The sequence below is a fragment of the Stutzerimonas urumqiensis genome (genome assembly GCF_003640395.1).
Lineage (GTDB): Bacteria > Pseudomonadota > Gammaproteobacteria > Pseudomonadales > Pseudomonadaceae > Stutzerimonas > Stutzerimonas urumqiensis.
The window spans coordinates 1-54,021 of record NZ_RBZQ01000009.1; the positions used below are offsets into that span (position 1 = coordinate 1).

Sequence of the window (54,021 nt, forward strand, 5' to 3'; positions counted from 1 at the left end):
ACGACGCATCGCCGATGGTAGTGTGGGGTCTCCCCATGTGAGAGTAGGTCATCGTCAAGCTCCTATCCCAAACGCCTCGGCCTATCGGTCGGGGCGTTTGTCTTTGCGCGATGGTAACCTGGGCGCCTGTGGCGCTGGCTTCAACTGCACTGCCAGCGAGCATGTCCAAGACGCCGAGGGAACAGGTAACCTGTCCCTCCGGTACTTAGGAACGGACTATGAAGCTAACTCAGCTGCCCTCGGATGCCTTTGAGCCAACAAGCAACCTCATCGCCTGCCCAGAATGCGATCTGATCATGCGAAAGAGGTCCTCACTGCGAGCTAGCGGACAGGAAGCACAAAGCCAATTTCCCTATTTCCTTAACATTCATGCGCATGGAGTCGCTTCGTGAATCCGCTCCTTTCGCTTCTGCAGGATGGTAAGTTTCGTTCCGGAAAAAATCTGGGGGAGTCCCTCGGGGTCACTCGTGCTTCCATCTGGAAGCAGCTGATCAAACTGGAAGCCGAGACGGGGCTTCAGCTCGAGCGTATAAGGGGCCGCGGCTACCGGTTGTCAGATCCGATAAGTTTGTTAGCGCTCCCCTTGCTGTCTGAGCACTTTGCTGGGGTCGGCTGGGGAAGCTACCTCTTTGAGTCCTTAGCGTCGACTAACGATAAGGCAAGAGACTTGATCCAGGCCGGGTGCCAGCCCCCTTTCATTGTAACTAGTGAGCAGCAAATCTCCGGCAGGGGTCGAAGAGGGCGGTCATGGGTGAGTCCGTACGGAGAAAATCTCTATTTCTCATTGGTGTGGTCGCTTGATGAGGGGGCAAGGCAGTTGCCTGGACTGACTTTGTCCGTAGGTCTTGCGGTATTGGAGGCGCTTAGAGAGCTAGGTATTTCCAACGTTGGTCTTAAATGGCCGAATGATGTCTTGGTGGGAGAAAAGAAAATTGCTGGGATATTGACTGAAGCCTTCGGTGATCTCGCAGATAAGTGCACCGTAATTATAGGTATTGGAGTCAATGTCAACATGATGCGAGGCTCCGATGAGCTAGCGCAGCCTTGGACGTCGGTTCGCTTGGAACTGGGTCGCCTAGTTGATAGGAATCAAGTTGCTATAAGTCTTGCGAGCAGCTTAAACAGCTATCTTGCAGTGCATTGTCATTATGGCTTCGGTGCGTTGCGCCATGAGTGGGAAAGCAAAAACCTCTGGCAGGGAAAGGACGCGACCATATCCTCCTCTGGGCGGCATGTGATTGGCCGGATTCTGGGAGTTGATGACGCTGGAGCCTTGCGGCTGCTTGTGGATGGCGGTGAGCGGCGTTATAGCGGTGGGGAGTTAAGCTTGAGATTGGCTAAATGATTTTGGAACTGGATTGCGGGAATAGCGCTATTAAGTGGCGAATGATCGATGGCGCATCGTTGGTTGTTCATCGTGGGCGTGCAGTTGACCTAGAAAGCTTGATTGCCCAAATAGCGGATTTAAGTGAAGCTGTATCTCGTTGTCGTCTTGTAAGTGTTAGAGGGTTAGAGCAGACGAGATTAATAGTGGATGGGATTCGGGCTTTGGCTATCAGTCCGGAGGTCGTTACTCCTGCTGCTACTTTGAGAGGCGTTGTTAATGGTTACGATGACTATAGCCGCTTGGGATTGGATCGCTGGCTTGCTTTGGTTGCAGCCTTTAATCGGTGTCGCGCTGCTTGTTTGGTGATAGATATCGGAACGGCGGTGACAGTTGACTATGTTGACGCCTCTGGTCAACATCTTGGGGGCTACATTGCTCCGGGGCTGCCAATGCTGCGTCAGTTGATAGTTCAATATGCCGCATCTGTCTCCCTGCCTCAGCGCGAGAGGGAGGTGCTGCAGTCTAATTTCGCGCCGGCGCGCAGTACCAGTCCGGCAGTCGAGAGTGGTTGTTATCTGATGCTGCGGGCTTTTTTGAATGAGCGGCTGTCCCAGGCTGATTCCGAACTAGCTGCAAGCTACCAGGTATTTGTCACCGGAGGCGACGCGACGATTATGAATGGTCATCCTGACGTAATCATTGCTGAGGATCTAGTGCTTGAAGGGTTGGCTCTAGCGCTTCCGTAGGGGTTCGATATGCCTTGGGTTTTCGTGTTTTTAGTTTCTCTTAATATTCTTTATGCAGTTTGGCATCGACAGCAAATTCCAATCAGTGTTACCGAAATTGAGCCGTTGGTTTCTAAACAAAAAGAAGCGGCAAATATAAAGCTCGTGAAGGAATCAGCCGAGAGTTTGGTTTCGGAGCGGCGCTCAGTGGAAGCTGATTCGCTCTGTTTGAATTTTGGTCCTTTCGAGAGGAAAAGCGATGCGCAGACCCTGCAGCAGCGCCTGCTTAGTCTTGGTGTTAATGCAAGGATTAAAGAGTTTTCGGACCCAATAGGGGTTGATCATTGGGTTTACCTTGAGCCCTCAGCATCTAGAGATGGGGCCTTTCGCCAGGTGCGTGAGCTCCAGGCGCGCGGCATAGACAGCTATGTCATTACGGTAGGTGATTTGGAGAACGGGGTGTCGCTCGGAATCTTTTCGGAGCGCACCTCGGCACAGGGCATCTTGGATCGCGTCGCTCGGCTCGGCTATTCGCCTCTTATCAAGCGATTGGAGCGATCCAGGCAGATCTATCGCGTTCAGATATCCTCTGGTGAGCGCAAGAGGGTGGACTCTGAAATCCTCGGCGATCTCTCGCGGCTGGTTGGAGCGCAGGAGTCGGCGCAGGCGCTGTGCGAGGGGATTGATACTAGTAGGTAGTTCTCATAGAATGGCCCCGCTTTCCGGTGTCCGGACGGCCTGTTGAAGCTAAGTTTAGGTTTTTCCTGATAAATTGCTTGACAGAATGGTGGCATGAAATGAAAATGCCGCCTCCTTTGGAGGGGTTCCCGAGCGGCCAAAGGGATCAGACTGTAAATCTGACGTCATAGACTTCGAAGGTTCGAATCCTTCCCCCTCCACCAGTTTTTGCGCGGCGTATGTCGCGGGTATAGTTCAGTGGTAGAACCTCAGCCTTCCAAGCTGATGATGCGGGTTCGATTCCCGCTACCCGCTCCAGTTGCCGCAATAGAGATTCGCTCATGTAGCTCAGTTGGTAGAGCACACCCTTGGTAAGGGTGAGGTCAGCGGTTCAAATCCGCTCATGAGCTCCAAATTAAGGCAGATATGAAAATATCTGCCTTTCTTTTAATGGTGGCTGATTAGCTCATACATTACGGGGACGGTCTCGATGGCTAAGGAAAAATTCGAACGTAACAAGCCGCACGTAAACGTTGGCACCATCGGTCACGTTGACCATGGCAAGACGACGCTGACGGCGGCTCTGACCAAGGTGTGCGCTGATACCTGGGGTGGCTCTGCTCGCGATTTCTCGCAGATCGACAACGCTCCTGAAGAGAAGGCGCGCGGTATCACCATCAATACCTCGCACGTTGAGTACGATTCGGCGATCCGTCACTACGCTCACGTCGACTGCCCTGGTCACGCTGACTACGTCAAGAACATGATCACCGGTGCTGCGCAGATGGACGGCGCGATCCTGGTTTGCTCCGCTGCTGACGGCCCCATGCCGCAGACCCGCGAGCACATCCTGCTCTCCCGTCAGGTCGGCGTTCCTTACATTGTCGTGTTCCTGAACAAGGCCGACATGGTCGACGACGCCGAGCTGCTTGAGCTGGTCGAGATGGAAGTGCGTGACCTGCTGTCCACCTACGACTTCCCGGGCGACGACACTCCGATCGTCATCGGCTCTGCGCTGATGGCGCTGGAAGGCAAGGACGACAACGAGATCGGCGTATCCGCCGTTCGCAAGCTGGTCGAGACCCTGGACTCCTACATCCCTGAGCCGGTTCGCGCCATCGATCAGCCGTTCCTGATGCCGATCGAAGACGTATTCTCGATCTCCGGTCGTGGCACCGTGGTAACAGGCCGTGTCGAGCGCGGTATCGTCAAGGTGGGCGAGGAAGTCGAAATCGTCGGCATTCGCGCGACCACCAAGACCACCTGCACCGGTGTTGAAATGTTCCGCAAGCTGCTCGACGAAGGTCGTGCGGGTGAGAACATTGGCGCACTGCTGCGTGGTACCAAGCGTGAAGACGTCGAGCGTGGCCAGGTTCTGGCCAAGCCGGGCACCATCAAGCCGCACACCAAGTTCGAAGCTGAAGTGTATGTGCTGTCCAAGGAAGAAGGTGGTCGTCACACCCCGTTCTTCAAGGGTTACCGCCCGCAGTTCTACTTCCGTACCACTGACGTGACCGGTAACTGCGAACTGCCGGAAGGCGTCGAGATGGTCATGCCGGGCGACAACATCAAGATGGTTGTCACCCTGATCGCTCCGATCGCCATGGAAGACGGTCTGCGCTTCGCCATTCGCGAAGGTGGCCGTACCGTTGGTGCTGGCGTGGTTGCGAAAATTTTCGAATAAATCTTGAGCTGTCCCCGTCAGGCCGGCATAATGCTCGGCCTGATTCGTTACAGGCCAGTAGCTCAATTGGCAGAGCGGCGGTCTCCAAAACCGCAGGTTGGGGGTTCGATTCCCTCCTGGCCTGCCATTTTCCCGAGGGTGAAAATGGCGGTCTCAACAAGGTTGTTCTCAATGAATGTTCAGGCTGATACCGCTGGCTCTCGCTTTGATTCCGTTCGGTGGGTGATTGTTGCGCTTTTGGTCGCGCTCGCCGTCGTTGGCAATCAATATTATTCCGCTGAGCCAATTCTTTATCGCGTTCTGGGGTTGCTGGTTATTGGTGTGGTTGCGGCTCTGGTTGCTTTTCAGACGGCTCGCGGACGCGCTTTTCTATCGCTCCTGAAGGAGTCTCGAGTAGAGATTCGCAAGGTGGTGTGGCCGACTCGGCAGGAAACGACTCAAACCACGCTGATCGTGGTTGCTGTCGTTCTGCTTATGGCCCTGCTGCTATGGGGGCTCGATTCGCTTCTGGGCTGGCTGGTCTCTCTGGTCGTAGGTTAAGGATCTCTCGTGGCTAAGCGTTGGTACGTCGTGCATGCTTATTCAGGTTATGAAAAGCATGTAATGCGCTCCTTGATCGAGCGCGTGAAGCTCGCTGGGATGGAAGACGAGTTCGGTGAGATTTTGGTCCCGACCGAAGAAGTCGTGGAGATGCGAAACGGCCAGAAACGAAAGAGCGAGCGGAAATTCTTTCCTGGCTATGTTCTTGTCCAGATGGACATGAATGAGGGTACTTGGCACCTGGTCAAGGATACCCCGCGCGTGATGGGCTTCATTGGCGGAACTGCTGACAAGCCGGCGCCGATCACGGATCGTGAGGCCGAGGCGATCCTGAGGCGGGTGGCTGATAGCGGAGATAAGCCCAAGCCCAAGACGCTCTTTGAGCCGGGCGAAGTCGTTCGGGTCAATGATGGTCCCTTTGCTGACTTCAATGGGGTTGTCGAAGAAGTTAATTACGAGAAGAGCAGGATTCAGGTGGCTGTGTTGATATTTGGCCGCTCGACTCCAGTCGAGCTCGAGTTCAGCCAGGTCGAGAAGGTCTGACTTCAAGTTTCGCTCCGTGCTTGGTTTGCATGGAGCGCTTTCTTTGGGCTTTAAGGCCCGGGGAGCCGAAAGGCGTTAAAACCCACGTGGAGTAGCTAAGCATGGCTAAGAAGATTCAAGCATATATCAAGCTGCAGGTTAAGGCGGCGCAAGCCAATCCATCGCCGCCAGTTGGTCCGGCATTGGGTCAGCACGGTGTCAATATCATGGAGTTCTGCAAGGCCTTCAATGCTCGTACTCAGGGCATGGAGCCTGGACTGCCAACGCCGGTCATTATCACGGTTTATAGTGATCGCAGCTTTACATTCGAAACAAAGAGTACACCGGCGTCGGTTCTGCTAAAGAAGGCGGCTGGTATCTCGAGCGGCTCAGCTCGGCCGAACAGCCAGAAGGTTGGGACGGTAACGCGTGCTCAGCTTGAAGAAATCGCAAAAACCAAGAACGCAGATCTGACAGCTGCTGATCTCGAGGCGGCAGTGCGAACCATTGCTGGCTCGGCTCGCAGCATGGGTCTGAACGTGGAGGGCATGTAATGGCTAAGTTGACTAAGCGCCAGAAGGCCATTGCAGAGCGCGTGGAAGCTGGGAAACAGTACCCGTTCGAGGATGCGGCGAAACTGCTGGCCGAGCTTTCCGCAGTCAAGTTCACTGAGTCCTACGACATTGCTATCAACCTGGGTGTTGATCCGCGCAAGTCCGATCAGGTCGTTCGTGGTGCTACCGTTCTGCCGAACGGTACTGGCAAGAGCGTTCGTGTCGCGGTGTTCACGCAGGGGCCGGCCGCGGAGGCTGCTATGGCTGCCGGAGCAGACCGTGTCGGTATGGACGACCTTGCGGCTGAGATGAAGGGCGGCGATTTGAGCTACGACGTTGTAATTGCCTCGCCAGATGCGATGCGCGTTGTTGGTCAGTTGGGTCAGATCCTTGGTCCGCGTGGCCTGATGCCCAACCCGAAAGTCGGTACCGTTACGCCTGACGTCGCTACTGCCGTAAAAAATGCTAAAGCGGGTCAGGTGCGCTTCCGCACTGACAAGAACGGCATCATTCATACCAGCGTAGGCAAGGTCGGCTTCGAGGCTTCACAGCTCAAGCAGAACGTCGAGGCGCTCCTGGCTGACCTCAAACGTTTGAAGCCTTCTACCTCCAAAGGTATCTATGTCAAACGCGTGACTCTGAGCACCACCATGGGGCCCGGCTTGGTCATTGATCAGGCGTCCCTGGAGGCGTAAGCACGTCAATGAGCCTGCTTTTGCGGGCTCGTTCCTAATTGGGGTCCCTGCCTGGCGGGGGCTATCCAAGACCGTAGGCGGCTTTGCCTTAAACCTTAAAGCCTACGCAGAGGTGCTCCCGATTCGATTCATACCGAATCAGACACCAAATGCGTCCAGTGTTTACTGGATGAATCGGTAATTCCAGGAGTAAAACCCGTGGCAATCAAACTCGAAGACAAGAAAGCCATCGTCGCTGAAGTCAACGAGGCTGCCCAAACCGCCCTTTCCGCTGTTGTGGCTGATGCCCGCGGCGTGAGCGTAGCGGCTATGACCGGACTCCGTAAAGAGGCCCGCGAAGCTGGTGTTTATGTGCGTGTAGTGCGTAACACCTTGCTGCGAAGAGCGGTCGAAGGCACTCAATTCGATGTGCTGAACGATGCGTTCAAAGGCCCAACCCTCATTGCGTTCTCCAAAGAGCATCCTGGTGCTGCAGCCAGGATCTTTAAGGACTTCGCAAAGGGGCAGGACAAGTTCGAGATCAAGGCCGCTGCATTCGAGGGGCAGTTCCTCGCAGCCAACCAGATCGATGTGCTGGCAACTCTGCCGACCTACGACGAGGCCGTAGCGCAGCTGATGAGCGTTATTCAGGGCGCGACCAGCAAGCTGGCTCGTACATTGGCAGCTATTCGCGATCAGAAAGAAGCGGCCGCAGCTTGAGCTGAGGCGAGTTCATATTCAATCGATTTTGATGGCCTAGGCCATCCCCAAAATATAGGAATAGAGTCATGGCTCTGACCAACGAAGATATCATCAACGCTGTATCCGAAATGTCCGTCATGCAAGTCGTCGAACTGATCAAGGCGATGGAAGAGAAGTTCGGCGTTACCGCTGCTGCGGCCGTTGCTGCTGGTCCGGCTGCCGCTGCTCCTGCAGCTGAAGAGCAGACCGAATTCACCGTCGTTCTGGCTGAAGCCGGCGAGAAGAAGGTGAACGTCATCAAGGCTGTTCGTGAGCTGACCGGTCTGGGTTTGAAAGAAGCCAAGGCTGTGGTCGATGGCGCTCCTGGCGTTGTCAAGGAAGGCGTATCGAAGGAAGAGGCCGAAGCGGCCAAGAAGTCGCTGGAAGAAGCGGGCGCCAAGGTCGAGCTCAAGTAATCGCCGACGTTGCGTTTACAGCCCGAGCGTTTCGCAAAAGGCTGATGGCTGGTGGCAAATGCCACCGGCCTTTTTCCGTTGTAAGCGGTCGTGCTCTTGAGCGGGCCGAGAGGAACACCATCGAAAGATGGCGCGAATTTGGATTCGCAGATTTTCTGGTTGCTCCTAGTGGGGAGTGACCAAACAAGCAGGTGACCAAGCTGGGGAACGCTGATGGCTTACTCATACACTGAGAAAAAACGTATCCGCAAGGACTTTAGCAAGTTACCGCACGTGATGGATGTGCCCTATCTGCTGGCTATCCAGCTGGATTCGTACCGCGAATTTCTGCAGGCGGGCGCTGCTAAAGAGCAGCTTCGCGATATCGGTCTGCATGCGGCCTTCAAGTCTGTTTTCCCGATCATCAGCTATTCAGGAAATGCCGCGCTTGAATATGTTGGCTACCGCCTGGGCGAGCCAGCCTTTGATGTCAAAGAATGTGTGCTTCGCGGCGTAACTTTTGCTGTCCCGTTGCGCGTTAAGGTGCGCCTGATCATTTTCGACAAGGAGTCGTCGAACAAGGCCATCAAGGACATCAAGGAGCAGGAAGTCTACATGGGGGAAATTCCCCTGATGACCGAGAACGGTACCTTCATCATCAACGGTACCGAGCGTGTCATCGTGTCCCAGCTGCACCGTTCGCCGGGCGTGTTCTTCGATCACGATCGCGGCAAGACACACAGCTCGGGCAAGCTGCTGTACTCCGCGCGCATCATTCCCTACCGTGGCTCCTGGCTGGATTTCGAATTCGATCCAAAGGATGCGGTGTTCGTGCGTATCGACCGTCGCCGCAAGTTGCCTGCGTCGGTGCTGCTGCGTGCGCTCGGCTATAGCACCGAGGAAGTCCTCGATGCGTTCTACGACACCAACATCTTCCACGTACGTGGCGAGACCTTGGCGCTCGAGTTGGTTCCGCAGCGTCTGCGCGGCGAAATCGCCACCTTCGACATCAAGGATCAGAGCGGCAAGGTCATCGTCGAGCAAGGGCGCCGTATCACTGCGCGTCACATCAATCAGCTCGACAAATCCGGCATCAAAGAGCTGGAAATGCCGATCGACTACGTGCTTGGACGCACCACGGCGAAAGCCATCGTGCATCCGTCCACAGGCGAGATCATCGCCGAGTGCAATACCGAGCTGACGACAGATGTCCTGGCCAAGATCGTGAAGGCCGAGGTCGTCCGTTTCGAGACGCTCTACACCAACGACATCGACTGCGGTCCGTTCATCTCCGACACCTTGAAGATCGACTCGACTGCCAATCAGCTCGAGGCGCTGGTCGAGATTTACCGGATGATGCGGCCCGGCGAGCCGCCGACCAAGGATGCCGCCGAAACGCTGTTCAATAACCTGTTCTTCAGTGCAGAGCGCTACGACCTCTCCGCTGTCGGCCGCATGAAGTTCAACCGTCGTATCGGGCGTACCGAGATCGAAGGGTCGGGTGTGCTGAGCCGCGAAGACATCGTCGAGGTGCTCAAGACACTGGTCGACATTCGTAACGGCAAAGGCGTGGTGGACGATATCGACCACCTGGGCAACCGTCGCGTCCGCTGTGTCGGCGAGATGGCCGAGAACCAGTTCCGTGTGGGGCTCGTACGTGTCGAGCGTGCGGTCAAGGAACGCCTGTCGATGGCAGAGAGCGAAGGCTTGATGCCGCAAGACCTGATCAACGCCAAGCCGGTGGCCGCGGCGGTCAAGGAGTTCTTCGGCTCCAGCCAGCTGTCGCAGTTCATGGACCAGAACAATCCGCTGTCCGAAATCACTCACAAGCGCCGTGTCTCGGCCCTCGGCCCGGGCGGTCTGACCCGTGAGCGGGCGGGCTTCGAGGTGCGCGACGTGCACCCGACCCACTACGGTCGCGTCTGCCCGATCGAAACGCCTGAAGGTCCGAACATCGGTTTGATCAACTCGCTGGCTGCCTACGCCCGCACCAACCAGTACGGCTTCCTCGAGAGCCCGTACCGCGTGGTCAAGGATGGCGAGGTCACCGACGAGATCGTGTTCCTGTCGGCGATCGAGGAAGCCGATCATGTGATCGCGCAGGCGAGCGCCAAGCTCGAAGGTCGCAAGCTGGTCGACGAACTGGTCGCCGTGCGTCACCAGAACGAGTTCACCGTCAAGGCGCCGGAAGACGTCACGCTGATGGACGTGTCGCCCAAGCAGGTTGTGTCCGTCGCGGCATCGCTGATTCCGTTCCTCGAGCACGATGACGCCAACCGCGCGCTCATGGGTTCGAACATGCAGCGCCAGGCGGTGCCGACCCTGCGTTCGGACAAGCCGCTGGTCGGCACCGGGATGGAGCGCAACGTAGCGCGTGACTCCGGTGTTTGCGTGGTTGCTCGCCGCGGCGGCGTGATCGATTCGGTCGATGCCAGCCGCATCGTGGTACGGGTGAATGACGACGAGGTCGAGCCGGGCGAAGCGGGCGTCGACATCTACAACCTGACCAAGTACACCCGCTCCAACCAGAACACCTGCATCAATCAGCGTCCGCTGGTCAGCAAGGGTGAGCAGGTTGCGCGGGGCGACATCATGGCTGACGGCCCCTCGACCGACATGGGCGAGTTGGCGCTGGGCCAGAACATGCGCGTCGCCTTCATGCCCTGGAACGGTTACAACTTCGAAGACTCGATCCTGCTCTCCGAGCGCGTGGTCCAGGAAGATCGCTTCACCACCATCCATATCCAGGAACTGACCTGCGTGTCGCGCGACACCAAGCTCGGCCCGGAGGAAATCACGGCGGACATTCCGAACGTGGGTGAGGCCGCGCTGAACAAGCTGGACGAGGCGGGCATCGTATATGTCGGTGCCGAAGTGCAGGCCGGTGACATCCTGGTCGGCAAGGTCACGCCCAAAGGCGAGACTCAGCTGACGCCGGAAGAGAAGCTGCTGCGCGCGATCTTCGGCGAGAAGGCTTCCGACGTGAAGGACACCTCCCTGCGCGTGCCGACCGGCACCAAGGGCACGGTCATCGACGTTCAGGTCTTCACCCGCGACGGCGTCGAGCGCGACTCGCGTGCGCTGGCGATCGAGAAGATGCAGCTCGACGAGATCCGCAAGGACCTCAACGAGGAGTTCCGCATTGTCGAGGGCGCAACCTTCGAACGTTTGCGTTCGGCACTGGTCGGTGCCACTGCCGAGGGCGGTGCAAGCCTGAAGAAGGGCACGCCGATTACCGACGAACTGCTCGACAGCCTTGAGCGTGGTCAGTGGTTCAAGCTGCGCATGGCAGACGATGCGCTGAATGAGCAGCTGGAGCGGGCCCAGGCCTACCTGTCCGACCGCCGTCAGTTGCTCGATGACAAGTTTGAGGACAAGAAGCGCAAGCTGCAGCAGGGTGATGACCTGGCTCCGGGCGTGCTGAAGATCGTCAAGGTCTACCTGGCAATCAAGCGTCGTATCCAGCCGGGCGACAAGATGGCCGGACGTCACGGTAACAAGGGTGTCGTCTCGGTGATCATGCCCGTCGAGGACATGCCGCACGATGCCAATGGCACGCCGGTGGATATCGTGCTGAACCCCCTGGGCGTTCCGTCGCGCATGAACGTGGGCCAGATTCTCGAAACCCACCTTGGCCTTGCTGCCAAGGGGTTGGGCGAGAAGATCAACCGCATGCTCGATGAGCAGCGCAAGATTCAGGAGCTGCGGCAGTTCCTGACGGAGATCTACAACGAGATCGGCGGTCGTCAGGAGAACCTCGAAAGCCTCTCCGATTCCGAGATCATCGCGCTGGCTAACAACCTGCGTGGCGGCGTTCCGATGGCGACGCCGGTCTTCGATGGCGCCAAGGAGCGTGAGATCAAGGCCATGTTGAAGCTGGCCGATTTGCCCGAAAGCGGACAGATGCACTTGTTCGATGGTCGCACTGGCAATCCGTTCGAGCGGCCGACGACGGTTGGCTACATGTACATGCTCAAGCTGAATCACCTGGTCGACGACAAGATGCATGCGCGCTCCACCGGTTCCTATAGCCTGGTTACCCAGCAGCCGCTGGGCGGCAAGGCCCAGTTCGGTGGCCAGCGTTTCGGGGAGATGGAGGTCTGGGCGCTGGAAGCCTATGGCGCCGCCTATACCCTGCAGGAAATGCTCACGGTCAAGTCGGACGACGTGAACGGGCGGACCAAGATGTACAAGAACATCGTGGACGGCGATCACCGGATGGAAGCGGGCATGCCCGAGTCCTTCAACGTGCTGATCAAAGAGATCCGCTCGCTCGGTATCGACATCGAACTGGAAACCGAATAACCACGCACCCCCAAGGAGGCGGTCGGCATGACAGCCGCCGCCTCGGGTCGTGAGGAGGAAAGGCCTTGAAAGACTTGCTTAATCTGTTGAAAAACCAGGGTCAAATCGAAGAGTTCGATGCCATTCGTATCGGTCTGGCCTCGCCGGAGATGATCCGTTCCTGGTCGTTCGGTGAAGTGAAGAAGCCGGAGACCATCAACTACCGTACCTTCAAGCCCGAGCGTGACGGCCTGTTCTGCGCCAAGATCTTTGGCCCGGTCAAGGATTACGAGTGCCTGTGCGGAAAGTACAAGCGCCTCAAGCATCGCGGCGTGATTTGCGAGAAGTGCGGCGTTGAAGTGGCGCTGGCGAAGGTTCGTCGTGAGCGTATGGCGCACATCGAGCTCGCCTCGCCTGTTGCGCATATCTGGTTCCTGAAGTCGCTGCCGAGCCGTATCGGCCTGCTGCTGGACATGACCCTGCGTGACATCGAGCGCGTGCTGTATTTCGAAAGCTACGTAGTCATCGATCCGGGCATGACGACCCTGGAGAAGGGCCAGCTGCTGAACGACGAGCAGTACTTCGAGGCGCTGGAGGAGTTCGGCGACGATTTCGATGCGCGTATGGGCGCCGAGGCCGTGCGTGAGCTGCTCGGACAGATCGACCTGGAGCACGAGATCGGCCGCCTGCGTGAAGAGATTCCGCAGACCAACTCGGAAACCAAGATCAAGAAGCTGTCCAAGCGACTGAAGCTCATGGAGGCCTTCCATGGCTCGGGCAACCTGCCTGAGTGGATGGTCCTGACCGTGCTGCCCGTGTTGCCGCCGGACCTGCGTCCGTTGGTCCCGCTGGATGGCGGTCGCTTCGCGACGTCCGACCTGAACGATCTGTATCGCCGGGTCATCAACCGTAACAACCGCCTCAAGCGTCTGCTCGACCTCGCTGCGCCGGACATCATCGTGCGCAACGAAAAGCGCATGCTGCAGGAAGCGGTCGATGCTCTGCTGGACAATGGCCGTCGCGGTCGCGCCATCACCGGTTCCAACAAGCGTCCGTTGAAGTCCTTGGCCGACATGATCAAGGGCAAGCAGGGCCGCTTCCGTCAGAACCTGCTCGGTAAGCGCGTGGACTACTCCGGCCGTTCGGTGATCACCGTCGGCCCGACCCTGCGGCTGCATCAGTGTGGTCTGCCCAAGAAGATGGCGCTCGAGCTGTTCAAGCCCTTCATCTTCGGCAAGCTCGAAGCTCGCGGCATGGCCACCACCATCAAGGCGGCCAAGAAGATGGTCGAGCGCGAACTGCCCGAGGTCTGGGACGTTCTCGCCGAAGTCATCCGCGAGCATCCCGTGCTGCTGAACCGCGCCCCGACCCTGCACCGTCTGGGCATCCAGGCGTTCGAGCCGGTGCTCATCGAAGGCAAGGCGATCCAGCTCCATCCGTTGGTCTGCGCCGCGTACAACGCCGACTTCGACGGTGACCAGATGGCCGTGCACGTGCCGCTGACCCTCGAGGCGCAGCTGGAAGCGCGTGCCCTGATGATGTCGACCAACAACATCCTGTCTCCGGCCAACGGTGATCCGATCATCGTGCCGTCGCAGGACGTCGTGCTCGGCCTGTACTACATGACCCGCGAGGCCGTGAATGCCAAAGGCGAGGGCCGTGTGTTCGCCGACCTGCAGGAAGTCGATCGCGTCTTCCGTGCGGGCGAAGCGGCGCTCCATGCCCGGGTCAAGGTGCGGATCAACGAAGTGGTCAAGGACCGTGATGGCAGCATCACGCGCAACACCCGTATCGTCGATACCACCGTTGGCCGCGCGCTGTTGTTCCAAGTCGTGCCGGACGGCTTGCCGTTCGATGTGGTCAACCAGCCAATGAAGAAGAAGGCGATCTCCAAGCTGATCAACCAGTGCTACCGCACGGTCGGTCTGAAGGACACCGTCATCTTTGCCGACCAGCTGATGTACACCGGTTTTGCCTACTCGACCATTTCCGGTGTGTCGATTGGCGTGAACGATTTCGTCATTCCGGACGAGAAGGCCCGCATCATCGATGCCGCCACCGAGGAAGTGAAGGAAATCGAATCGCAGTACGCCTCCGGCCTGGTAACCCAGGGCGAGAAGTACAACAAGGTGATCGACCTCTGGTCGAAGGCCAACGACGAAGTGTCCAAGGCGATGATGGCCAACCTCTCGAAAGAGAAGGTCATCGATCGCGAAGGCAAGGAAGTCGACCAAGAGTCGTTCAACTCGATGTACATGATGGCTGACTCGGGCGCGCGGGGTTCCGCCGCTCAGATCCGCCAGCTGGCCGGTATGCGTGGCTTGATGGCCAAGCCGGACGGCTCCATCATCGAGACGCCGATCACTGCGAACTTCCGTGAAGGGTTGAACGTACTCCAGTACTTCATCTCTACGCACGGTGCGCGGAAAGGTCTGGCCGATACTGCATTGAAGACTGCGAACTCCGGTTATCTGACCCGTCGACTGGTCGATGTGGCGCAGGATTTGGTGGTGACCGAGGTCGATTGCGGTACCGAGCAGGGCCTGTACATGACGCCGCACATCGAGGGTGGCGACGTGGTCGAGCCCCTGGGTGAGCGCGTGCTTGGTCGCGTCATTGCGCGTGATGTATTCAAGCCAGGTACGGACGAGGTCATCGTTCCGGCCGGTACGCTCATCGATGAGACATGGGTCGACTTCATCGAGCTGAACAGCATCGACGAAGTAGTGGTTCGTTCGCCGATCGCGTGCGAAACCCGCTACGGCATTTGCGCTAAGTGCTACGGCCGCGATCTGGCCCGTGGCCACCTGGTGAATATCGGCGAGGCGGTAGGCGTGATCGCAGCCCAGTCGATTGGCGAGCCAGGTACGCAGCTGACCATGCGTACGTTCCACATCGGTGGCGCGGCTAGCCGTACATCGGCGGCTGATAACATCCTCGTCAAGAACGGCGGCACCATTCGTCTGCACAACCTGAAGCATGTCGAGCGTGCAGACGGTGCGCTGGTTGCGGTATCCCGCTCGGGTGAGCTGGCTGTTGCGGATGATTTCGGGCGTGAGCGCGAGCGCTACAAGCTGCCTTACGGCGCCGTCATCTCGATCAAGGAAGGCGATAAGGTCGACGCCGGCGCTGTCGTGGCCAAGTGGGATCCGCATACCCACCCGATCGTGACGGAAATGAAGGGTACTGTCGCCTTCGTGGGAATGGAGGAAGGCATCACCATCAAGCGTCAGACCGACGAATTGACGGGCCTGACGATCATCGAGGTGATGGATCCGAAGGACCGCCCGGCCGCCGGCAAGGACATTCGTCCCGCCGTCAAGCTGGTCGATGCGTCCGGCAAGGAGCTCCTGCTGCCCGGCACCGACGTGCCCGCTCAGTACTTCCTCCCTGCGAATGCGCTGGTCGGCGTCGCCGATGGTGTTCAGGTCGGTGTGGGCGATGTGCTGGCGCGGATTCCTCAGGAAACGTCCAAGACCCGCGATATCACCGGTGGTCTTCCTCGCGTCGCCGACCTCTTCGAAGCGCGTCGTCCGAAGGAGCCGTCCATCCTCGCGGAAATCAGCGGCACCATTTCGTTCGGCAAGGAAACCAAGGGCAAGCGTCGCCTGGTCATCACGCCGACCGATGGCAGCGATCCTTACGAGGAGCTGATTCCCAAGTGGCGCCACCTGAACGTCTTCGAAGGCGAACAGGTGAACAAGGGTGAAGTCATTTCCGATGGTCCGAGCAACCCGCACGACATTCTGCGCTTGCTGGGTGTCAGTGCACTGGCCAAGTACATCGTCAACGAGATTCAGGACGTGTACCGGCTGCAGGGTGTGAAGATCAACGACAAGCACATCGAGACGATCCTGCGTCAGATGCTGCGCAAGATCGAGATCAGCGAGGTTGGCGATTCGTCACTGATCAAGGGCGATCAGCTCGAACTCACCCAGGTTCTGGAGGAGAACGAGGCGCTTGTGGCGCAAGACCGCTTCCCGGCCAAGTTCGAGCGGGTGTTGCTTGGTATCACCAAGGCATCGCTTTCGACCGAGTCGTTTATCTCTGCTGCGTCGTTCCAGGAAACCACCCGTGTACTCACGGAGGCCGCTGTCACCGGGAAGCGCGATTACCTGCGCGGCCTGAAGGAAAACGTGGTCGTAGGTCGCTTGATCCCGGCAGGCACCGGTCTGGCCTATCACAGCGAGCGCAAGCGCAAGCGTGATGCCGACAAGCCGGTTCGGGTAAGTGCGGACGAGGTCGAAGCCGCACTGACAGAGGCGCTTAACTCGAGCGGCAGCTGATGATGGCGGGCCCGTTATCTCGGGCCTGCCTTGACGGTGTACGGGAAGCTCTTTAGACTCTCGTACCCTTAATTTGGCGGGGCTTTTGCGCCCTGCCATTTTTCGTTTGTGTCGAAAGACAACAGTGGAGCTAGTAGATGGCAACGATTAACCAGCTGGTACGCCAGCCGCGCAAGCGCGTCGCTGAAAAAAGCGACGTGCCTGCGCTGCAGAACTGCCCGCAGCGCCGTGGGGTTTGCACCCGCGTGTATACCACCACGCCGAAGAAGCCGAACTCCGCACTGCGTAAGGTGTGCCGTGTTCGTCTTACCAACGGTTACGAAGTCGCTTCGTACATCGGTGGTGAGGGTCACAACTTGCAGGAGCACAGCGTGGTGCTGATTCGCGGCGGTCGTGTAAAGGACCTTCCGGGTGTGCGCTACCATACCGTCCGTGGTTCGCTGGATACTTCCGGCGTCAAGGATCGTAAGCAGGGTCGCTCCAAGTACGGCGCCAAGCGTCCGAAGTAAGCAGCAATTTTCATTTATCTGAGTCGATAAGAGTAAGGTCGGACGTAATGTGAGCGTTACCGTTCCGGACTAACCTGAAGACCGTTTGAGGGCTTATCAATGCCAAGACGTCGTGTAGCAGCCAAGCGTGAGATCCTAGACGATCCGAAATACGGAAGCCTGATCCTGGCCAAGTTCATGAACCACGTAATGGAAAGCGGAAAGAAAGCCGTTGCCGAACGTATCGTTTATGGAGCTTTGGACAAGGTCAAGGAGCGCAAGAACAGCGACCCCCTGGAAATCTTCGAAAAAGCACTCGACGCCATCGCTCCGCTGGTCGAAGTGAAGTCCCGCCGCGTGGGTGGCGCTACTTACCAGGTTCCAGTCGAAGTTCGTCCGTCCCGCCGTAATGCGCTGGCCATGCGCTGGCTGGTAGATGCCGCGCGTAAGCGTGGCGAGAAATCCATGGCGCTGCGCCTTGCCGGTGAGCTGCTGGATGCGTTTGAAGGTAAAGGCGCTGCTGTCAAGAAGCGCGAAGACGTGCATCGTATGGCTGAAGCCAACAAGGCCTTCTCGCACTATCGCTTCTAATCAAGCGCAACTTATACGAGGACCTTATTGTGGCCCGTACTACCCCTATCAACCGTTACCGTAACATCGGTATCTGTGCCCACGTAGATGCGGGCAAGACCACCACGACGGAGCGGATTCTGTTCTACACCGGCCTCAGCCATAAGATGGGTGAGGTGCATGATGGCGCCGCAACGACTGACTGGATGGTTCAGGAGCAGGAGCGCGGTATCACCATTACCTCGGCTGCGGTTACCACCTTCTGGCAAGGTTCGCGCGGACAGTATGACAAGTACCGCGTAAACGTCATCGACACGCCCGGGCATGTGGACTTCACCATTGAGGTGGAGCGCTCCTTGCGCGTTCTCGACGGTGCCGTGGTGGTGTTCTGCGGTACCTCCGGTGTCGAGCCTCAGTCCGAGACCGTGTGGCGTCAGGCCAACAAGTACGGCGTGCCGCGCATTGTCTACGTGAACAAGATGGACCGTCAGGGCGCCAACTTCCTGCGTGTCGTCGGTCAAATCAAGCAGCGCCTTGGGCACACGCCGGTGCCGGTGCAGTTGGCTATTGGCGCCGAGGACAGCTTCGAAGGCCAGATCGATCTCCTCAAGATGAAGGCGATCTACTGGAACGACGAAGACAAGGGTACCAGCTATCGCGAAGAGGAAATTCCAGCCGAGCTTTTGGCTCAGGCCGAGGAATATCGCTCCAACATGGTCGAGGCCGCTGCCGAAGCCAATGAAGAGCTGATGAACAAGTATCTCGAAGAGGGTGATCTGACCATCGAAGAGATCAAGGCGGGTCTGCGTCAGCGCACGATCGCCTGTGAAATCGTTCCGGCAGTGTGCGGATCCTCGTTCAAGAACAAGGGCGTCCCCCTGGTTCTCGATGCGGTAATCGACTTCCTCCCGGCTCCGACCGAGATTCCTGCGATTCAGGGCGTCAATCCGGACAACGAAGAGCAGGTCGATGAGCGCCATGCGAGCGACGATGAGCCGTTCTCGGCGTTGGCGTTCAAGATCGCTACTGACCCGTTCGTAGGTACGCTGACCTTCACTCGGGTCTATTCGGGTGTTCTTGCCTCTGGCGACTCGGTGATGAACTCGGTCAAGGGCAAGAAGGAGCGCGTAGGCCGGATGGTGCAAATGCACGCCAACCAGCGTGACGAGATCAAGGAATGCCGTGCCGGCGATATCGCCGCTCTGATTGGTATGAAGGACGTCACCACGGGCGATACCCTCTGCTCGATCGAAAAACCGATCATCCTTGAGCGGATGGATTTCCCGGAGCCGGTTATTTCGGTCGCTGTAGAGCCGAAGACCAAGGCGGACCAGGAGAAGATGGGCATCGCACTGGGCAAGCTGGCTCAGGAAGATCCCTCGTTCCGTGTCAAGACCGATGAAGAAACCGGTCAGACCATCATTTCCGGTATGGGTGAGCTGCACCTCGATATTCTTGTCGATCGCATGAAGCGCGAGTTCAACGTCGAGGCCAATATCGGCAAGCCGCAGGTCGCGTACCGCGAGACGATCCGTAACAAGTGCGAGATCGAAGGCAAGTTCGTTCGCCAGTCGGGTGGTCGCGGCCAGTTCGGTCATTGCTGGATCCGCTTCGAGCCGGCTGACGAAGGCCAGGAAGGATTGATGTTCACCAATGAGGTTGTCGGTGGTGTGATTCCGAAGGAATACATTCCGGCTATCCAGAAGGGCATCGAAGAGCAGATGAAGAACGGTGTCGTGGCTGGCTACCCGTTGCTGGGTCTTAAGGCGGCAGTGTTCGACGGCTCTTACCATGACGTTGACTCCAACGAGATGGCGTTCAAGATCGCTGCCTCAATGGCCACCAAGCAGTTGTCCCAGAAGGGTGGGGCGGTCCTGCTCGAGCCGATCATGAAGGTCGAGGTGGTAACGCCTGAAGACTACATGGGGGATGTCATGGGCGACCTCAACCGTCGCCGCGGTCTGATCCAGGGTATGGAAGATACGGTGTCGGGCAAGGTCATCCGGGCGGAAGTCCCGCTGGGTGAGATGTTCGGTTACGCTACCGATGTTCGCTCCATGTCTCAGGGGCGCGCCAGTTACTCCATGGAGTTCTCGAAGTACTCGGAAGCGCCTGCCAACATTGCTGACGCTATCATCAAAAAACAAGGTTGATTCAGCCCCTTACATAAGAGGTTATTGTCGTGGCTAAGGAAAAATTCGAACGTAACAAACCGCACGTAAACGTTGGCACCATCGGTCACGTTGACCATGGCAAGACGACGCTGACGGCGGCTCTGACCAAGGTGTGCGCTGATACCTGGGGTGGCTCTGCTCGTGACTTCTCGCAGATCGACAACGCTCCTGAAGAGAAGGCGCGCGGTATCACCATCAATACCTCGCACGTTGAGTACGATTCGGCGATCCGTCACTACGCTCACGTGGACTGCCCTGGTCACGCTGACTACGTCAAGAACATGATCACCGGTGCTGCGCAGATGGACGGCGCGATCCTGGTTTGCTCCGCTGCTGACGGCCCCATGCCGCAGACTCGCGAGCACATCCTGCTCTCCCGTCAGGTTGGTGTTCCTTACATTGTTGTGTTCCTGAACAAGGCCGACATGGTCGACGACGCCGAGCTGCTCGAGCTGGTCGAGATGGAAGTGCGTGACCTGCTGTCCACCTACGACTTCCCGGGCGACGACACTCCGATCGTCATCGGCTCTGCGCTGATGGCGCTGGAAGGCAAGGACGACAACGAGATCGGCGTGTCCGCCGTTCGCAAGCTGGTCGAGACCCTGGACTCCTACATCCCTGAGCCGGTTCGCGCCATCGATCAGCCGTTCCTGATGCCGATCGAAGACGTATTCTCGATCTCCGGTCGTGGCACCGTGGTAACAGGCCGTGTCGAGCGCGGTATCGTCAAGGTGGGCGAGGAAGTCGAAATCGTCGGCATTCGCGCGACCACCAAGACCACCTGCACCGGTGTTGAAATGTTCCGCAAGCTGCTCGACGAAGGTCGTGCGGGTGAGAACATTGGCGCACTGCTGCGTGGTACCAAGCGTGAAGACGTCGAGCGTGGCCAGGTTCTGGCCAAGCCGGGCACCATCAAGCCGCACACCAAGTTCGAAGCTGAAGTGTATGTGCTGTCCAAGGAAGAAGGTGGTCGTCACACCCCGTTCTTCAAGGGTTACCGCCCGCAGTTCTACTTCCGTACCACTGACGTGACCGGTAACTGCGAACTGCCGGAAGGCGTCGAGATGGTCATGCCGGGCGACAACATCAAGATGGTTGTCACCCTGATCGCTCCGATCGCCATGGAAGACGGTCTACGCTTCGCCATTCGCGAAGGTGGCCGTACCGTTGGCGCTGGCGTGGTTGCCAAGATCTTCGAATAAGCCTCGCTTTTTCGATGACGAAAAGGGGCCGAAAGGCCCCTTTTTCTATTGCCAAGCCGGTTTGACATGGGCTAGGCGCATCCGTACAATTGCGCCTCCTTTTATCGGGCCTAACCGGCTTGGTAGGGTGCTACTTTGAGTCTGAGGTCAAAATGCAGAACCAACAAATCCGTATTCGGTTGAAGGCTTTTGACCACCGCCTGATTGATCAATCAACCCAGGAAATCGTGGAAACCGCGAAGCGTACTGGTGCTCAGGTGCGTGGTCCGATTCCTCTGCCAACCCGCAAGGAGCGGTACACGGTGCTGGTCTCTCCGCACGTCAATAAAGACGCGCGCGACCAGTATGAAATTCGTACCCACAAGCGTGTTCTGGACATTGTCCAGCCGACGGATAAAACCGTTGATGCGCTGATGAAGCTTGATCTTGCAGCTGGTGTGGAAGTGCAGATCAGCCTCGGCTAAAGCCGTCCGGTTTTAGTCCGTGTAACGCTCTGAAATGGGCGGCCATAGCGGGTGAAAGCCCCGTACACTCATGAGGTTTCACAAGATGACTATTGGTCTAGTCGGTCGTAAGTGCGGCATGACCCGCATTTTCACCGAAGAAGGTGTCTCCATTCCGGTAACGGTCATTGAGATCGAGCCGAATCGCGTCACTCAATTCAAAAATGAAGAGAGCGATGGCTATCGCGCGGTCCAGGTGACCGTTGGCGAGCGCCGTGCTTCCCGCGTAACGAAGGCTCAGGCGGGTCACTTCGCCAAGGCGAACGTGCCTGCAGGTCGTTCGGTTCAGGAGTTTCGTCTGGAGGATGGTGAATACCAGCCCGGCGATCTCATCAGTGCCGAGCTGTTCGAGGCAGGTCAGTTGGTGGATGTCACTGGTCAGTCCAAAGGTAAGGGCTACGCCGGTACCATCAAGCGCTGGAACTTCCGCGGACAGGATAATACTCACGGTAACTCTGTCTCTCACCGCGCACCTGGTTCCATCGGTCAGTGCCAGACTCCTGGCCGAGTGTTCAAGGGCAAAAAAATGTCCGGACATCTGGGTGCCGAGCGCGTAACCGTGCAGTCGCTTGAGGTCGTTCGTGTCGACGCTGAGCGGAATCTGCTGCTGGTTAAGGGCGCAGTCCCGGGTGCGACCGGTTCGGATGTCGTTGTGCGTCCGGCGGTCAAGGCTCGCGGTTAAGGGGGATTTCACATGCAATTGAATGTTAATGGCGCTCAGGCCATCGAAGTCTCCGATCGCACCTTTGGTGGTGAATTCAACGAGACCCTGGTGCACCAGGCTGTCGTCGCCTACATGGCTGGCGGTCGTCAGGGCAGCAAGCAGCAGAAGAGTCGCTCCGACGTGTCAGGTGGCGGCAAGCGCCCATGGCGCCAGAAGGGCACTGGTCGTGCTCGTGCCGGTACGACGCGTGGTCCGATCTGGCGTGGCGGTGGCGTAACCTTCGCCGCGCGCCCGCAAAATCACGACCAGAAGCTGAACAAGAAGATGTATCGCGCTGCGATTCGCTCGATCCTGGGCGAGCTGGTGCGTTCAGAGCGTCTTGTTGTGGTCGAGGATTTCTCGGTCGATGCGCCTAAAACCAAGGCGCTTGCCTCCAAGTTGGGCGGTCTGGGGCTGAGCGATGTGCTCATCGTTTCGGATTCCGTTGATCAAAATCTGTACCTGGCTGCACGTAACCTGCCAAACGTAGATGTGCGTGATGTCCAGGGCTCCGATCCGGTCAGTCTGATCGCCTATGACAAGGTGCTCATCACCGTGTCGGCTGTGAAGAAATTCGAGGAGCTGCTGGGATGAACCAGGAACGCGTATTCAAAGTGCTGCTTGGTCCGCACATCTCCGAGAAAGCCACGCTGCTCGCTGATAGCAAAAAGCAGTTCGTATTCAAGGTTGCGACTGATGCAACCAAGCTGGAAATCAAGAAGGCCGTTGAAAGCCTGTTCGACGTAAAGGTCGCGACGGTCAATACCCTGAATGTTCAGGGCAAAACCAAGCGTACCGCTCGCGGACTGGGCAAGCGTAATGACTGGAAGAAGGCGTACATCGCCCTCCAGCCAGGCCAGGATCTCGATTTCACCAGCAGTGCTGAGTAAGGAAGGGGTGCATCATGGCAATCGTTAAGTGCAAACCGACTTCCGCAGGCCGCCGTTTTGTGGTCAAGGTGGTCAATCAGGAGCTGCATAAGGGCGCTCCTTACGCACCGCTGCTCGAGAAGAAGTCGAAGACCGGTGGCCGGAACAACAACGGCCGCATTACCACTCGCCACGTGGGTGGTGGTCACAAGCAGCATTATCGCTTGGTCGATTTTCGCCGTAACAAGGATGGTATTCCTGCCATCGTTGAGCGCGTCGAGTACGACCCCAATCGTACCGCCCATATCGCGCTGCTGAAGTATGCCGATGGTGAGCGTCGCTACATCATTGCGCCCAAGGGTGTCAGTGCCGGTGATCAGCTGGTGTCTGGCATGGATGCGCCGATCAAGGCCGGTAACAGCCTTCCGCTGCGCAACATTCCGGTTGGTTCGACCATCCATGGCATTGAGCTGAAGCCAGGTAAAGGGGCTCAGTTGGCTCGCTCCGCAGGTGCTTCAGCTCAGCTGGTAGCGCGTGAAGGTGCATACGTAACCCTGCGTCTGCGTTCGGGCGAGATGCGCAAGGTCCTGGCCGAGTGCCGCGCGACCCTGGGCGAAGTCTCCAACTCCGAGCACAGTCTGCGTTCGCTGGGCAAGGCCGGTGCGAAGCGCTGGCGCGGTGTCCGCCCGACCGTTCGTGGTGTTGCCATGAACCCGGTCGACCACCCGCATGGTGGTGGTGAGGGTCGTACTTCCGGCGGCCGTCATCCGGTCTCGCCGTGGGGCTTCCCGACCAAGGGGGCGAAGACCCGTGCCAACAAGCGTACCGACAACATGATTGTCCGCCGTCGCAAGTAACTAGAGGGATACGACTGTGCCGCGTTCTCTGAAAAAAGGTCCTTTTATCGATCTTCACCTACTGAAGAAGGTCGAGGCGGCGGTGGAAAAGAACGATCGCAAGCCGGTGAAAACCTGGTCGCGTCGCTCCATGATCCTGCCGCAAATGGTCGGTTTGACCATTGCTGTACACAACGGCCGTCAGCATGTCCCCGTTCTGGTGAGCGAAGACATGGTCGGTCACAAGCTCGGCGAGTTTGCCGCGACCCGCACCTACCGCGGTCACGTGGCAGACAAGAAAGGCAAGCGATAAGGGGTAAGGAAAGATGGAAGTAGCCGCTAAGCTGTCGGGCGCTCGCATCTCCGCCCAGAAAGCCCGCCTGGTCGCCGACCAGATCCGCGGGAAGAAGGTGGGCGAGGCCCTCAACCTCCTGGCTTTCAGTAGCAAGAAAGCCGCGGAAATCATGAAAAAGGTGCTCGAGTCGGCTGTGGCCAATGCTGAGCATAACGAAGGCGCCGACGTTGATGACCTGAAGGTCTCCACCGTTTTCGTCAACGAAGGGCGTTCGCTTAAGCGCATCATGCCGCGAGCCAAAGGCCGCGCTGATCGCATCGTCAAGCGGTCTTGCCATATCACTGTCAAGGTTGCGGACAAGTAACGGAGTCGATCAGATGGGTCAGAAAGTACATCCCACTGGCATTCGCCTGGGAATCGTCAAGGAGCACACCTCCGTCTGGTACGCAGACGGCCGTACGTATGCAGACTATCTGCTTGCAGACCTGAACGTGCGTGAGTACCTCCTCGACAAACTAAAAAACGCGTCCGTGAGCCGTATCGATATTCATCGTCCAGCTCAAACCGCGCGCATCACCATCCATACCGCTCGTCCCGGCATCGTGATCGGCAAGAAGGGTGAGGATGTTGAGAAGCTGCGTCAGGACCTGACCAAGAAAATGGGCGTGCCGGTGCACATCAACATCGAAGAGATCCGCAAGCCGGAACTCGATGCGATGCTGGTCGCACAGAGCGTCGCTCAGCAGCTGGAGCGTCGCGTTATGTTCCGTCGTGCGATGAAGCGCGCGGTACAGAATGCCATCCGTATCGGTGCCAAAGGTATCAAGATCCAGGTAAGCGGCCGTCTCGGCGGTGCCGAGATCGCCCGTACCGAGTGGTATCGCGAGGGTCGTGTGCCGCTGCACACCCTGCGCGCAGATATCGATTACGCCACCTACGAAGCGCACACCACCTACGGTGTGATCGGCGTGAAGGTTTGGATCTTCAAGGGCGAGGTCATCGGTGGCCGCCATGAAGAGCTGAAGCCTCAGGCCCCAGCGCCTCGTAAAAAAGCTGCTGCCAAGTAAGGGGTACGCCAAATGTTGCAGCCAAAGCGTACAAAATTCCGCAAGCAGATGACCGGGCACAACCGTGGCCTGGCTCAGCGCGGTAGTAAGGTTAGCTTCGGCGAATTCGCGCTGAAGTCTGTTTCTCGCGGCCGCTTGACGGCACGCCAGATCGAAGCGGCGCGTCGAGCGCTGACCCGTCACGTGAAGCGTGGCGGTAAGATCTGGATCCGCGTTTTCCCCGACAAGCCCGTCACCAAGAAGCCCCTCGAAGTTCGTATGGGTAAGGGCAAGGGTAACGTCGAGTACTGGGTAGCCCAGATTCAGCCGGGCAAGGTGCTCTACGAGATCGAGGGTGTTTCCGAAGAGTTGGCGCGCGAGGCGTTTGCCTTGGCGGCTGCGAAGCTGCCACTCGCCACCTCCTTTGTTAAGCGGACGGTGATGTGATGAAAGCGAATGAACTTCGTGAGAAATCCGCCCAGGAGCTGAACGAGCAACTGCTCGGGCTGCTGCGCGATCAGTTCAATCTGCGTATGCAGAAAGCGACCGGCCAGTTGGGGCAGTCGCACCTGCTCTCGCAAGTCAAGCGCGACATCGCTCGTGTCAAGACTGTGCTCAACCAGCAGGCAGGTAAGTAATTATGGCTGAAGCTCAGAAAACCGTCCGTACGCTGACCGGCCGCGTCGTCAGTGACAAAATGGACAAGACCATCACCGTTCTGATCGAGCGTCGAGTCAAGCACCCGATCTACGGCAAATACGTCAAGCGCTCGACAAAGCTCCATGCTCACGACGAGAGCAACCAGTGCAAGATCGGAGACAAAGTCACCATTCGGGAAACACGCCCGATGGCCAAGACCAAGTCCTGGATGCTGGTTGACGTCATCGAACGTGCCGTCGAAGTCTAAGGGCTAGGGGTCGGAGAACTTATATGATTCAGACTCAATCCATGCTCGACGTCGCCGATAACAGTGGCGCGCGTCGTGTGATGTGCATCAAGGTGCTCGGCGGTTCTCATCGCCGCTACGCCGGTATCGGCGACATCATCAAAGTGACCGTCAAGGAAGCGATTCCTCGTGGCAAGGTCAAGAAGGGCCAGGTCATGACTGCGGTGGTCGTGCGTACCCGTCACGGTGTTCGTCGCCCTGATGGCTCGATCATCCGTTTCGATGGCAATGCCGCCGTGCTCCTGAACAACAAGCAGGAGCCGATCGGAACCCGTATCTTCGGGCCGGTGACTCGTGAACTTCGCTCCGAGCGATTCATGAAGATCGTCTCGCTCGCCCCTGAAGTGCTGTAAGGAGTAGCCGTCATGCAAAAGATTCGTCGTGATGACGAGATCATCGTGATTGCCGGCAAAGACAAGGGCAAGCGCGGTAAGGTGCTCAAGGTTTTGGCTGACGATCGACTGATCGTCGGCGGTGTGAACTTGATCAAGCGCCACACCAAGCCCAACCCAATGGCCGGTGTTCAGGGTGGCATCGTCGAAAAAGAGGCGCCATTGCACGTCTCTAACGTCGCCATTTTCAATGGTGAGACCAACAAAGCAGATCGCGTGGGTTTCAAGGTTGAGGACGGCAAGAAAATTCGCGTCTTCAAGTCGACCCAGAAAGCGGTCGATGCTTGAGCACTGCTAGGTAGATACCATGGCACGACTTAAAGAGATTTACCGGAAAGACATCGCGCCCAAGCTGAAGGAAGAGCTGAAGCTGGCCAACGTGATGGAAGTTCCGCGCGTTACCAAAATCACCCTGAACATGGGTCTTGGCGAAGCGGTGGGTGACAAGAAGGTCATCGAAAACGCAGTGGCCGACCTTGAGAAGATCACCGGACAGAAGCCGATCGTGACTTACGCTCGCAAGTCGATTGCTGGCTTTAAGATTCGTGAAGGCTGGCCGATCGGTGTCAAGGTCACGTTGCGTCGCGATCGCATGTATGAGTTCCTGGATCGTTTGCTGTCAATCTCCCTGCCGCGGGTTCGTGACTTCCGCGGGCTGAATGCCAAGTCCTTTGATGGCCGCGGTAACTACAGCATGGGTGTAAAAGAGCAGATCATTTTCCCGGAAATCGATTACGACAAGATCGATGCGCTGCGCGGTCTGGATATTACGCTGACCACTACTGCTCGGACGGATGATGAAGGTCGCGCATTGCTGCGTGCTTTCAACTTCCCGTTCCGTACCTGATTGGAGTAAGTCCATGGCTAAGCAGAGCATGAAGAATCGCGAGCTGAAGCGTCAGCAGACGGTGGCGAAGTATGCCCAGAAGCGGGCTGCGCTGAAGGCAATCATCGTCAGCCCGGCCTCCTCTCCGGAGGAGCGTTGGGAAGCTCAGGTCGCACTGCAGAAGCAGCCCCGTGACGCTAGCGCATCGCGCCTGCGTAACCGCTGCCGCATTACTGGTCGCCCGCACGGCTATTACCGCAAATTCGGCTTGGGGCGCAACATGCTGCGTCAGGCCGCCATGCGCGGAGATGTACCAGGCTTGGTTAAAGCCAGCTGGTAAATCATTCGGGCGGAATGTCCGCCCGAGCTGTTAATGAATCAAGCCCCAACGGGGCTTGATTCATTTCTGGCCGGTCTCTAGAATGACCGGCTCTTCTGAGCCCGCATTCGGCTTGGAAAATCAGGCCGAAAGGCTATATTCGTTGTCAGGAGCATCAAGCCCATGAGTATGCAGGACCCGTTAGCGGACATGCTAACTCGTATCCGTAATGCCCAGATGGCTGAGAAGACCGTGGTTAGCATGCCGTCTTCCAAGCTGAAGGTGGCAGTAGCCGACGTTCTTAAGAGCGAAGGTTATATTTCGGGTTACCAGATCAGCAGCGACGCCAAGCCGTTGCTGTCCATCGAGCTCAAGTATTTCGAAGGCCGTCCGGTTATCGAAGAGCTCAAGCGCATTAGTCGTCCTGGCCTGCGCCAGTACAAGTCCGTCGACCAGCTTCCGAAAGTTCGCGGTGGCTTGGGCGTTTCGATTGTCTCCACCAACAAAGGTGTGATGACCGATCGTGCCGCTCGCGCTGCAGGCGTCGGCGGCGAAGTGCTTTGCACTGTGTTCTAAGGGGGGATAAGCATGTCTCGCGTTGCTAAAAACCCCGTCAAGCTGCCTGCTGGTGTCGAAGTTAGCCTTGCAGGCCAGCAGCTGTCGGTGAAGGGCTCCAAGGGAGCTCTCGAACTGAGCGTCCATCCGTCCGTTGAAGTGGTCCAGGAATCTGGTGAGCTTCGTTTTGCGGCACGTAATGGCGACCAGCAAAACAAGGCCATGGCCGGTACCACGCGTGCGCTGGTAAACAATATGGTCGTCGGCGTAAGCCAGGGCTTCGAGCGTAAGCTCCAACTGGTTGGCGTTGGCTACAAGGCGCAGGCCAAGGGCCAAGTATTGTCACTGGCGCTAGGTTTCTCGCATCCCATCGACTATCAGCTGCCGCAAGGCATCACAGCTGAGACTCCATCGCAAACCGATATCCTCATCAAGGGTATCGACAAGCAGTTGGTCGGTCAGGTGGCTGCTGAGATACGCGACTTCCGTCGTCCTGAGCCTTATAAGGGCAAGGGCGTTCGTTACGCTGACGAAGTCGTCCATCGTAAAGAAGCTAAGAAGAAGTAGGGCATAGCAAATGAGCGTAAAGAAAGAAACTCGTCTGCGTCGCGCTCGCAAGGCACGCCTGAAAATGCGCGAGCTGGAAGCCGTACGCCTCTGCGTGTACCGCTCTTCCCAACACATCTACGCCCAGGTCATCGCGGCCGATGGCGGCAAGGTGCTCGCCAGCGCTTCTACTCTGGACGAAGCACTGCGTGGCGGCGGAACCAGCAATGTCGATGCAGCCAAGAAAGTGGGCCAGCTAGTCGCTGAGCGCGCGAAGGCAGCCGGTGTCACTCAGGTTGCATTCGATCGATCTGGCTTCAAATATCACGGTCGTGTCAAGGCACTGGCTGATGCTGCTCGTGAAGGCGGGCTGGAGTTCTAAGTTATGGCAAATAACGAGCAAAAGCGCGACGAAGGCTACATCGAGAAGCTGGTTCAGGTTAACCGAGTCGCCAAAACCGTCAAAGGCGGTCGGATCTTTACCTTTACCGCCTTGACCGTCGTGGGTGATGGCAAAGGTCGTGTCGGCTTCGGCCGCGGCAAATCGCGTGAGGTTCCTGCTGCGATCCAGAAAGCGATGGAAGCGGCTCGGCGCAATATGATCCAAGTGGATCTGAACGGCGCGACGCTGCAGTACCCGGTTAAGTCGGCGCACGGTGCATCGAAGGTTTACATGCAGCCTGCATCGGAAGGTACCGGTGTCATCGCTGGTGGTGCCATGCGTGCGATCCTGGAAGTCGCTGGCGTGCATAACGTTCTGGCTAAGTGCTATGGATCGACCAACCCCGTGAACGTGGTCTATGCCACCTTCAAGGGCTTGAAGGCCATGCAGTCGCCCGAGTCGGTTGCAGCCAAGCGCGGCAAGAGCGTCGAGGAGATTCTCTAACCATGGCTAATGCAACTGTCAAAGTCACGCTGGTGAAGAGCCTGAACGGGCGCCTGGCGAATCACAAGGCTTGCGTCAAGGGTCTTGGCCTGCGTCGCATTGGTCACAGCGTCGAAGTGCAAGACACTCCGGAGAACCGCGGGATGATCAACAAGGCCTACTACCTGCTGCGTGTGGAGGGCTAAGCCATGCATCTGAATGATCTACGCTCCGCGCCTGGCGCTCGCCGTGAAAAGCTGCGTCCGGGTCGTGGTATCGGTAGCGGCCTCGGAAAGACCGGCGGCCGCGGTCACAAAGGGCAGACTTCGCGTTCTGGCGGGAAAATCGCGCCGGGGTTCGAGGGTGGTCAGCAGCCGCTGCATCGTCGTCTACCGAAATTCGGTTTCGTTTCCTTGAAGGCGATGGATCGCGCGGAAGTCCGTACATCCGAGCTGGCTAAGGTCGAGGGCGATGTGGTCAGCGTGCAGTCGCTCAAGGATGCCAACGTCATTAACCAGAATGTGCAGCGCGTCAAAGTGATGCTGTCTGGTGAGGTTGGTCGCGCAGTGACTCTGAAGGGTATCGCCGCCACCAAGGGTGCGCGTGCGGCTATCGAAGCAGCTGGCGGCAAGTTCGAGGAATAAATGGCTAAGCAAGGTGCTCTCTCTGCGCTGAGTAACGGCGGGCTGTCCGAGCTTTGGGCGCGCCTGCGCTTCTTGCTCATGGCGATCATCGTCTATCGGATTGGTGCGCACATACCTGTGCCCGGCATCAATCCCGATCGGCTGGCGGAGCTTTTTCGGCAGAACGAGGGGACCATTCTTAGCCTGTTCAACATGTTTTCCGGCGGGGCGCTGGAGCGCATGAGCATCTTTGCGCTTGGGATCATGCCGTACATCTCGGCTTCGATCATCATGCAGCTCATGACTGCGGTCAGCCCTCAGTTGGAGCAGTTGAAGAAGGAAGGCGAGGCCGGTCGCCGCAAGATCAGTCAGTACACCCGTTATGGCACGCTCGTCTTGGCGATCGTGCAGGCAGTCGGGATGTCCGTCGGGCTTGCGGGGCAGGGCGTTGCGTTCAGCAACGACTTTGCCTTCTATTTCCTGGCCGTGACTACCTTTGTCGCTGGCGCAATGTTCATGATGTGGTTGGGTGAGCAGATCACCGAGCGTGGGATTGGCAACGGTATCTCCATGCTGATCTTTGCAGGGATCGTGGCCGGGCTGCCAGGTGCACTTGGTCAGTCGTTCGAGTCGGCTCGCCAGGGCGACATCAACATCATTGCGCTGCTTGCAGTTGGTTTGCTGGCAATAGCGATCATCGGTTTCGTCGTGTTCATCGAGCGTGGGCAACGGCGTATCGCGGTTCATTACGCCAAGCGTCAGCAAGGGCGAAAAGTCTTCGCGGCGCAAACCAGTCATTTGCCCTTGAAAGTGAACATGGCGGGTGTCATACCGGCAATCTTTGCCAGCAGCCTGTTGCTGTTCCCTGCATCGCTTGGTTCCTGGTTTGGCCAGTCCGAAGGTCTGGGATGGCTGCAGGATGTTGCTCAAGCCATTGCGCCTGGGCAGCCGCTGAATATTCTGCTGTTCAGTGCGGGCATTATTTTCTTCTGTTTCTTCTATACAGCCTTGATGTTCAACCCCAAGGATGTAGCGGAGAACCTTAAGAAGTCGGGTGCCTTTATTCCAGGTATTCGTCCGGGTGAGCAGTCGGCACGCTACATCGATGGCGTTCTGACGCGCTTGACCTTGTTCGGTGCCCTTTATATGACGGCCGTGTGCCTGCTGCCTCAGTTTCTGGTCGTGGCAGCCAACGTGCCGTTCTACCTTGGCGGGACCTCGTTACTGATCGTTGTCGTGGTGGTGATGGATTTCATGTCGCAAGTGCAATCACACCTCATGTCGCACCAGTACGACTCCCTGATGAAGAAAGCCAACCTGAAGGGCTACGGCAGCGGAATGCTGCGCTGATTGTCCCGTAAGGTTCGAGGAGTTGGTGATGAAAGTTCGTGCATCGGTCAAGAAGCTGTGCCGCAACTGCAAGATCATCCGTCGCGACGGTGTCGTGCGAGTGATCTGCAGTGCGGAGCCACGCCACAAGCAGCGCCAAGGCTGAGTGTGACTCACGCGTGATAGCCCGGCAGCTAGTGCGCTGCCGGGTTGTATCTTTATTACTACAGCGCTAATATCTCGCGCCCTTTTCTTGGCTTCCGGGGCGTAGGTAGCTGTCACTTGGAGTTTCACTGAATGGCCCGTATTGCAGGCGTCAACATTCCGGATAACAAGCACACTGTTATCTCGCTGACCTATATCTACGGTGTTGGTCGCACCACTGCGCAGAGTATCTGTGCCGCTACCGGCGTAAATCCGTCGGCGAAAATCAAGGATCTGTCCGACGAGCAGCTGGAACAGTTGCGTGGCGAAGTCGCAAAGCTCACCACCGAGGGTGACCTGCGTCGCGAAGTCAACATGAAGATCAAGCGTCTGATGGACCTGGGTGCCTATCGCGGCCTTCGTCATCGTCGCGGTCTTCCCGTTCGCGGTCAGCGGACCAAGACGAACGCGCGTACCCGCAAGGGCCCGCGTAAGCCGATCCGCAAGTAATCGCATTCGCGAATCGACAGGAATCTGAATCATGGCAAAACCTGCTGCTCGTCCTCGTAAGAAAGTCAAAAAGACAGTGGTTGATGGCATCGCCCACATCCATGCGTCGTTCAATAACACCATCGTGACCATTACCGATCGTCAGGGTAACGCGCTTTCCTGGGCTACCTCTGGCGGATCAGGCTTCCGTGGCTCGCGTAAGAGCACTCCGTTTGCAGCTCAGGTCGCTGCCGAGCGCGCCGGTCAGGCTGCGCTGGAGTACGGTTTGAAGAACCTCGACGTGAACGTCAAGGGTCCTGGTCCTGGCCGTGAGTCTGCCGTTCGTGCGCTCAATGCCTGTGGCTACAAGATTGCCAGCATCACCGACGTGACGCCTATCCCGCACAACGGGTGCCGTCCGCCGAAGAAGCGTCGCGTGTAATAGGAGACAGTGAGAAATGGCTCGTTATATTGGTCCCAAATGCAAACTGTCTCGCCGCGAAGGCACCGATCTGTTCCTGAAGAGCGGTGTTCGTGCGCTGGAATCTAAGTGCAACATCGAGACACCGCCAGGTGTCCATGGTCAGCGTCGTGGCCGGCTGTCCGACTACGGTACGCAGCTGCGTGAAAAGCAGAAGGTCCGCCGCATCTACGGCGTGCTCGAGCGCCAGTTCAGCAGCTACTACAAGGAAGCGGCTCGTCGCAAGGGCGCCACTGGCGAGAACCTGCTGCAGTTGCTCGAGTGCCGCCTGGACAACGTCGTTTATCGCATGGGCTTCGGCGCGACTCGTGCCGAGTCGCGCCAGCTGGTCTCCCACAAGGCAATCAGCGTCAATGGCCAGACCGTGAACGTCCCGTCGTATCAGGTCAAGGTTGGTGACGTGGTTGCCGTTCGCGAGAAGTCCAAGAATCAGCTTCGTATCGCCCAGGCTCTGGAAATCTGCGCTCAGCGTGGTCGCGTGGAATGGGTCGAAGTGGATGCCGAGAAGAAGTCCGGCGTGTTCAAGAGTGTGCCGGCTCGCAGTGATCTGTCCGCCGACATCAACGAAAACCTGATTGTCGAGCTCTACTCCAAGTAAGGGCTAGAAAATAGGTGTATCCATGCAGAGTTCGGTAAATGAGTTCCTGACCCCCCGCCATATCGATGTGCAGGTGGTCAGTCCGACCCGCGCCAAGATCACGCTCGAGCCGCTCGAGCGGGGTTTCGGCCACACCCTGGGCAACGCGCTGCGTCGTATTTTGTTGTCCTCGATGCCCGGCTGTGCCGTGGTAGAGGCCGAGATCGACGGTGTACTTCATGAGTACAGCGCGATCGAAGGCGTACAGGAAGATGTCATCGAGATCCTGCTTAACCTGAAGGGACTCGCCATCAAGCTGCACGGCCGCGATGAAGTGACCCTGAATCTGGTGAAGAAGGGAGCGGGCCCGGTTACCGCCGCCGATATCCAACTGGATCATGATGTCGAAATCGTCAATGGCGATCATGTGATCGCCAATCTGGCAGCCAATGGTGCGCTCAACATGAAGCTCAAGATTGCGCGTGGTCGCGGTTACGAGCCAGCAGATGCGCGGCAGAGTGATGAAGATGAGAGCCGCAGCATCGGCCGTCTTCAGCTCGATGCCACCTTCAGCCCGGTTCGTCGCGTGGCCTATGTGGTCGAGAATGCGCGTGTTGAGCAGCGTACCAACTTGGACAAGCTGGTCATCGATCTTGAAACCAATGGCACGCTGGACCCTGAGGAAGCGATCCGCCGTGCCGCGACTATCCTGCAGCAGCAGTTGGCAGCGTTCGTGGATCTGAAAGGTGCGAGCGAGCCGGTTGTCATCGAGCAGGAAGACGAGATCGATCCGATTCTGCTCCGTCCGGTCGACGACCTCGAGCTGACCGTTCGTTCGGCAAACTGCCTGAAGGCAGAGAACATCTATTACATCGGTGATCTGATTCAGCGCACCGAAGTCGAGCTGTTGAAGACGCCGAACCTGGGCAAGAAGTCCCTGACAGAGATCAAGGATGTCCTCGCCTCTCGTGGTCTGTCCCTCGGTATGCGCCTCGATAACTGGCCGCCGGCAAGTCTCAAGAAGGACGACAAGGCGACTGCCTGACGTCCCTTAGTCACCGAACTGTAGGTTTGGTAAGGAATTTGAATCATGCGTCATCGTAAAAGTGGCCGTCACCTGAGCCGTACCAGCTCCCACCGCAAGGCCATGTTTCAGAACATGGCGGTGTCGCTGTTCGAGCACGAACTGATCAAGACCACGCTTCCGAAAGCCAAGGAGCTGCGCCGTGTTGCGGAGCCGCTCATTACCCTGGCCAAGGAAGACAGTGTTGCCAATCGTCGTCTCGCGTTCGATCGTACTCGTTCGAAGGAAGCGGTCGGTAAGCTGTTCAACGATCTGGGCAAGCGCTACGCCAACCGTCAAGGCGGTTATCTGCGTATTCTGAAGTGCGGTTTCCGTGCTGGCGATAACGCGCCTATGGCTTATGTTGAGCTGGTCGATCGTCCTGTTGCTGGCGACGTTCAAGCCGCTGAGTAACCGAGTGGTAAGTAAGAAACCGGGCTAAGGCCCGGTTTTTTTTGCCACTGTGCATCTGTAGATCGCACCGGCTGGGTCACTTAAGGTCGAGGGCATATGTTCCGTGTGTACCAAGCTGCCCATAAGACGGTCCGTCGCTGGTCCTACCCAGGCGTCGCTGCAATTCGATCCCTGACGGTTCGTTGCGGACAGAGCCCGCGATTGAACGTGAGCGACGGGCCGGGACAGGGGTCGGTTCTTGACCCGTGCCGGCAATCCATCGATAGGTTTTGCGTTTACAAAGCACTTAAATGAGCTGGCCATCAGCGCTGCGGATGCCGCACGGGCGCAGTGCTAGGAGCGTGGCGAGCGTTCTTGCAAGCCAGTTTCACCGCTCTACCCGAAGCGCCTTAGCCATATTAGCCAGTACGCGCCCTGATACCGGGGCCTGAGCTGCGTCCTCAGTCTGCAAGCCCTGTTGAGGGCATCGAATCAAGGGGCTCGACCGCCGGATGAACAACCTACTGAGAGATCACAGCTAGCGGCGGTCTGGCAAACCCGGCTGCCATGCTGTAGCTCGGTCTTATCTATCGCTTCGCTTGATTCAATAAATTAGCTCGATCGGCGACGCTCCGTTAATTTTCCAGCAAGCCAGAACGGCGGTTGGTAAAGCTTAAGGAGCAACGAATGAGCCAGCACACGACACTTACGACCGCGAGCGGAATTCCCGTTGCGGACAACCAGAACTCCCGTACCGCTGGGCCGCGCGGCCCGTTGTTGCTTGATGATTTCCATCTTGTAGAGAAGCTTGCGCATTTCAACCGGGAAGTCATTCCGGAGCGCCGCGTGCATGCCAAGGGTTCCGGCGCCTACGGTACCTTCACCGTCAGCCAGGACATTACCCGCTACAGCAGCGCGAAGTTGTTCGAGTCGGTTGGCAAGCAAACGCCGATGTTCTTGCGCTTTTCGACGGTGGGGGGCGAGCGGGGGTCGGCTGATACCGAACGAGACCCCCGAGGGTTCGCCGTCAAGTTTTATACCGAGGAAGGCAACTGGGATGTCGTGGGGAACAACACCCCCGTGTTCTTCCTGCGCGATCCGTTGAAGTTTCCTGATTTCATTCATACCCAGAAGCGGGATCCTCAGACGAACCTGAAGAACGCTCAGATGCAGTGGGATTTCTGGTCGCACTCACCGGAGGCGCTGCACCAGATCACCGTATTGTTCTCGGACCGTGGTATCCCGGATGGCTACCGCTTCATGCACGGTTTTGGCAGCCATACCTTCAGCGTGATCAATGCGCGCGGCGAGCGGCATTGGGTCAAGTGGCACTACAAGTCGCTGCAGGGCATCAAGAATCTTTCACCGGCCGAGGCGACGCGCCTCGCCGGTACCGATCCGGACTATGCGCAGCTTGATCTCTTCCAGGCGATCGAGCGTGGAGAGTTCCCGAAGTGGCGCGTATGCATGCAGGTCATGAGCGAGGAGCAGGCCGCCCGTCATCACGAAAATCCGTTCGATGTCACCAAAACCTGGTCGCAGAAGGCGTTCCCGCTGATCGAGGTGGGCGTGATCGAGCTCAACCGCAACCCGCTGAATTATTTCGCCGAAGTCGAGCAGGCGGCGTTTGCGCCCAGCAATGTGGTGCCGGGTGTCGGCTTGTCTCCGGACCGCATGCTGCAAGGCCGGGTGTTCGCTTATGCGGATGCCCATCGCTATCGGATCGGAACGAACTTCCAGCAGCTTCCGGTGAACGCGCCGCAGTGCCCGTACCGCAACTATCAGCGTGATGGTGCGATGCGGTTTGACGGCAACGGCGGGGCGGCACCCAACTACGAGCCGAACAGCTATGCCGATGCACCGAAGCAGGCGCCGGCCTATGCAGAGCCACCGCTGGCGCTGGAGGGTGCAGCGCACCGGTACGATCAGCGCGAAGATACCGACTATTACAGCCACGCCGGAGCGCTGTTCCGGCTGATGAACGAAGATCAGCGGGCGCTGCTCATCGCGAACATCGTTGGCGCGATGCAGTCGGTCAGCCGGGATGTTCAACTTCGTCAGTTGGCGCACTTCGTCAAAGCCGATCCGGCGTATGGCGCCGGTATCGCCACAGGGCTCGGCATCGATCCAAGCGAAATTGCCTGACCTGGCAATGCGGCGTGAGAAGAAAAGACCGGGCGATGCCCGGTCTTTTCTTTGGGGGCGACGCGATACCTGGCCGTCGCCTGCTCCGTGGCTGCCGATCAGCCTCTCGCCTGCCGGTCTCGCGCCAGCAATGGTTTGAGGAAGTGACCGGTGTGAGACTGCGCACAGACGGCGATCTGTTCCGGCGTTCCGCTGGCGATGATCTGGCCCCCTTTCGAGCCGCCCTCGGGGCCAAGATCCACGATCCAGTCGGCGGTTTTGATGACATCCAGGTTGTGCTCGATCACCACCACCGTGTTGCCATGATCACGAAGGCGATGGAGCACATCCAGCAGTTGCTGAATGTCCGAGAAATGCAGGCCGGTGGTCGGCTCGTCGAGGATATACAGCGTCTTGCCCGTGTCGCGTTTCGACAGCTCGCGCGACAGCTTCACCCGTTGTGCTTCGCCGCCCGACAAGGTCGTCGCGCTCTGGCCAAGCTTGATGTACGACAGCCCCACGTCGATGAGCGTTTGAAGCTTGCGTGCAATCGCTGGTACCGGATCGAAGAAGCTCCGCGCCTCCTCGATAGTCATCTCCAGCACCTCGTCAATGCTGCGACCTTTGTACTTCACCTCCAGCGTCTCGCGGTTGTAGCGCTTGCCCTTGCAGACATCGCAGGGGACGTAAATATCGGGCAGGAAGTGCATCTCGACCTTGATGACCCCGTCGCCTTGGCAAGCCTCGCAGCGGCCGCCCTTGACGTTGAAGGAGAAGCGCCCAGGCCCATAGCCGCGCGAACGCGCTTCCGGTACACCGGCGAAGAGTTCGCGAATGGGCGTGAAAAGCCCGGTGTAGGTGGCCGGGTTGGAGCGTGGCGTACGACCAATCGGGCTCTGATCGATATCGACGACCTTGTCCAGATGGTTCATGCCATCGAAGCTGTCGTAGGGCGCGACCTCCAGCGTCGTGGCGCCGTTGAGCGCAGTGGCGGTGATCGGGAAGAGCGTGTTGTTGATCAGCGTCGACTTGCCGGACCCGGAAACACCGGTGATGCAAGTCAGCAGGCCAACGGGAATCTCGAGTTCGACGTTGCGCAGGTTGTTGCCGCGAGCACCCTTCAAGGTCAGTACCTTGGCCTTGTCCCGAGGCGTGCGCTCGGCGGGGTAGCGAATGGTCTCCCGGCCGGACAGGTATTTCCCCGTCAGGGAATCCGGATGCGACATGATGTCGCCGGGCGTCCCCTCGGCAACCACCTGCCCACCGTGTACGCCCGCGCCAGGGCCGATGTCCACGACGTAGTCGGCCAGCCGGATGGCGTCCTCGTCATGCTCGACGACGATCACGGTGTTGCCGAGGTCGCGCAGGTGCGTGAGCGTGCCGAGCAAGCGCTCGTTGTCGCGCTGATGCAGGCCGATCGACGGCTCGTCGAGGATGTACATCACACCCACCAGCCCGGCGCCAATCTGGCTGGCCAGGCGAATGCGCTGCGCCTCGCCGCCTGAGAGTGTGTCGGCGCTGCGATCGAGGGTGAGGTAGTCGAGCCCTACATTGACCAGAAACTGCAAGCGCTCGCGAATTTCCTTGAGGATCTTGTCGGCGATCTCGCCGCGCCTGCCGCTCAGGCTCAGCTCGCCGAAGTAGCCACAGGCGTCGCCTACCGGCAGGCCGGTGACCGCGGGCAGCGTCTTGTCGCCGACCCAGACATGCCGGGCCTCACGGCGCAGGCGGGTCCCCAGGCATTCAGGGCAGGGCTGCGTGCTGAGGAACTTGGCCAGCTCTTCGCGCACGGTGGTCGACTCGGTCTCGCGGTAACGCCGTTCGAGATTGGGAATGATGCCCTCGAACGGATGGGCGCGTTTGACGATGTCGCCGCGGTCGTTCAGGTAGCGGAACTCAACGCTCTCGCGACCGCTTCCGCGCAGGACCACTTTCTGCTGGTCCGCCGACAGGGCATCGAACGGGACGTCCAGGCTGAAGCCGTAATGCGAGGCCAGCGAGCTGAGCATCTGGAAGTAATAGACGTTGCGCCGGTCCCAGCCGCGAATCGCTCCCTCGGCCAGGGTCAGCTCGCCATTGACCAACCGCTTCGCATCGAAGAATTGCTTGACGCCAAGACCATCGCAGGTCGGACAGGCACCGGCCGGATTGTTGAACGAAAAGAGCTTGGGTTCGAGCTCGCTGATCGAATGACCGCACACCGGACAGGCGAAGCGGGCCGAGAAGATCAGTTCTTCGCCGCGTTCTTCGTCGTCCATCGGCGCGACCAGTGCGATCCCGTCGGCCAGCTTGAGGGCGGTTTCGAATGATTCGGCCAGCCGTTGCTGCAAATCCGCGCGGACCTTGAAGCGGTCGACGACGACATCGATCGAGTGCTTCTTCTGCTTGTCCAGCTTCGGCAGCTCGTCGAGCTCGTAGAGCCGGCCGTTGACCCGTGCACGCACATAGCCTTGCGCGCGCATCTCGTCGAACACCGCAAGGTGCTCGCCCTTTCGCTCACGAATGACCGGCGCCAGCAGCATCAGCTTGCTGCCTTCGGGCAGCGCGAGCACCTGATCGACCATCTGGCTCACTGTTTGCGCCTCAAGCGGCGCGTCGTGGTCGGGGCAGCGCGGCGTGCCGACACGGGCGTACAACAGGCGCAGGTAGTCGTAGATCTCGGTGATGGTGCCTACGGTCGAGCGGGGATTGTGCGAGGTGGATTTCTGCTCGATGGAGATCGCCGGCGACAGCCCCTCGATGGTGTCGACGTCGGGCTTCTCCATCATCGAGAGAAACTGGCGTGCGTAAGCCGACAGTGACTCGACATAGCGCCGTTGGCCTTCGGCATAAAGAGTGTCGAATGCCAGCGATGACTTGCCCGAGCCAGACAGCCCGGTAATGACCACCAGCTTGTCTCGCGGCAGTGTGAGGTCGATGTTCTTCAGGTTGTGGGTACGGGCCCCACGAATCAGGATCTTGTCCAAGACAGCCTCGCATGGCGGGCGGGAAACCGGTGAGTATACGGCTGCCCGGAAGAGGGCGGCAAAGCACCGCGCCTGTGCCGGGCAGGGGTGTGCTGCTAGAATCGCCGCCCGGTTCAATCGAGCGAGACTCCCGATGCACGACCCTCACAGCGACCGCATGAGTGCCCGGGAAACGCGCGCGGCCGGTGCCTTGGCACTGGTGTTCGCGTTTCGCATGCTGGGCATGTTCATGGTGCTGCCCGTGCTGGCGACCTATGGCATGGACCTCGAAGGCGCCACGCCGGCGCTGATCGGGCTGGCCATCGGTGCCTATGGTTTGACCCAGGCGCTGCTGCAAATTCCCTTCGGTGTACTTTCCGATCGCATCGGCCGGTTGCCGGTCATCTATGTCGGCCTGCTTGTCTTTGCGGCGGGCGCCGCGCTGGCGGCATCGGCGGATAGCATCTGGGGCGTCATCGCGGGGCGAATTCTGCAGGGCGCCGGAGCGATTTCCGCGGCGGTCATGGCGCTGCTGTCGGATCTCACGCGCGAGCAGCACCGCACCAAGGCGATGGCCATGATCGGGATGAGCATCGGGCTGTCGTTCGCCGTGGCGATGGTGGCCGGGCCGCTGCTGACCCGTGCCTTCGGCCTGGCGGGCCTGTTCTGGGTCACCGCTGGCATGGCGCTCATCGGCATGGGCCTGGTCGCGCTGGTGCCGCGCGCGCAGACGCATCTGCGGCATCGTGAGTCGGGCGTCGCGCGGCAGGCCCTCGGCCCGACGCTGCGCCATCCCGATCTGCTTCGACTGGATTTCAGCATTCTGTCGCTGCACGCCATCCTCATGGCGAGCTTCGTCGCTCTGCCGCTCGCCCTGGTCGAGCAAGGCGGGCTGGCGAAGGACGAGCACTGGTGGGTCTACCTGACGGCGCTGCTGGTGGGCTTCTTCGGCATGGTGCCGTTCATCATCTATGGCGAGAAGAAGCGGCAGATGCGCCGAGTGCTGCTGGGTGCAGTGGCCGTGCTGTTGCTCTGCGAGCTGTTCTTCCTGCTGTTCGGCAGCAGCCTGGCCGCGCTGGTGGCGGGTATCGTGGTGTTCTTCACGGCGTTCAACCTGCTCGAGGCGTCGCTGCCTTCGCTGATCAGCAAGGTCGCGCCAGCTGGCGGCAAGGGCACTGCGATGGGGGTCTATTCCACCAGCCAGTTTCTCGGTGCCGCCTTGGGCGGCGTGCTGGGTGGCTGGTTCTATCAACTGGGCGGGCTTGGACTGGTCTTCGGCGGCTGTGCGCTGCTTTGCCTGCTCTGGCTGGGCGTGGTCTTGCGCATGGCGGAGCCGCCCTATGTCACCAGCCTTCGCCTACCGCTCGCTGCTGGCGCGCTGGGGCTGGCCGATCTGCCGGCGCGGCTTCGCGCCGTGCCCGGCGTCACCGACGCGGTGGTCGTTCCCGACGAGCAGGCTGCCTACGTCAAGGTCGACAGCCAGCAACTCGATCGGGCGGCCCTGGATCGTGTACTGATGGTCGACGCTGCGGCGTGATGGTCATCCCGCCCCGGCCGCGGTCCGGTTGGATGGCTGCCGGGGCCTGCGGTAAGATGCCCGACCTTCGATCGCGTCGCCCATCGGCGGCCGAACCTCCACCTACAACAGGAGTTACCTCATGGCCAGAGGGGTGAATAAAGTCATCTTGGTCGGCAACGTCGGCGGTGATCCGGAAACCCGCTACATGCCCAACGGCAATGCGGTGACCAACATCACGCTGGCCACCACCGACAGTTGGAAGGACAAGCAGTCCGGCCAGCTTCAGGAACGCACCGAATGGCACCGCGTCGTGCTGTTCGGCAAGGTCGCCGAGATCGCTGGCGAATACCTGCGCAAGGGCAGCCAGTGCTACATCGAGGGCCGGTTGCAGACCCGCAAGTGGCAGGGCCAGGACGGGCAGGATCGCTACACCACCGAGATCGTCGTCGACATGAACGGCACCATGCAGTTGCTCGGCGGCCGCGGCGGCAGTGGCGGCGATGACGCACCGCGTCAGCCACGACCGCAGCGCGAGCCGCAGCAGGCGCCTCGTCAGTCGCAAGCGCAACCGGCCGCTCAGCAGCCGGCGCCGGACTACGACAGCTTCGACGACGACATTCCGTTCTGAGGTACCGCTGATCCATGCGTATGCGCCTGATGCTGTTGGGCGGTGGTAATGCCCTCGGTCAGGCGCTGATCCGCCTCGGCGCCGATGACGACCTGGCCTTCATCGCGCCGCGAATGCCGACGCAGGGCTGGACCTCCGCCACCCTCACGGCTGTGCTGGATGAACACCGGCCATCGGCCGTCATCAATCTCGCGTACTACCACGACTGGTTCCAGGCCAGCCATGTTCCGGCCGAGCGCCTGGCGCTCCAGGAGCAGGCGGTCGAGCGGCTGGCCGAACTCTGCCAGCATTACGAGTCGATCCTTCTGCAACCGTCCAGCTACCGCGTATTCGACGGGATTCGTGCGACGGCCTATAGCGAAAAGGATGACGTCTCGCCGCTGGACGAGCGCGGGCGTGCCCTGGTCGGCATGGAGCAGGGCATTCGCAGCCGCTGTCCTCGTCACGTGCTGCTCAGGTTCGGCTGGTTGCTCGACGATAGCCCGGACGGCGTGCTTGGGCGTTTTCTCGCGCGTGCCGAAGCGTGCGAACCGCTGATCGTGGCCGATGATCGTCGCGGTAACCCGACCCCGGTGAACGACGCGGCCAGGGTCATCCTCGCCATTCTCAAGCAGCTCGATTGCGGCGCTCCCCTGTGGGGCACCTATCACTATGGCGGCCACGAGGCGGCTACGCCCTTGGTGGTGGGGCAGGCGATTCTGTCGGAAGCGAGCAAGAGCCGCGACCTGACCCCCGAATGCCTGAGGCCGACGGCCCACGCGGATTGCGAGGATGCCCGCATCGAGCCGCAGCATGGGGTGCTGGCCTGCAAGAAAATCTTCAACACCTTCGGCATCAAGCCGCGCGCCTGGCGCGCCGGTCTGCCGGGCCTTCTGGAGCGATTCAACGACCATGCCTGACCAACCGATTCTCGTCACCGGAGGGGCCGGCTTCATCGGCTCGCATCTGGTCGATGCCCTGCTGGCGCGCGGTGAGCAGGTTCGGGTGCTGGACAATCTGTCCGCCGGCTCCCTGGACAACCTGGCAACCCATCCCCGACTGACCGTCATCGAAGGCGACGTCGGCGATCTTGCGACCGTAACCGGCGCGGTTGCCGGCTGCCGGGCGGTCGTGCATCTGGCGGCGGTTGCCTCCGTCCAGGCGTCGGTGGAAGACCCGCTTGGCACCCACCGGACGAATCTGGTGGGCACGCTGAATCTTTGCGAGGCCATGCGTCAGGAAGGCGTTCGGCGAATTCTCTTCGCTTCCAGTGCGGCGGTGTATGGCAATCAGGGCGAAGGACGGGCGATCGGCGAGACGACGACCACGGCGCCGCTGACGCCTTATGCGGTCGACAAGCTGGCGAGTGAGCAGTACCTGGATTTCTATCGTCGGCAGCACGGTCTCGAGCCGGTGATCTGGCGCTTTTTCAACATCTATGGGCCGCGGCAGAATCCGGCATCGCCCTATTCGGGTGTTATCAGCATCCTGACCGAGCGGGCCTGTAGCGGCGCGCCGATCACCATCTACGGTGATGGCGAACAGACGCGCGACTTCTTTTACATCGATGATCTGGTCGCGCTGTTGCTCCAGGGGCTCGATGCCGCACAGCCGGTGCTCGGGCCGGTCAATGTCGGGCATGGTCGCTCGACATCTCTGAACGAGCTGCTCGCGCTCATCGAGGGATGGCTCGGTCGGCCATTGCAGGTCGACTACAGCGCGCCGCGAAGCGGAGATATCCGCCATTCGCTGGCCGACAATTCGCGTTTGCGGGCCTGCTATGCGCTGGCTGAGCCAGTCGGCATGCGAGAAGGGTTGGAGCGATTGCTGCGGGAAAGAAAAGGCGCCTGAACGGCGCCTTTTTTCCGATCAGAACTTGTAGCCGAGGCCGACCATGTACACCCAGGGGTCGACATCCACGTCGACTTCGACCTTGGCACCGGCATATTCGGTGGTGCCGGTTGTGTCGATGTCTATGTAGCGCACCTGGCCGTTCAGCAGGATGCGGTCGGTCAGCATGTAGTCGACCCCGACTTGGCCGGCCAGGCCCCACGAGTCGTCAAGGTCCAGCCCGGTGAAGCCCTTGCCTTCGGCCTCGCTGGTCAGTTCGGTATCGAAGAACCAGGTGTAGTTGAGGCCCAGGCCGACATAGGGTTGCAGCGCGGAGCTGGCCTGCAACGGGTAATACACCACGCTGACGGTCGGCGGCAGGTGCTTGAGCTCGCCCAATTGCCCGTTGAGACCCTGGAACGGACCCGGCATGCCGGCGACACCGACGTCGTGGCTGAAGGGGGTGGCCGCCAGCAGCTCGAGGCCGACATGGTCGGTCAGCATGTAGGCGAAGTTCAGGCCCAGTTGGGTGTCGCTGTCCAGCGTCGCTTTCGTCCCGGCGACATCGGTGTTGTGGGCACCGACCCAGATGTCGTCGCTGTTTTCCCGTGGATCGACCGTAATGGCGCCGGCGCGGACGATGATGTCGCCGGCCTGGTGGGCCAGGGCGATCGGGGAAGAAAGTGCCAGGGCGAGAACGGAGAGCGAAAACAGGGCGTTGCGCATGATGAACTCCATCGGGGATGACCGTTTCGATGGGGAAATGGTGAGCGCCGCCCGTTTTGTCATTTTTGATCCAGCTCAATGAACACCCGTGGCCCCCTGCGGCGAGTTGTCTGGGTTGCATGCCGCCAGTCCGCGGATGATAATGTTTCTCTTTTCTGGTTTACCGTCTGCAAGGAACCCACATGCCCGCCCTAAAGCCGCGCCTTCTGGCGCTCGCTCTGCTGCCTTGCTGCATGACGCTGCAGGCCGCGCCGCTGGATCAGGCGCTGGATGAGAGCCAACGCCTGGCGGAAGACGCCAAGGCCTCCCAGGCTCGGATCGAGGCGCTCGACGATGAAACCCGCAAGATGCTCAACGAGTACCGCAACGCGGTGCAGCAGGCCGAGGCGCTGGAGCGCTACAACGCGCAGCTGCGCGAGCTGGTCGAGGCGCAGCGGGGCGAGCTGGCCAGTCTCGATCGGCAGCTTCAAGGCATCGAGCAGACCCAGCAGGCGGTCACGCCGCTGATGAGCCGGATGGTCGAGGTGCTGACCGAGTTCGTTCAGGCCGACCTGCCGTTCCTGCCGGACGAGCGAGCCGATCGCATCGCGGAGCTCCAGGAGCTGCTGCCGCGCGCCGATGTCTCGCTGGCCGAGAAGTACCGCCGGATCCTCGAGGCGTACCAGATCGAGAGTGACTATGGCCGCACGCTCGAAGCCTGGCGCGGTGAACTGGCCGCGGGCGATGGCGAGCCGCGCAGCGTCGAGTTCCTGCGGCTGGGTCGGGCGATGCTGTATTACCAGACGCTGGATGGCCACGAGAGTGGCTGGTGGAATCCGCAGACCGACCAGTGGGAAGTGCTGGACTCCAGCGCGCGCCGTCCGATCGCCCAGGCGATCGCCACCGCGCGTCAGCAACAGGCCCCTGCCTTCCTCGAACTGCCAATCCGCACCCTGGCCAAGGAGGCCGCTCGATGAGCCGTGTGTTTGTTTCGCTTGTCCTGGCGGCCTTGACGTTCAGCGTGCACGCCGCACCGACCCTGAGTCCCGACCAGCTGCTCGAGCGCGTGCGTCAGGAGCGCGCCGCCGAAGTCGATGCCATGCAGGCGCGGGAGCAGGCATTTCTCGCTGACCGTGGCAAGCAGGCCGCACGGCTGGCCGAGGCCAATGCCGCGCTCGCGGCGCAAAAGGCCGAGTCCGAGCGCTTGAAGGCCGAGTTCGATAGCCAGGAAACCGCGTTGGCCGAACAGCAGGCGCTCCTGACCCAGCGCGTGGGCCATCTTGGCGAGTTGTTCGGCGTGGTAAGGCAGAGCGCCGGCGACATCGCCGGGCAGTGGCACGACAGCCTGCTGAACGTGCAATTCCCTGATCGGCTCGAGCGCCTGCAGGCGCTGGCCGAAAGCCGCGCGCTGCCCTCGGCCGAGGACCTCGAAGGGTTTTGGATGACGCTGCTCGAAGATCTGGCGGCGAGCGGTCGGATCGAGCAGGTCGAGCTGCCGGTGGTCGAGGCGGATGGCCAGCAGGTTCGTCAGCCGGTGCTGCGGGTCGGTGCGTTCTCGGCGTACGCGGGGGATCGCTTCCTGCGTTACGACGCCGATGCCGACGAGCTGCTGGCTCCGGCGCGCCAGCCCGATGGCGGTGCACTGGTCGATGCGTACCTCGACGCGGACGGGGCGCTGGCACCGCTGGCGATCGATCCGACGCGGGGTGTGCTGCTGGCACAGCTTCAGCGCCAGCCGGGTCTGTGGGATCGCCTGCAGCAGGGCGGTCTGGTCGGCTGGGTGATCATCGCGCTCGGGGTGCTCGGGCTGCTCCTGGCGGCGTGGCGAATGGCCTATCTCGCTCGCGTCGGGCGCAAGATCAACCGGCAGCTGGATGACATCGGTCAGCCACGCAACGACAACCCGCTGGGCCGTGTCATCGGCGTACTGGGGCCGAACCCCAAGCTCGGCGATCTCGAGACACTGGAACTCAAGCTCGACGAGGCGATCCTGCAGGAGGCGCCGCCGCTCGAGCGCGGCCTGCCGCTGCTCAAGCTGCTCAGTGCCGTCGCGCCGCTGCTCGGCCTGCTCGGGACCGTGACCGGCATGATCGTCACCTTCCAGGCCATCACCCAGAGCGGTGGCGGCGATTCCAGGCTGATGGCCGATGGTATTTCCCAAGCGCTCGTCACCACCGTCGAGGGGTTGGTCGTCGCCATTCCGCTGCTCTTCCTGCATGCCTTGCTGAGCAGCCGGAGCAAGGCCTTGATCCAGATCCTCGAGCAGCAGAGCGCTGGCCTGGTGGCGCTGCACCTGTCTGGAGCCCCGCGCCGTGAGTGAACTCCACACGTACTGGATGAGCCTGATCGACGGTGCGCATGCGCTGCTCGATTTCATGGCCGCCGGCGGCGTGGTGATGTGGGCGCTGGCCGGGCTGTGCGTCATCTACTGGACGCTGGTGTTCGAGCGGCTGTGGTTCATGCGGCGCGTCTTTCCGGGCTGGGTCGCCGCGCGTCAGCTCGCCTGGCAGCGGCTGCCGGGCGGATCGGACGACGGCTGGCAACGGTCGATTCGCCTGGCCTGGCTGTCGCAGGCGCAATTGCAGCTGACCACGCCACTGCGCCTGACCCGGATGCTCGTCGCGCTATGTCCGCTGCTCGGCCTGCTCGGCACGGTCAGCGGGATGATCGCGGTATTCGACGTGCTCGCGCTCAATGGCACCGGCAATCCGCGCGGCATGGCTGCGGGGGTCTGGCAAGCCACCCTGCCGACGATGGCCGGCATGGTGCTGGCCATCACGGGATTGTTCAGCCTGGCGCGCCTCGAGCGAAATGCCCGCCAGGCACTGGACCGGCTGGCCGACCAGCTGCGTCACGATTGAGGATCTGATTGCATGCGTATGCGTCGCCACCATTATCAGCAGGACGAAGACACGGGCATCGATCTCACGCCGATGCTCGACGTGGTCTTCATCATGCTCATCTTTTTCATCGTCACCAGCTCGTTCATCAAGGAGTCGGGGGTCGAGGTCGCTCGGCCGCAAGCCGACACCGCCAGCGCGCAGGACAAGGGCAACATCCTCATCGCCGTGACCGCCGATGGCGAAGTGTGGATCGACAAGAAGGTCGTCGACGTACGCAGCGTACGTGCGCACGTCGAACGGCTGCGTGTCGACCAGCCGGACGGTGCGGTCGTCGTCCAGGCCGACCAGGACGCGCGCACCGGGCTGGTCGTGGCGGTTATGGATCAGGCGCGCCTGGCCGGGGTCGAAGACGTCGCCCTCGCTGCCACCACGGGTGCGCCATGATTCGCCTGGCGTTCTCCTTTGCTGGCGCCTGCGCGGTGGCGGTGGTTCTGTTCATGCTGATGCTGAGCATGGTCACGCCGCCACGCAGCGACGCGATCGACGAGCCGATCGCCATCGCCAATTTCGTGCGCATGGACGGCCGAAACGAGGAGACCGCCACGCGCACTCGCCAACAGGCGCCGCAACCGCCGCAGCCCCAGACGCCGCAGCCGCCAACCCCGCCTCGGCCTCAGGCCGCGACGCCGGATGCCAACCTGCCGAGTCTCGATCTGCAACTGCCGACCGTGGCAACCGGCATCTCGGTCGCCGCGGCCCCGACGCCCAGCCTCGCCGGGCTGACCGCAGCGCCGGCCGCCGCACCGCCACCCAGCGCCAGTCCGCCGTCCGGTGGCCAGGCCGGTGGGCCGGAGCAGGAGGTGATGCCGCTCAATGATGTCCGCCCCGAGTATCCCTATCGTGCGCGCCAGCAGGGCATCGAGGGCTATATCAAGCTCGCGTTCACCATCACCCCGGAAGGGCGGGTGGAGAACATCCGCGTGCTGGAGGCCTCGCCTCGCAACGTGTTCGACCGCGAGGCCCGTCGCGCGGCGGCCCGCTGGCGCTTCGCACCGCGTACCGAGAACGGCCTCGCGGTCGCTCGTGAAGCCGTCAAGACCCTGCATTTCCGTCTCGAAGGAGATCGCTGACATGCGCTACCTGATGCTCTCGTTGCTTCTCCTGATGGCGCCGGCGTATGCGGCGCAGACCATCGATCCGTCCGTGTTCAAGGCGCTCGAGCAGGCTCGTACGGCGCAGGACAAAGGCAACTATGCCCAGGCCAGGCAAGCCTTGCAGAGCGTCGAACCGAAGGCGGGGACGCTCGAGCAGGCTCTGATCTGGCGCAGCCGCGGTTACCTCGCCTGGGCCGAGGGCGACAACCGCGAAGCGCTGGAATGGCTCGAGAAGGCCGTCGCCAGCGGCAAGCTGGACGACACGCTGCTCGCCAATGAAAAGCTGAACCTGGCGCGTTTGAACCTGGCGGAAGGGCGCTTCGCCAAGGTCGTGCAGCTGATGGCACCGCTGCCCGCCAATGCCGATGAAGACCGGCTGAAGATGCTGGTCCAGGCTTATCAGGGCCTCGGTCAGCACACCAAGGCGCTGCCACTGGCCGAGCGCTACGTCACGGCCCATCCACAGGCGGACGACGCCTGGCTGCAACTGCTGGTTGCCGGCAATGCGGAACTCAAGCGCTTCAAGGAAGCGGAGCGCTGGCAGCGCAAACTGTTGATGCGCCGGCCGGATAACGCCAAGGGCTGGTGGCAACTGGCGGGCCTGCAACAGATGGCGGGCAGCGACCACCGCGCGCTGGCAACCCTGCGCGCGGCGAAGCTCAAGGGCATCGCCTTCACCGAGGAGCAGCTCGACAACCTGGTGCTACTGGCCAGCGCAGCCGGCCAGCCCTGGCAGGGTGCCCGGCTGCTCGACGGGATGCTCGACGCCGGCCTGCTCGAGCGCAACCCGAAGCGCACCGAGCGGCTCGCCACGCTCTGGTGGCAGGCGCGTGATCGCGAGGCGGCGGCCGATGCCTACCGGCGCCTGGCACAGAGCTCGGGGTCGGCCAAGTACTGGCTGCACTTGGCGCAACTTGAGCTGGAGCAATCGCGCTGGCAAGCCGGGCTCGATGCCTTGAAGCAGGCCGAGCGCGCCGGTGCCGAGCGATCCAAGGTGCGGGCCTGGCGCGAGTGGGCCGAGAGCGAGCTGAGCTTCGAGCGTGAACGTCAGCTGGCGCACGCCGGCTGATGCTGGCTCTCCACCGTCTCATCGCAGGCGGTGGACCGACTCGACCACGCTGTAGATCGGAGCGAGCTCGCTTGCGGTCGTGAGGCGCTGGGGTGAGCGCCATGCGGGACGGAGCACGGCAAGAGCTCGCCTCCCTCAGGCTCCGGCGGATTGGCTTGGAACCGCACCGCCGCCCTTGGAACCTCCAATTGTTCGCTCGGAATGTCGAACTGTCTCAGCGATCCAGGCTCGATGGCTCGATGGCTCGGCTGGTCAGGCGACGTCAGCCCATCGCCTTATTGTCCGAAGGCAGAAGTCACCAACCCTCGCCGAAACCGATCAGTCGTTCGACGTGTGGCGCTAGTGACCCGGCATGGAGTATCACTCGATGTGCTTGGCTCGAACGCTAACGGCCGCAGCCCCGAGCCATGCCCGCTTCACTGCATTTCGTAGGGATAGATGCGCTCGGCCTGCATGCGGTAGCCCGCCTCGGCCAGCTCGCTGCTGACCGCCTCCACGCGCAGCACTCCCTCGATCCAGAACGGTTGCCAGAGCGCTTCCTGCAAGAAGGGCTCGTCCGTGCGCACATGCACGATCTGGTTGGACGGTGGCGGTGGGACATGGATGCAGGCACCGAAGTAGGGCACCAGCAAAAACTCCGTCACCTGTCCATCGTCGAGCATGTCGAGCGGCACGACGTAGCCGGGCAGCTTGATCTCGACGCCGTCGAGCGCCGGGACCACCGGTGCGGCCGGCATCTCCTGCACGGCCGCCGGACCGCTCTCGGCCGCGAGCACATCCGCCAGCTGGGACAGGTCGTGCCGGGCCAGCGGCTCCGGTGGCGGCGGTGCGTTCGCCGGGACCAGTTCCGTCCATTGCAGCTCTCGCGGGCTCGCCTGGAGCGCGACGAGAGGCATCAGCCAGAGGGCGAGGCCGAGGAGAAGCACGTGGCGCAGCGGGAGGTGGGTCATGGCAGCCTCACAGTCGGATCGACAGGCCATCGGCCAGTGACTGGCGGTAGGCCCGCCAGGCCGGGGCCGCTCCCATCGTCACCGCCGCGGCGTAGATGCCGGCCAGTATGGTCAATTCATGGGCGCTGGGTAGCCCCAGCGGCAGGAACAGGCCATAGCGGGCTTGCACCCAGCCCCGTCCCAGGACGATGCCCAGATACAGCAGGGCCACGCCGAGCAGGATGCCGACCGCCGCGATCCCGCCGGCTTCCAGAATCAGCAGACCGAAGACGTGCGCCGGACGAGCGCCAACCGAACGCAGGATCGCCATTTCGCGTCGGCGTTCGTTGAGGCTCGCGAGGATGGCGGTGAGCATGCCGACCAGTCCGGTCAGCACCACGAACATCGAGACGATCAACAGCGCCCGCTCGGCGGTGCTCATCAGCCCCCAGAGCTCCTGCAGGGCGACCCCCGGCAGGATCGCCAGGAGTGGTTCGGCTCGGTAGTCGTTGATCTCGCGCTGCACGGCGAAGGTGGCGATGCGCGACTTGAGGCCGAGCAAGAAGGCCGTGATGGCCTCGGGCTGAAGCGCCATGGCCCGCGCCTCGTCGGCGCTGACGCGCGCAGCGCCCCGAGCCGGCATGCCGTTGCGCCAGTCGATGTGCAGCGCCTCCATGCCGGCGAGCGAGATGTGCAGCGTGCGATCCACCGGGGTGCCCGTCGGCGCGAGGATGCCCACCACGCGGAAGGGCTTGTCGTCGTGCCGCACCAGGCTGATGTCCGCGACGCCGTGCGCGAGCACGATCTCGGTGCCCGGCGAGTAATTCAGCGCCTGCGCCACCTCGGCGCCCAGCACGACGTCGAACGGGTCATCGGCGAACGGCCGGCCCGCGCTGAACGCGAGCGCCTGGCGGCGTCCGTAGCGGTAATGCGTGAAATACGCCGGGCTGGTGCCGAGTACCCGGTAGCCGCGGTGCGAGTCGCCGAGCGAAAGCGGAATCGCCCACTTCACCTGCGGGTGTGCCTGGAAGTGCTCGAAGCTCTCCCAGCGGATGTTGTTGGTCGCATTGCCGATGCGAAAGACCGAGTACAGCAGCAGGTTTATCGACCCGGAGCGAGCGCCGACGACCAGGTCCGTTCCGCTGATGGTATTGGCGAAGCTGGCGCGCGCTTCGGTGCGCACGCGCTCCACGGCCAGAAGCAGGCAAATCGACAATCCGATCGCGCAAACGGTGAGCAGTGCCGTGAAGCGTCGGTTGGCGAGGCTGGCGAAGGCGAGTCTGAGCAGGTACATCAAGGCGTCTCGAGCGCGGCGGCGCGGTTGAGCGTGAGCAGCGACAGGTTGCGATCGAACAACCCGGCGAGCGACCGGTCATGGCTGACGAACAGCAGGCTGGCGTGCGCCTGCCGACACTCGGCGAACAGCAGCGTCAGAAAGGCTTCGCGCGCGTCGGCATCCAGCGCGGACGTCGGCTCGTCGGCGATCACCAGCTCGGGCTGGCCGATCAGCGCACGCGCGGCCGCCACCCGCTGCTGCTGGCCGATCGACAGGCTGTCGGCACGGCGCTCCAGCAGGCCTTCATCGAGCCCGAGCTGGGTCGCGAGGATCGCCACGGCGCGCGCCACGCTGCCATGTCGCTCCGTCGCCCGCCGGGCCCGCAGCGCCGAGAACCGGCAGGGCAGGGCGATGTTCTCGGCCACCGGCAGGAAGGGCAGCAGGTTGAATTGCTGGAAGAGGTAACCCGTGTGATCGGCGCGGAAGCGATCCCTGGCGCTCGATGACAGCGCGCTCAGCGACTGGCCGAGCAGCGAGACGCTGCCGCGTGCCGGCAGGTGCACGCCGCCCAGCAGGCCGAGCAGGGTGGTCTTGCCGCTGCCCGAAGGTCCGTGCAGGAACACCGACTCGCCGCGCGCCAGCGCCAGCGCCGGGATGTCCAGCAGCGTTGGCTGCCCTGGCCAGGCGAAGGCGACGTCGTGCAGTTCGAGCAGTGCGTCGGTCACGGGCTGCCTGCTCACAAGGGCAGGCGCGGGTTATCCGCGGTCAGTTCCGCCGCGTGCTGCCCGTTGGGTCCGATGGCCTGAACCTGCAGCTTTTCGGTCTGCGGGAAGGTTTCGAAGAAGGCCGCAAGGTCGAGCCCGTCGATGGCCGCGCCGGTGCAATCAAGCTGGTATTCGGCGCGGATATCGCTGTGGCCGTCGTCCTGGGCCGGTGCCGTCGTCTGACTGCGATCGCCGTAGCCCGGATGGTTGTAGCCCAGCACCGCGCCGGTCAGGGTCTGCTCGCTCACCGAGCAGGTGGCGTCCTCGCTGAAGCCGAGCCAGCTCAGTGGCTGCTCGAGCAGGCCGCGGACCGCCGCCACGCGCGCCTGTTCCTGTTCGTCGTGCGCCTGATGCTCGAAGCCGAGCAGGTTGATGGCCGGCGACGCCAGCGCCACCGCGACCGAGCCGCCCTCGATCGCTACGTTCAGGTGCGCCACGCCGTGCTCGTGCGTGCCGAGGCTGCCGTGCTGCTCGCCGTGGTCGTCGTGGTGCGCAGGTTCATGCTCATGGTCATGACCGTGCGCCTGTTCGTCGGCGTGAGCGGGACTCAGGGCGAATAGCGTGACGAAGGCGAGTGCGAAGACCGGTGGGCGGATCGGCATGGTGCAGTCTCGTTGAAGTGCTTGGCGTTACGTTATAACAAGGGTGCGCGACGTCTGGCCAGCGTCTTGCTCGCGTGTGAGCATGCGACTTTGCAAAACGGAGGCGTGAGCGAATGATCAGGGTGCGCGGAACCGTGGGAGCCTGGCCGGTGGATCTGCAGATCGAACTCGACGACCAGGACTGGGCCGCCCTGGCGCGCCAGGCCAGCGCTGAGCCCGCCACAACCGCGGCGGCGGCGCGACCGTCCGACGACGATCCGCTGTGGTCGCGCGCGCAGGCACTGCTGCGCGAGGCCGGTGAGCTCGAAGGCCCGGAGCTGCTGGCGGCGCTCGCCGCGCTGGCCGGAAGCGATCAGGCCGGCAAGCGCCTGCTCGTGCGGTTGCGTCACAGCGACCAAGTCGAGATCGTCCAGCGCGGCGAGGCGCCGCTGTACCGCTGGATCGCGCAATAGCAGGACTGGGCGGATCAGTAGATGGCCTGGTACAGCCGTCGGCGGTAGGTGGTCACCAGCGGGTGCGCCGTGCCCAGCAGCTCGAACACCTGCAGCAGCGTCTTGTGCGGCTGACCGTCGGCGTAGTTGCGGTTGCGGATGAACAGCTTGAGCAACGCGTCGAGTGCGGCCTCGTGCTGCCCGCGTGCGAGCTGCTGGATGGCGAGTTGGTAGGTCGCCTCGTCGTCGTCCGGGTTCTGCGCGAGGCGCGCCTTGAGGTCGGCCGTGTCGGGTAGCTGCCCGGCTTCGCGCAGGAAGGTCAGCTGCGCGCGTGCGCCGGCGAGTGCCTGCTTGTGCTCATCGCCCTGAACGGCACCCAGCACCGTTTCCGCCTCGGCGATTTCGCCGCGCTCGGCCAGGCAACGTGCGTAGAGGATCAGCGCCTGGGCGTGGCTGTTGTCCTCGCCGAGCAGGGCCTTGAGCTGGGTTTCGGCCTCGGCGAAGCGGCCCTCGGCATAGAGCGCCTGCGCGCTTTCGAACAGGTCGCCTTCCGGTGTGGCCGGTAGCTGGACGTGCGGC

63 protein-coding genes and 4 tRNA genes (1 of these 67 only partly in view) are annotated in these 54,021 nt (G+C 60.6%); 60 read left to right on the forward strand and 7 right to left on the reverse strand.

Going from position 1 to position 54,021, the window contains the following annotated elements:
• Positions 1 to 388 precede the first annotated feature (388 nt).
• From birA to D7325_RS16430, 49 genes are all read left to right on the forward strand, one after another.
• Positions 389 to 1,345 carry a bifunctional biotin--[acetyl-CoA-carboxylase] ligase/biotin operon repressor BirA gene (gene birA, locus D7325_RS16190; RefSeq protein WP_120997495.1) on the forward strand — a complete coding sequence of 319 codons (957 nt, stop codon included), beginning with the start codon at positions 389 to 391 and terminating at the stop codon, positions 1,343 to 1,345.
• Positions 1,342 to 2,073, forward strand: a complete 732-nt coding sequence (locus D7325_RS16195; protein ID WP_120997497.1) for a type III pantothenate kinase — start codon at positions 1,342 to 1,344, stop codon at positions 2,071 to 2,073. Before birA ends, D7325_RS16195 begins: the two co-directional genes overlap by 4 nt.
• A 9-nt stretch (positions 2,074 to 2,082) precedes the next feature.
• On the forward strand, positions 2,083 to 2,751 hold the full coding sequence (locus D7325_RS16200; protein WP_120997499.1) for an SPOR domain-containing protein: 669 nt from the start codon (positions 2,083 to 2,085) through the stop codon (positions 2,749 to 2,751).
• 118 nt (positions 2,752 to 2,869) lie between these two features.
• Positions 2,870 to 2,954, forward strand: a tRNA-Tyr gene (locus D7325_RS16205).
• Between the two features lie 20 nt (positions 2,955 to 2,974).
• Positions 2,975 to 3,048: transfer RNA gene (locus tag D7325_RS16210), tRNA-Gly, on the forward strand.
• Positions 3,049 to 3,067: 19 nt separating this feature from the next.
• Positions 3,068 to 3,143 (forward strand) — tRNA-Thr (locus D7325_RS16215).
• 77 nt (positions 3,144 to 3,220) lie between these two features.
• Positions 3,221 to 4,414: an elongation factor Tu gene (tuf, locus tag D7325_RS16220; protein WP_120997501.1), complete on the forward strand. Its 1,194-nt coding sequence runs from the start codon at positions 3,221 to 3,223 to the stop codon at positions 4,412 to 4,414.
• 51 nt (positions 4,415 to 4,465) lie between these two features.
• Positions 4,466 to 4,541, forward strand: a tRNA-Trp gene (locus D7325_RS16225).
• A 44-nt stretch (positions 4,542 to 4,585) separates the two neighbouring features.
• Complete coding sequence (gene secE, locus D7325_RS16230) at positions 4,586 to 4,954, forward strand: preprotein translocase subunit SecE (RefSeq protein WP_162988064.1); 369 nt, start codon at positions 4,586 to 4,588, stop codon at positions 4,952 to 4,954.
• A gap of 9 nt (positions 4,955 to 4,963) precedes the next feature.
• Positions 4,964 to 5,497 (forward strand): transcription termination/antitermination protein NusG, encoded by a 534-nt coding sequence (gene nusG, locus D7325_RS16235; RefSeq protein ID WP_120997505.1) that lies wholly within the window; start codon positions 4,964 to 4,966, stop codon positions 5,495 to 5,497.
• Positions 5,498 to 5,598: 101 nt separating this feature from the next.
• Positions 5,599 to 6,030 carry a 50S ribosomal protein L11 gene (gene rplK / locus D7325_RS16240; RefSeq protein ID WP_120997507.1) on the forward strand — a complete coding sequence of 144 codons (432 nt, stop codon included), beginning with the start codon at positions 5,599 to 5,601 and terminating at the stop codon, positions 6,028 to 6,030.
• Positions 6,030 to 6,725 carry a 50S ribosomal protein L1 gene (gene rplA, locus D7325_RS16245; RefSeq protein WP_120997508.1) on the forward strand — a complete coding sequence of 232 codons (696 nt, stop codon included), beginning with the start codon at positions 6,030 to 6,032 and terminating at the stop codon, positions 6,723 to 6,725. Before rplK ends, rplA begins: the two co-directional genes overlap by 1 nt.
• A gap of 198 nt (positions 6,726 to 6,923) precedes the next feature.
• A complete protein-coding gene (gene rplJ, locus D7325_RS16250) occupies positions 6,924 to 7,424 on the forward strand; it encodes a 50S ribosomal protein L10 (protein WP_120997509.1) in 501 nt (166 codons plus the stop codon).
• Positions 7,425 to 7,492: 68 nt separating this feature from the next.
• Positions 7,493 to 7,861, forward strand: coding sequence for a 50S ribosomal protein L7/L12 (rplL, locus tag D7325_RS16255; RefSeq protein WP_120997510.1), 369 nt, complete (start codon positions 7,493 to 7,495; stop codon positions 7,859 to 7,861).
• A gap of 213 nt (positions 7,862 to 8,074) precedes the next feature.
• On the forward strand, positions 8,075 to 12,145 hold the full coding sequence (rpoB, locus tag D7325_RS16260; protein WP_120997511.1) for a DNA-directed RNA polymerase subunit beta: 4,071 nt from the start codon (positions 8,075 to 8,077) through the stop codon (positions 12,143 to 12,145).
• A 65-nt stretch (positions 12,146 to 12,210) separates the two neighbouring features.
• Positions 12,211 to 16,410: a DNA-directed RNA polymerase subunit beta' gene (gene rpoC / locus D7325_RS16265; RefSeq protein ID WP_120997512.1), complete on the forward strand. Its 4,200-nt coding sequence runs from the start codon at positions 12,211 to 12,213 to the stop codon at positions 16,408 to 16,410.
• 137 nt (positions 16,411 to 16,547) lie between these two features.
• A complete protein-coding gene (rpsL, locus tag D7325_RS16270) occupies positions 16,548 to 16,919 on the forward strand; it encodes a 30S ribosomal protein S12 (RefSeq protein WP_028239208.1) in 372 nt (123 codons plus the stop codon).
• 99 nt (positions 16,920 to 17,018) lie between these two features.
• A complete protein-coding gene (gene rpsG / locus D7325_RS16275; RefSeq protein WP_003297695.1) occupies positions 17,019 to 17,489 on the forward strand; it encodes a 30S ribosomal protein S7 in 471 nt (156 codons plus the stop codon).
• A gap of 29 nt (positions 17,490 to 17,518) precedes the next feature.
• A complete protein-coding gene (gene fusA, locus D7325_RS16280; RefSeq protein ID WP_120997513.1) occupies positions 17,519 to 19,621 on the forward strand; it encodes an elongation factor G in 2,103 nt (700 codons plus the stop codon).
• A gap of 29 nt (positions 19,622 to 19,650) precedes the next feature.
• On the forward strand, positions 19,651 to 20,844 hold the full coding sequence (gene tuf / locus D7325_RS16285; RefSeq protein WP_120997501.1) for an elongation factor Tu: 1,194 nt from the start codon (positions 19,651 to 19,653) through the stop codon (positions 20,842 to 20,844).
• A gap of 152 nt (positions 20,845 to 20,996) precedes the next feature.
• A complete protein-coding gene (gene rpsJ / locus D7325_RS16290) occupies positions 20,997 to 21,308 on the forward strand; it encodes a 30S ribosomal protein S10 (RefSeq protein WP_003463313.1) in 312 nt (103 codons plus the stop codon).
• An 85-nt stretch (positions 21,309 to 21,393) separates the two neighbouring features.
• The gene (gene rplC, locus D7325_RS16295; RefSeq protein ID WP_120997514.1) at positions 21,394 to 22,029 is read left to right on the forward strand and encodes a 50S ribosomal protein L3; all 636 of its coding nucleotides are present in this window, start codon (positions 21,394 to 21,396) and stop codon (positions 22,027 to 22,029) included.
• Positions 22,030 to 22,041: 12 nt separating this feature from the next.
• Positions 22,042 to 22,644 carry a 50S ribosomal protein L4 gene (gene rplD / locus D7325_RS16300; protein WP_120997515.1) on the forward strand — a complete coding sequence of 201 codons (603 nt, stop codon included), beginning with the start codon at positions 22,042 to 22,044 and terminating at the stop codon, positions 22,642 to 22,644.
• The gene (gene rplW, locus D7325_RS16305) at positions 22,641 to 22,940 is read left to right on the forward strand and encodes a 50S ribosomal protein L23 (protein WP_120997516.1); all 300 of its coding nucleotides are present in this window, start codon (positions 22,641 to 22,643) and stop codon (positions 22,938 to 22,940) included. The genes rplD and rplW overlap by 4 nt, the downstream gene beginning before the upstream one ends.
• A 14-nt stretch (positions 22,941 to 22,954) precedes the next feature.
• Positions 22,955 to 23,776, forward strand: coding sequence for a 50S ribosomal protein L2 (gene rplB, locus D7325_RS16310; RefSeq protein WP_120997517.1), 822 nt, complete (start codon positions 22,955 to 22,957; stop codon positions 23,774 to 23,776).
• 16 nt (positions 23,777 to 23,792) lie between these two features.
• Complete coding sequence (gene rpsS, locus D7325_RS16315; RefSeq protein WP_003293029.1) at positions 23,793 to 24,068, forward strand: 30S ribosomal protein S19; 276 nt, start codon at positions 23,793 to 23,795, stop codon at positions 24,066 to 24,068.
• A 13-nt stretch (positions 24,069 to 24,081) separates the two neighbouring features.
• A complete protein-coding gene (gene rplV, locus D7325_RS16320; RefSeq protein ID WP_003103908.1) occupies positions 24,082 to 24,414 on the forward strand; it encodes a 50S ribosomal protein L22 in 333 nt (110 codons plus the stop codon).
• Between the two features lie 13 nt (positions 24,415 to 24,427).
• The gene (gene rpsC / locus D7325_RS16325) at positions 24,428 to 25,117 is read left to right on the forward strand and encodes a 30S ribosomal protein S3 (RefSeq protein WP_028238759.1); all 690 of its coding nucleotides are present in this window, start codon (positions 24,428 to 24,430) and stop codon (positions 25,115 to 25,117) included.
• Positions 25,118 to 25,129: 12 nt separating this feature from the next.
• Positions 25,130 to 25,543, forward strand: coding sequence for a 50S ribosomal protein L16 (gene rplP, locus D7325_RS16330; RefSeq protein WP_028238758.1), 414 nt, complete (start codon positions 25,130 to 25,132; stop codon positions 25,541 to 25,543).
• Entirely contained in the window at positions 25,543 to 25,734 is a 192-nt protein-coding gene (gene rpmC / locus D7325_RS16335; protein WP_120997518.1) for a 50S ribosomal protein L29, read from the forward strand. The genes rplP and rpmC overlap by 1 nt, the downstream gene beginning before the upstream one ends.
• A gap of 2 nt (positions 25,735 to 25,736) precedes the next feature.
• A complete protein-coding gene (gene rpsQ, locus D7325_RS16340) occupies positions 25,737 to 26,003 on the forward strand; it encodes a 30S ribosomal protein S17 (protein ID WP_120997519.1) in 267 nt (88 codons plus the stop codon).
• 23 nt (positions 26,004 to 26,026) lie between these two features.
• The gene (gene rplN / locus D7325_RS16345; RefSeq protein ID WP_120997520.1) at positions 26,027 to 26,395 is read left to right on the forward strand and encodes a 50S ribosomal protein L14; all 369 of its coding nucleotides are present in this window, start codon (positions 26,027 to 26,029) and stop codon (positions 26,393 to 26,395) included.
• A 12-nt stretch (positions 26,396 to 26,407) separates the two neighbouring features.
• The gene (gene rplX, locus D7325_RS16350; protein ID WP_120997521.1) at positions 26,408 to 26,722 is read left to right on the forward strand and encodes a 50S ribosomal protein L24; all 315 of its coding nucleotides are present in this window, start codon (positions 26,408 to 26,410) and stop codon (positions 26,720 to 26,722) included.
• Between the two features lie 19 nt (positions 26,723 to 26,741).
• On the forward strand, positions 26,742 to 27,281 hold the full coding sequence (rplE, locus tag D7325_RS16355) for a 50S ribosomal protein L5 (protein ID WP_120997522.1): 540 nt from the start codon (positions 26,742 to 26,744) through the stop codon (positions 27,279 to 27,281).
• 13 nt (positions 27,282 to 27,294) lie between these two features.
• Positions 27,295 to 27,600, forward strand: coding sequence for a 30S ribosomal protein S14 (rpsN, locus tag D7325_RS16360; RefSeq protein ID WP_120997523.1), 306 nt, complete (start codon positions 27,295 to 27,297; stop codon positions 27,598 to 27,600).
• A gap of 162 nt (positions 27,601 to 27,762) precedes the next feature.
• A complete protein-coding gene (gene rpsH, locus D7325_RS16365) occupies positions 27,763 to 28,155 on the forward strand; it encodes a 30S ribosomal protein S8 (RefSeq protein WP_120997524.1) in 393 nt (130 codons plus the stop codon).
• 12 nt (positions 28,156 to 28,167) lie between these two features.
• Complete coding sequence (gene rplF / locus D7325_RS16370; protein WP_120997525.1) at positions 28,168 to 28,701, forward strand: 50S ribosomal protein L6; 534 nt, start codon at positions 28,168 to 28,170, stop codon at positions 28,699 to 28,701.
• A 10-nt stretch (positions 28,702 to 28,711) separates the two neighbouring features.
• Positions 28,712 to 29,062, forward strand: coding sequence for a 50S ribosomal protein L18 (gene rplR / locus D7325_RS16375; RefSeq protein WP_120997526.1), 351 nt, complete (start codon positions 28,712 to 28,714; stop codon positions 29,060 to 29,062).
• Positions 29,063 to 29,065: 3 nt separating this feature from the next.
• The gene (rpsE, locus tag D7325_RS16380) at positions 29,066 to 29,566 is read left to right on the forward strand and encodes a 30S ribosomal protein S5 (protein WP_120997527.1); all 501 of its coding nucleotides are present in this window, start codon (positions 29,066 to 29,068) and stop codon (positions 29,564 to 29,566) included.
• 2 nt (positions 29,567 to 29,568) lie between these two features.
• Entirely contained in the window at positions 29,569 to 29,751 is a 183-nt protein-coding gene (gene rpmD / locus D7325_RS16385; protein ID WP_120997528.1) for a 50S ribosomal protein L30, read from the forward strand.
• A 3-nt stretch (positions 29,752 to 29,754) separates the two neighbouring features.
• On the forward strand, positions 29,755 to 30,189 hold the full coding sequence (rplO, locus tag D7325_RS16390) for a 50S ribosomal protein L15 (protein ID WP_120997529.1): 435 nt from the start codon (positions 29,755 to 29,757) through the stop codon (positions 30,187 to 30,189).
• A complete protein-coding gene (secY, locus tag D7325_RS16395) occupies positions 30,190 to 31,518 on the forward strand; it encodes a preprotein translocase subunit SecY (RefSeq protein ID WP_120997530.1) in 1,329 nt (442 codons plus the stop codon).
• A gap of 28 nt (positions 31,519 to 31,546) precedes the next feature.
• Positions 31,547 to 31,663, forward strand: a complete 117-nt coding sequence (gene rpmJ / locus D7325_RS16400; RefSeq protein ID WP_003281814.1) for a 50S ribosomal protein L36 — start codon at positions 31,547 to 31,549, stop codon at positions 31,661 to 31,663.
• A 131-nt stretch (positions 31,664 to 31,794) separates the two neighbouring features.
• Positions 31,795 to 32,151: a 30S ribosomal protein S13 gene (gene rpsM, locus D7325_RS16405; RefSeq protein ID WP_120997531.1), complete on the forward strand. Its 357-nt coding sequence runs from the start codon at positions 31,795 to 31,797 to the stop codon at positions 32,149 to 32,151.
• Positions 32,152 to 32,182: 31 nt separating this feature from the next.
• Positions 32,183 to 32,572: a 30S ribosomal protein S11 gene (gene rpsK / locus D7325_RS16410; protein WP_003093689.1), complete on the forward strand. Its 390-nt coding sequence runs from the start codon at positions 32,183 to 32,185 to the stop codon at positions 32,570 to 32,572.
• A 16-nt stretch (positions 32,573 to 32,588) separates the two neighbouring features.
• Entirely contained in the window at positions 32,589 to 33,209 is a 621-nt protein-coding gene (rpsD, locus tag D7325_RS16415; protein WP_120997532.1) for a 30S ribosomal protein S4, read from the forward strand.
• A gap of 22 nt (positions 33,210 to 33,231) precedes the next feature.
• Positions 33,232 to 34,233 carry a DNA-directed RNA polymerase subunit alpha gene (locus D7325_RS16420; RefSeq protein WP_120997533.1) on the forward strand — a complete coding sequence of 334 codons (1,002 nt, stop codon included), beginning with the start codon at positions 33,232 to 33,234 and terminating at the stop codon, positions 34,231 to 34,233.
• Between the two features lie 45 nt (positions 34,234 to 34,278).
• Positions 34,279 to 34,665: a 50S ribosomal protein L17 gene (gene rplQ / locus D7325_RS16425; RefSeq protein ID WP_120997534.1), complete on the forward strand. Its 387-nt coding sequence runs from the start codon at positions 34,279 to 34,281 to the stop codon at positions 34,663 to 34,665.
• 666 nt (positions 34,666 to 35,331) lie between these two features.
• Positions 35,332 to 36,789 carry a catalase gene (locus D7325_RS16430; RefSeq protein WP_120997535.1) on the forward strand — a complete coding sequence of 486 codons (1,458 nt, stop codon included), beginning with the start codon at positions 35,332 to 35,334 and terminating at the stop codon, positions 36,787 to 36,789.
• Between the two features lie 98 nt (positions 36,790 to 36,887).
• On the opposite strand, the gene uvrA is transcribed toward D7325_RS16430, so the two are convergent.
• Positions 36,888 to 39,734, reverse strand: coding sequence for an excinuclease ABC subunit UvrA (gene uvrA, locus D7325_RS16435; RefSeq protein WP_120997536.1), 2,847 nt, complete (start codon positions 39,732 to 39,734; stop codon positions 36,888 to 36,890).
• A gap of 133 nt (positions 39,735 to 39,867) precedes the next feature.
• Between uvrA and D7325_RS16440 the strand changes: the two genes are divergently transcribed.
• The 4 genes from D7325_RS16440 to D7325_RS16455 all read left to right on the forward strand — a co-directional run bounded on the left by D7325_RS16440 (position 39,868) and on the right by D7325_RS16455 (position 43,690).
• A complete protein-coding gene (locus tag D7325_RS16440; protein ID WP_120997537.1) occupies positions 39,868 to 41,250 on the forward strand; it encodes an MFS transporter in 1,383 nt (460 codons plus the stop codon).
• Positions 41,251 to 41,371: 121 nt separating this feature from the next.
• A complete protein-coding gene (gene ssb / locus D7325_RS16445) occupies positions 41,372 to 41,860 on the forward strand; it encodes a single-stranded DNA-binding protein (protein WP_120997538.1) in 489 nt (162 codons plus the stop codon).
• A 14-nt stretch (positions 41,861 to 41,874) separates the two neighbouring features.
• Positions 41,875 to 42,759 carry a sugar nucleotide-binding protein gene (locus tag D7325_RS16450; protein WP_120997539.1) on the forward strand — a complete coding sequence of 295 codons (885 nt, stop codon included), beginning with the start codon at positions 41,875 to 41,877 and terminating at the stop codon, positions 42,757 to 42,759.
• Positions 42,752 to 43,690, forward strand: a complete 939-nt coding sequence (locus D7325_RS16455) for an NAD-dependent epimerase/dehydratase family protein (RefSeq protein WP_120997540.1) — start codon at positions 42,752 to 42,754, stop codon at positions 43,688 to 43,690. The genes D7325_RS16450 and D7325_RS16455 overlap by 8 nt, the downstream gene beginning before the upstream one ends.
• An 18-nt stretch (positions 43,691 to 43,708) precedes the next feature.
• Here D7325_RS16455 and D7325_RS16460 read toward each other — a convergent pair whose 3' ends face one another.
• Positions 43,709 to 44,395, reverse strand: a complete 687-nt coding sequence (locus D7325_RS16460) for an OmpW/AlkL family protein (RefSeq protein WP_120997684.1) — start codon at positions 44,393 to 44,395, stop codon at positions 43,709 to 43,711.
• A 182-nt stretch (positions 44,396 to 44,577) separates the two neighbouring features.
• Here D7325_RS16460 and D7325_RS16465 point away from each other — a divergent pair, with 182 nt between their 5' ends.
• The 6 genes from D7325_RS16465 to D7325_RS16490 are packed head-to-tail and all read left to right on the forward strand — an operon-like array spanning position 44,578 to position 49,440.
• Positions 44,578 to 45,351, forward strand: coding sequence for a DUF3450 domain-containing protein (locus D7325_RS16465; RefSeq protein ID WP_120997541.1), 774 nt, complete (start codon positions 44,578 to 44,580; stop codon positions 45,349 to 45,351).
• The gene (locus D7325_RS16470; protein ID WP_120997542.1) at positions 45,348 to 46,694 is read left to right on the forward strand and encodes a MotA/TolQ/ExbB proton channel family protein; all 1,347 of its coding nucleotides are present in this window, start codon (positions 45,348 to 45,350) and stop codon (positions 46,692 to 46,694) included. The genes D7325_RS16465 and D7325_RS16470 overlap by 4 nt, the downstream gene beginning before the upstream one ends.
• A 16-nt stretch (positions 46,695 to 46,710) precedes the next feature.
• A complete protein-coding gene (locus tag D7325_RS16475; RefSeq protein WP_425452328.1) occupies positions 46,711 to 47,235 on the forward strand; it encodes a MotA/TolQ/ExbB proton channel family protein in 525 nt (174 codons plus the stop codon).
• A 12-nt stretch (positions 47,236 to 47,247) separates the two neighbouring features.
• Positions 47,248 to 47,661, forward strand: coding sequence for an ExbD/TolR family protein (locus tag D7325_RS16480; RefSeq protein ID WP_120997544.1), 414 nt, complete (start codon positions 47,248 to 47,250; stop codon positions 47,659 to 47,661).
• The gene (locus D7325_RS16485) at positions 47,658 to 48,347 is read left to right on the forward strand and encodes a TonB family protein (RefSeq protein ID WP_120997545.1); all 690 of its coding nucleotides are present in this window, start codon (positions 47,658 to 47,660) and stop codon (positions 48,345 to 48,347) included. The genes D7325_RS16480 and D7325_RS16485 overlap by 4 nt, the downstream gene beginning before the upstream one ends.
• Position 48,348: 1 nt before the next feature.
• Positions 48,349 to 49,440, forward strand: a complete 1,092-nt coding sequence (locus D7325_RS16490) for a tetratricopeptide repeat protein (protein WP_120997546.1) — start codon at positions 48,349 to 48,351, stop codon at positions 49,438 to 49,440.
• Positions 49,441 to 49,856: 416 nt separating this feature from the next.
• Here the strand turns inward: D7325_RS16490 and D7325_RS16495 are convergent, their stop codons facing one another.
• The 4 genes from D7325_RS16495 to D7325_RS16510 are packed head-to-tail and all read right to left on the reverse strand — an operon-like array spanning position 49,857 to position 53,011.
• Complete coding sequence (locus D7325_RS16495; RefSeq protein ID WP_425452326.1) at positions 49,857 to 50,390, reverse strand: DUF3299 domain-containing protein; 534 nt, start codon at positions 50,388 to 50,390, stop codon at positions 49,857 to 49,859.
• Between the two features lie 7 nt (positions 50,391 to 50,397).
• Complete coding sequence (locus D7325_RS16500; protein ID WP_120997547.1) at positions 50,398 to 51,663, reverse strand: ABC transporter permease; 1,266 nt, start codon at positions 51,661 to 51,663, stop codon at positions 50,398 to 50,400.
• Complete coding sequence (locus D7325_RS16505) at positions 51,663 to 52,370, reverse strand: ATP-binding cassette domain-containing protein (RefSeq protein ID WP_120997686.1); 708 nt, start codon at positions 52,368 to 52,370, stop codon at positions 51,663 to 51,665. Before D7325_RS16505 ends, D7325_RS16500 begins: the two co-directional genes overlap by 1 nt.
• A gap of 11 nt (positions 52,371 to 52,381) precedes the next feature.
• Positions 52,382 to 53,011 carry a ZrgA family zinc uptake protein gene (locus D7325_RS16510; RefSeq protein WP_120997548.1) on the reverse strand — a complete coding sequence of 210 codons (630 nt, stop codon included), beginning with the start codon at positions 53,009 to 53,011 and terminating at the stop codon, positions 52,382 to 52,384.
• A 113-nt stretch (positions 53,012 to 53,124) separates the two neighbouring features.
• Between D7325_RS16510 and D7325_RS16515 the strand changes: the two genes are divergently transcribed.
• Positions 53,125 to 53,463 carry a hypothetical protein gene (locus D7325_RS16515; protein WP_120997549.1) on the forward strand — a complete coding sequence of 113 codons (339 nt, stop codon included), beginning with the start codon at positions 53,125 to 53,127 and terminating at the stop codon, positions 53,461 to 53,463.
• A gap of 14 nt (positions 53,464 to 53,477) precedes the next feature.
• Here the strand turns inward: D7325_RS16515 and trxA are convergent, their stop codons facing one another.
• Positions 53,478 to 54,021, reverse strand: partial view of a thioredoxin gene (gene trxA / locus D7325_RS16520; protein ID WP_120997550.1) — the 3' portion only. Its footprint extends 329 nt past the window's final position; the window shows 544 of its 873 coding nt (coding positions 330-873); the start codon falls outside the window, past its right edge — the gene reads right to left on this strand; its stop codon occupies positions 53,478 to 53,480.

What these genes read in the sequence shown, in the direction of transcription:
- D7325_RS16195 (WP_120997497.1), top strand. Translation starts at nt 1,342, where the DNA reads ATGATTTTGGAACTGGATTGCGGGAATAGCGCTATTAAGTGGCGAATG.
- D7325_RS16200 (WP_120997499.1), top strand. Translation starts at nt 2,083, where the DNA reads ATGCCTTGGGTTTTCGTGTTTTTAGTTTCTCTTAATATTCTTTATGCA.
- tuf (WP_120997501.1), top strand. Translation starts at nt 3,221, where the DNA reads ATGGCTAAGGAAAAATTCGAACGTAACAAGCCGCACGTAAACGTTGGC.
- secE (WP_162988064.1), top strand. Translation starts at nt 4,586, where the DNA reads ATGAATGTTCAGGCTGATACCGCTGGCTCTCGCTTTGATTCCGTTCGG.
- rplK (WP_120997507.1), top strand. Translation starts at nt 5,599, where the DNA reads ATGGCTAAGAAGATTCAAGCATATATCAAGCTGCAGGTTAAGGCGGCG.
- rplA (WP_120997508.1), top strand. Translation starts at nt 6,030, where the DNA reads ATGGCTAAGTTGACTAAGCGCCAGAAGGCCATTGCAGAGCGCGTGGAA.
- rplL (WP_120997510.1), top strand. Translation starts at nt 7,493, where the DNA reads ATGGCTCTGACCAACGAAGATATCATCAACGCTGTATCCGAAATGTCC.
- rpoB (WP_120997511.1), top strand. Translation starts at nt 8,075, where the DNA reads ATGGCTTACTCATACACTGAGAAAAAACGTATCCGCAAGGACTTTAGC.
- rpsL (WP_028239208.1), top strand. Translation starts at nt 16,548, where the DNA reads ATGGCAACGATTAACCAGCTGGTACGCCAGCCGCGCAAGCGCGTCGCT.
- rpsG (WP_003297695.1), top strand. Translation starts at nt 17,019, where the DNA reads ATGCCAAGACGTCGTGTAGCAGCCAAGCGTGAGATCCTAGACGATCCG.
- rpsJ (WP_003463313.1), top strand. Translation starts at nt 20,997, where the DNA reads ATGCAGAACCAACAAATCCGTATTCGGTTGAAGGCTTTTGACCACCGC.
- rplC (WP_120997514.1), top strand. Translation starts at nt 21,394, where the DNA reads ATGACTATTGGTCTAGTCGGTCGTAAGTGCGGCATGACCCGCATTTTC.
- rplD (WP_120997515.1), top strand. Translation starts at nt 22,042, where the DNA reads ATGCAATTGAATGTTAATGGCGCTCAGGCCATCGAAGTCTCCGATCGC.
- rplW (WP_120997516.1), top strand. Translation starts at nt 22,641, where the DNA reads ATGAACCAGGAACGCGTATTCAAAGTGCTGCTTGGTCCGCACATCTCC.
- rplB (WP_120997517.1), top strand. Translation starts at nt 22,955, where the DNA reads ATGGCAATCGTTAAGTGCAAACCGACTTCCGCAGGCCGCCGTTTTGTG.
- rplV (WP_003103908.1), top strand. Translation starts at nt 24,082, where the DNA reads ATGGAAGTAGCCGCTAAGCTGTCGGGCGCTCGCATCTCCGCCCAGAAA.
- rpsC (WP_028238759.1), top strand. Translation starts at nt 24,428, where the DNA reads ATGGGTCAGAAAGTACATCCCACTGGCATTCGCCTGGGAATCGTCAAG.
- rplP (WP_028238758.1), top strand. Translation starts at nt 25,130, where the DNA reads ATGTTGCAGCCAAAGCGTACAAAATTCCGCAAGCAGATGACCGGGCAC.
- rpmC (WP_120997518.1), top strand. Translation starts at nt 25,543, where the DNA reads ATGAAAGCGAATGAACTTCGTGAGAAATCCGCCCAGGAGCTGAACGAG.
- rpsQ (WP_120997519.1), top strand. Translation starts at nt 25,737, where the DNA reads ATGGCTGAAGCTCAGAAAACCGTCCGTACGCTGACCGGCCGCGTCGTC.
- rplN (WP_120997520.1), top strand. Translation starts at nt 26,027, where the DNA reads ATGATTCAGACTCAATCCATGCTCGACGTCGCCGATAACAGTGGCGCG.
- rplX (WP_120997521.1), top strand. Translation starts at nt 26,408, where the DNA reads ATGCAAAAGATTCGTCGTGATGACGAGATCATCGTGATTGCCGGCAAA.
- rplE (WP_120997522.1), top strand. Translation starts at nt 26,742, where the DNA reads ATGGCACGACTTAAAGAGATTTACCGGAAAGACATCGCGCCCAAGCTG.
- rpsN (WP_120997523.1), top strand. Translation starts at nt 27,295, where the DNA reads ATGGCTAAGCAGAGCATGAAGAATCGCGAGCTGAAGCGTCAGCAGACG.
- rpsH (WP_120997524.1), top strand. Translation starts at nt 27,763, where the DNA reads ATGAGTATGCAGGACCCGTTAGCGGACATGCTAACTCGTATCCGTAAT.
- rplF (WP_120997525.1), top strand. Translation starts at nt 28,168, where the DNA reads ATGTCTCGCGTTGCTAAAAACCCCGTCAAGCTGCCTGCTGGTGTCGAA.
- rplR (WP_120997526.1), top strand. Translation starts at nt 28,712, where the DNA reads ATGAGCGTAAAGAAAGAAACTCGTCTGCGTCGCGCTCGCAAGGCACGC.
- rpsE (WP_120997527.1), top strand. Translation starts at nt 29,066, where the DNA reads ATGGCAAATAACGAGCAAAAGCGCGACGAAGGCTACATCGAGAAGCTG.
- rpmD (WP_120997528.1), top strand. Translation starts at nt 29,569, where the DNA reads ATGGCTAATGCAACTGTCAAAGTCACGCTGGTGAAGAGCCTGAACGGG.
- rplO (WP_120997529.1), top strand. Translation starts at nt 29,755, where the DNA reads ATGCATCTGAATGATCTACGCTCCGCGCCTGGCGCTCGCCGTGAAAAG.
- secY (WP_120997530.1), top strand. Translation starts at nt 30,190, where the DNA reads ATGGCTAAGCAAGGTGCTCTCTCTGCGCTGAGTAACGGCGGGCTGTCC.
- rpmJ (WP_003281814.1), top strand. Translation starts at nt 31,547, where the DNA reads ATGAAAGTTCGTGCATCGGTCAAGAAGCTGTGCCGCAACTGCAAGATC.
- rpsM (WP_120997531.1), top strand. Translation starts at nt 31,795, where the DNA reads ATGGCCCGTATTGCAGGCGTCAACATTCCGGATAACAAGCACACTGTT.
- rpsK (WP_003093689.1), top strand. Translation starts at nt 32,183, where the DNA reads ATGGCAAAACCTGCTGCTCGTCCTCGTAAGAAAGTCAAAAAGACAGTG.
- rpsD (WP_120997532.1), top strand. Translation starts at nt 32,589, where the DNA reads ATGGCTCGTTATATTGGTCCCAAATGCAAACTGTCTCGCCGCGAAGGC.
- D7325_RS16420 (WP_120997533.1), top strand. Translation starts at nt 33,232, where the DNA reads ATGCAGAGTTCGGTAAATGAGTTCCTGACCCCCCGCCATATCGATGTG.
- rplQ (WP_120997534.1), top strand. Translation starts at nt 34,279, where the DNA reads ATGCGTCATCGTAAAAGTGGCCGTCACCTGAGCCGTACCAGCTCCCAC.
- D7325_RS16430 (WP_120997535.1), top strand. Translation starts at nt 35,332, where the DNA reads ATGAGCCAGCACACGACACTTACGACCGCGAGCGGAATTCCCGTTGCG.
- D7325_RS16440 (WP_120997537.1), top strand. Translation starts at nt 39,868, where the DNA reads ATGCACGACCCTCACAGCGACCGCATGAGTGCCCGGGAAACGCGCGCG.
- ssb (WP_120997538.1), top strand. Translation starts at nt 41,372, where the DNA reads ATGGCCAGAGGGGTGAATAAAGTCATCTTGGTCGGCAACGTCGGCGGT.
- D7325_RS16450 (WP_120997539.1), top strand. Translation starts at nt 41,875, where the DNA reads ATGCGTATGCGCCTGATGCTGTTGGGCGGTGGTAATGCCCTCGGTCAG.
- D7325_RS16455 (WP_120997540.1), top strand. Translation starts at nt 42,752, where the DNA reads ATGCCTGACCAACCGATTCTCGTCACCGGAGGGGCCGGCTTCATCGGC.
- D7325_RS16460 (WP_120997684.1), bottom strand. Translation starts at nt 44,395, where the DNA reads ATGCGCAACGCCCTGTTTTCGCTCTCCGTTCTCGCCCTGGCACTTTCT.
- D7325_RS16465 (WP_120997541.1), top strand. Translation starts at nt 44,578, where the DNA reads ATGCCCGCCCTAAAGCCGCGCCTTCTGGCGCTCGCTCTGCTGCCTTGC.
- D7325_RS16470 (WP_120997542.1), top strand. Translation starts at nt 45,348, where the DNA reads ATGAGCCGTGTGTTTGTTTCGCTTGTCCTGGCGGCCTTGACGTTCAGC.
- D7325_RS16475 (WP_425452328.1), top strand. Translation starts at nt 46,711, where the DNA reads ATGAGCCTGATCGACGGTGCGCATGCGCTGCTCGATTTCATGGCCGCC.
- D7325_RS16480 (WP_120997544.1), top strand. Translation starts at nt 47,248, where the DNA reads ATGCGTATGCGTCGCCACCATTATCAGCAGGACGAAGACACGGGCATC.
- D7325_RS16485 (WP_120997545.1), top strand. Translation starts at nt 47,658, where the DNA reads ATGATTCGCCTGGCGTTCTCCTTTGCTGGCGCCTGCGCGGTGGCGGTG.
- D7325_RS16490 (WP_120997546.1), top strand. Translation starts at nt 48,349, where the DNA reads ATGCGCTACCTGATGCTCTCGTTGCTTCTCCTGATGGCGCCGGCGTAT.
- D7325_RS16495 (WP_425452326.1), bottom strand. Translation starts at nt 50,390, where the DNA reads ATGACCCACCTCCCGCTGCGCCACGTGCTTCTCCTCGGCCTCGCCCTC.
- D7325_RS16500 (WP_120997547.1), bottom strand. Translation starts at nt 51,663, where the DNA reads ATGTACCTGCTCAGACTCGCCTTCGCCAGCCTCGCCAACCGACGCTTC.
- D7325_RS16510 (WP_120997548.1), bottom strand. Translation starts at nt 53,011, where the DNA reads ATGCCGATCCGCCCACCGGTCTTCGCACTCGCCTTCGTCACGCTATTC.
- D7325_RS16515 (WP_120997549.1), top strand. Translation starts at nt 53,125, where the DNA reads ATGATCAGGGTGCGCGGAACCGTGGGAGCCTGGCCGGTGGATCTGCAG.